This is a genomic window from Thiomonas bhubaneswarensis (assembly GCF_001418255.1).
Classification (GTDB): domain Bacteria; phylum Pseudomonadota; class Gammaproteobacteria; order Burkholderiales; family Burkholderiaceae_C; genus Thiomonas; species Thiomonas bhubaneswarensis.
Genome location: NZ_LIPV01000005.1, coordinates 1 through 53,896 on the forward strand (window position 1 = coordinate 1; position 53,896 = coordinate 53,896).

The 53,896-nt window shown below is 61.6% G+C and carries 64 protein-coding genes and 1 pseudogene (1 of these 65 cut by a window edge); 35 read left to right on the top strand and 30 right to left on the bottom strand.

Annotated features, from left to right (window positions below; translation table 11 throughout):
- On the bottom strand, positions 1-1,249 hold a 1,249-nt coding region (locus ASC45_RS07450), incomplete at its 3' end, for an IS256 family transposase (RefSeq protein WP_055450421.1).
- A gap of 121 nt (positions 1,250-1,370) precedes the next feature.
- Between ASC45_RS07450 and ASC45_RS07455 the strand changes: the two genes are divergently transcribed.
- The 4 genes from ASC45_RS07455 to ASC45_RS07470 all read left to right on the top strand — a co-directional run bounded on the left by ASC45_RS07455 (position 1,371) and on the right by ASC45_RS07470 (position 2,982).
- Entirely contained in the window at positions 1,371-1,523 is a 153-nt protein-coding gene (locus ASC45_RS07455) for a hypothetical protein (RefSeq protein ID WP_245609995.1), read from the top strand.
- 74 nt (positions 1,524-1,597) lie between these two features.
- A complete protein-coding gene (locus ASC45_RS07460; RefSeq protein WP_055450423.1) occupies positions 1,598-2,023 on the top strand; it encodes a heavy metal-responsive transcriptional regulator in 426 nt (141 codons plus the stop codon).
- Positions 2,023-2,283: a thioredoxin family protein gene (locus ASC45_RS07465; RefSeq protein WP_055450424.1), complete on the top strand. Its 261-nt coding sequence runs from the start codon at positions 2,023-2,025 to the stop codon at positions 2,281-2,283. The genes ASC45_RS07460 and ASC45_RS07465 overlap by 1 nt, the downstream gene beginning before the upstream one ends.
- 3 nt (positions 2,284-2,286) lie before the next feature.
- Complete coding sequence (locus ASC45_RS07470; RefSeq protein ID WP_055450425.1) at positions 2,287-2,982, top strand: cytochrome c biogenesis CcdA family protein; 696 nt, start codon at positions 2,287-2,289, stop codon at positions 2,980-2,982.
- A gap of 231 nt (positions 2,983-3,213) precedes the next feature.
- Here the strand turns inward: ASC45_RS07470 and ASC45_RS07475 are convergent, their stop codons facing one another.
- The 13 genes from ASC45_RS07475 to ASC45_RS07535 form a co-directional block, all read right to left on the bottom strand.
- Entirely contained in the window at positions 3,214-4,602 is a 1,389-nt protein-coding gene (locus ASC45_RS07475; RefSeq protein ID WP_055450426.1) for a TraB/TrbI/VirB10 family type IV secretion system protein, read from the bottom strand.
- Positions 4,603-4,613: 11 nt separating this feature from the next.
- Positions 4,614-5,603 carry a TrbG/VirB9 family P-type conjugative transfer protein gene (locus tag ASC45_RS07480; RefSeq protein ID WP_055450427.1) on the bottom strand — a complete coding sequence of 330 codons (990 nt, stop codon included), beginning with the start codon at positions 5,601-5,603 and terminating at the stop codon, positions 4,614-4,616.
- Positions 5,600-5,794, bottom strand: a complete 195-nt coding sequence (locus ASC45_RS07485) for a hypothetical protein (protein WP_055450428.1) — start codon at positions 5,792-5,794, stop codon at positions 5,600-5,602. Before ASC45_RS07485 ends, ASC45_RS07480 begins: the two co-directional genes overlap by 4 nt.
- An 86-nt stretch (positions 5,795-5,880) precedes the next feature.
- A complete protein-coding gene (locus ASC45_RS07490; RefSeq protein WP_055450429.1) occupies positions 5,881-6,531 on the bottom strand; it encodes a VirB8/TrbF family protein in 651 nt (216 codons plus the stop codon).
- Between the two features lie 193 nt (positions 6,532-6,724).
- Positions 6,725-6,964 (bottom strand): hypothetical protein, encoded by a 240-nt coding sequence (locus tag ASC45_RS07495; protein WP_055450430.1) that lies wholly within the window; start codon positions 6,962-6,964, stop codon positions 6,725-6,727.
- 1 nt (position 6,965) lies between these two features.
- Complete coding sequence (trbL, locus tag ASC45_RS07500; RefSeq protein WP_055450431.1) at positions 6,966-8,684, bottom strand: P-type conjugative transfer protein TrbL; 1,719 nt, start codon at positions 8,682-8,684, stop codon at positions 6,966-6,968.
- An 11-nt stretch (positions 8,685-8,695) separates the two neighbouring features.
- Complete coding sequence (gene trbJ / locus ASC45_RS07505) at positions 8,696-9,391, bottom strand: P-type conjugative transfer protein TrbJ (protein WP_055450432.1); 696 nt, start codon at positions 9,389-9,391, stop codon at positions 8,696-8,698.
- Positions 9,392-9,415: 24 nt separating this feature from the next.
- Positions 9,416-10,801 carry a hypothetical protein gene (locus ASC45_RS07510; RefSeq protein WP_055450433.1) on the bottom strand — a complete coding sequence of 462 codons (1,386 nt, stop codon included), beginning with the start codon at positions 10,799-10,801 and terminating at the stop codon, positions 9,416-9,418.
- Positions 10,798-13,248 (bottom strand): VirB4 family type IV secretion/conjugal transfer ATPase, encoded by a 2,451-nt coding sequence (locus ASC45_RS07515; protein WP_055450434.1) that lies wholly within the window; start codon positions 13,246-13,248, stop codon positions 10,798-10,800. The genes ASC45_RS07510 and ASC45_RS07515 overlap by 4 nt, the downstream gene beginning before the upstream one ends.
- Positions 13,245-13,544, bottom strand: coding sequence for a conjugal transfer protein TrbD (trbD, locus tag ASC45_RS07520; protein WP_055450435.1), 300 nt, complete (start codon positions 13,542-13,544; stop codon positions 13,245-13,247). The genes ASC45_RS07515 and trbD overlap by 4 nt, the downstream gene beginning before the upstream one ends.
- A complete protein-coding gene (locus ASC45_RS07525; RefSeq protein WP_055450436.1) occupies positions 13,541-13,735 on the bottom strand; it encodes a hypothetical protein in 195 nt (64 codons plus the stop codon). Before ASC45_RS07525 ends, trbD begins: the two co-directional genes overlap by 4 nt.
- A 5-nt stretch (positions 13,736-13,740) precedes the next feature.
- Positions 13,741-14,094, bottom strand: a complete 354-nt coding sequence (locus tag ASC45_RS07530; protein ID WP_055450437.1) for a TrbC/VirB2 family type IV secretion system protein — start codon at positions 14,092-14,094, stop codon at positions 13,741-13,743.
- A gap of 84 nt (positions 14,095-14,178) precedes the next feature.
- Positions 14,179-14,463, bottom strand: coding sequence for a S26 family signal peptidase (locus ASC45_RS07535; protein ID WP_245609996.1), 285 nt, complete (start codon positions 14,461-14,463; stop codon positions 14,179-14,181).
- 124 nt (positions 14,464-14,587) lie between these two features.
- Here ASC45_RS07535 and ASC45_RS07540 point away from each other — a divergent pair, with 124 nt between their 5' ends.
- The 11 genes and pseudogenes from ASC45_RS07540 (at position 14,588) to ASC45_RS15495 (ending at position 25,880) form a co-directional block, all read left to right on the top strand.
- The gene (locus ASC45_RS07540; protein WP_055450438.1) at positions 14,588-14,854 is read left to right on the top strand and encodes a DNA topoisomerase; all 267 of its coding nucleotides are present in this window, start codon (positions 14,588-14,590) and stop codon (positions 14,852-14,854) included.
- 40 nt (positions 14,855-14,894) lie between these two features.
- On the top strand, positions 14,895-15,299 hold the full coding sequence (locus ASC45_RS07545; RefSeq protein ID WP_055450439.1) for a hypothetical protein: 405 nt from the start codon (positions 14,895-14,897) through the stop codon (positions 15,297-15,299).
- A 101-nt stretch (positions 15,300-15,400) separates the two neighbouring features.
- Positions 15,401-15,682, top strand: coding sequence for a CZB domain-containing protein (locus ASC45_RS07550; RefSeq protein WP_342665695.1), 282 nt, complete (start codon positions 15,401-15,403; stop codon positions 15,680-15,682).
- Positions 15,683-16,075: 393 nt separating this feature from the next.
- A complete protein-coding gene (locus ASC45_RS15490) occupies positions 16,076-18,004 on the top strand; it encodes a putative bifunctional diguanylate cyclase/phosphodiesterase (protein WP_082454312.1) in 1,929 nt (642 codons plus the stop codon).
- A gap of 26 nt (positions 18,005-18,030) precedes the next feature.
- The gene (locus ASC45_RS07565) at positions 18,031-18,474 is read left to right on the top strand and encodes a YeeE/YedE family protein (RefSeq protein ID WP_055450442.1); all 444 of its coding nucleotides are present in this window, start codon (positions 18,031-18,033) and stop codon (positions 18,472-18,474) included.
- Between the two features lie 8 nt (positions 18,475-18,482).
- Positions 18,483-19,253 carry a YeeE/YedE family protein gene (locus ASC45_RS16185; RefSeq protein ID WP_072243009.1) on the top strand — a complete coding sequence of 257 codons (771 nt, stop codon included), beginning with the start codon at positions 18,483-18,485 and terminating at the stop codon, positions 19,251-19,253.
- A gap of 488 nt (positions 19,254-19,741) precedes the next feature.
- Positions 19,742-20,029, top strand: a pseudogene (locus ASC45_RS16230) (methyl-accepting chemotaxis protein); the annotation flags it as partial.
- Positions 20,030-20,092: 63 nt separating this feature from the next.
- Positions 20,093-20,473: a CZB domain-containing protein gene (locus tag ASC45_RS16235; protein ID WP_245610008.1), complete on the top strand. Its 381-nt coding sequence runs from the start codon at positions 20,093-20,095 to the stop codon at positions 20,471-20,473.
- Positions 20,474-20,541: 68 nt separating this feature from the next.
- Positions 20,542-23,700, top strand: coding sequence for an EAL domain-containing protein (locus ASC45_RS07580; protein WP_082454314.1), 3,159 nt, complete (start codon positions 20,542-20,544; stop codon positions 23,698-23,700).
- A gap of 371 nt (positions 23,701-24,071) precedes the next feature.
- On the top strand, positions 24,072-24,938 hold the full coding sequence (locus tag ASC45_RS07585) for a hypothetical protein (RefSeq protein ID WP_141655751.1): 867 nt from the start codon (positions 24,072-24,074) through the stop codon (positions 24,936-24,938).
- A gap of 79 nt (positions 24,939-25,017) precedes the next feature.
- Positions 25,018-25,880, top strand: a protein-coding gene (locus ASC45_RS15495; protein ID WP_141655752.1) for an IS5 family transposase whose coding sequence is annotated in 2 segments (ribosomal slippage) — positions 25,018-25,426 and positions 25,426-25,880 — 864 coding nt in all. Because the reading frame shifts where the segments join, the coding sequence is not laid out codon by codon here.
- 43 nt (positions 25,881-25,923) lie between these two features.
- On the opposite strand, the gene ASC45_RS07600 is transcribed toward ASC45_RS15495, so the two are convergent.
- From ASC45_RS07600 to ASC45_RS07615, 4 genes are all read right to left on the bottom strand, one after another.
- A complete protein-coding gene (locus tag ASC45_RS07600; RefSeq protein WP_055450447.1) occupies positions 25,924-26,517 on the bottom strand; it encodes a plasmid pRiA4b ORF-3 family protein in 594 nt (197 codons plus the stop codon).
- A 161-nt stretch (positions 26,518-26,678) separates the two neighbouring features.
- A complete protein-coding gene (locus tag ASC45_RS07605; RefSeq protein ID WP_055450448.1) occupies positions 26,679-27,836 on the bottom strand; it encodes a carbon-nitrogen hydrolase family protein in 1,158 nt (385 codons plus the stop codon).
- Positions 27,817-28,326, bottom strand: a complete 510-nt coding sequence (locus tag ASC45_RS07610; RefSeq protein ID WP_055450449.1) for a hypothetical protein — start codon at positions 28,324-28,326, stop codon at positions 27,817-27,819. The genes ASC45_RS07605 and ASC45_RS07610 overlap by 20 nt, the downstream gene beginning before the upstream one ends.
- A 76-nt stretch (positions 28,327-28,402) precedes the next feature.
- Positions 28,403-29,053 carry a hypothetical protein gene (locus ASC45_RS07615; protein WP_055450450.1) on the bottom strand — a complete coding sequence of 217 codons (651 nt, stop codon included), beginning with the start codon at positions 29,051-29,053 and terminating at the stop codon, positions 28,403-28,405.
- 396 nt (positions 29,054-29,449) lie between these two features.
- Here ASC45_RS07615 and panD point away from each other — a divergent pair, with 396 nt between their 5' ends.
- Positions 29,450-29,824: an aspartate 1-decarboxylase gene (gene panD / locus ASC45_RS07620; protein ID WP_245609998.1), complete on the top strand. Its 375-nt coding sequence runs from the start codon at positions 29,450-29,452 to the stop codon at positions 29,822-29,824.
- 119 nt (positions 29,825-29,943) lie between these two features.
- Here panD and ASC45_RS07625 read toward each other — a convergent pair whose 3' ends face one another.
- From ASC45_RS07625 to traI, 3 genes are all read right to left on the bottom strand, one after another.
- On the bottom strand, positions 29,944-30,441 hold the full coding sequence (locus ASC45_RS07625; RefSeq protein WP_055450452.1) for a GNAT family N-acetyltransferase: 498 nt from the start codon (positions 30,439-30,441) through the stop codon (positions 29,944-29,946).
- Positions 30,438-30,719 carry a type II toxin-antitoxin system TacA family antitoxin gene (locus tag ASC45_RS07630; RefSeq protein WP_055450453.1) on the bottom strand — a complete coding sequence of 94 codons (282 nt, stop codon included), beginning with the start codon at positions 30,717-30,719 and terminating at the stop codon, positions 30,438-30,440. The genes ASC45_RS07625 and ASC45_RS07630 overlap by 4 nt, the downstream gene beginning before the upstream one ends.
- 73 nt (positions 30,720-30,792) lie before the next feature.
- Entirely contained in the window at positions 30,793-33,057 is a 2,265-nt protein-coding gene (gene traI / locus ASC45_RS07635; protein WP_342665691.1) for a TraI/MobA(P) family conjugative relaxase, read from the bottom strand.
- A gap of 27 nt (positions 33,058-33,084) precedes the next feature.
- Between traI and ASC45_RS07640 the strand changes: the two genes are divergently transcribed.
- Genes ASC45_RS07640 through ASC45_RS07660 form a run of 6 tightly spaced genes read left to right on the top strand, consistent with a single transcriptional unit; the run spans position 33,085 to position 37,776 of the window.
- Positions 33,085-33,999 (top strand): LPD7 domain-containing protein, encoded by a 915-nt coding sequence (locus ASC45_RS07640; protein WP_342665696.1) that lies wholly within the window; start codon positions 33,085-33,087, stop codon positions 33,997-33,999.
- Positions 33,992-34,339, top strand: coding sequence for an ArdC-like ssDNA-binding domain-containing protein (locus ASC45_RS07645; protein WP_055450454.1), 348 nt, complete (start codon positions 33,992-33,994; stop codon positions 34,337-34,339). The genes ASC45_RS07640 and ASC45_RS07645 overlap by 8 nt, the downstream gene beginning before the upstream one ends.
- The gene (locus tag ASC45_RS15725; RefSeq protein ID WP_141655753.1) at positions 34,323-34,985 is read left to right on the top strand and encodes a hypothetical protein; all 663 of its coding nucleotides are present in this window, start codon (positions 34,323-34,325) and stop codon (positions 34,983-34,985) included. Before ASC45_RS07645 ends, ASC45_RS15725 begins: the two co-directional genes overlap by 17 nt.
- On the top strand, positions 34,982-36,829 hold the full coding sequence (locus tag ASC45_RS07650; protein WP_245610000.1) for a type IV secretory system conjugative DNA transfer family protein: 1,848 nt from the start codon (positions 34,982-34,984) through the stop codon (positions 36,827-36,829). The genes ASC45_RS15725 and ASC45_RS07650 overlap by 4 nt, the downstream gene beginning before the upstream one ends.
- Positions 36,830-36,857: 28 nt before the next feature.
- Entirely contained in the window at positions 36,858-37,151 is a 294-nt protein-coding gene (locus ASC45_RS07655) for a helix-turn-helix transcriptional regulator (protein ID WP_055450455.1), read from the top strand.
- Complete coding sequence (locus ASC45_RS07660) at positions 37,117-37,776, top strand: HipA N-terminal domain-containing protein (RefSeq protein ID WP_245610001.1); 660 nt, start codon at positions 37,117-37,119, stop codon at positions 37,774-37,776. The genes ASC45_RS07655 and ASC45_RS07660 overlap by 35 nt, the downstream gene beginning before the upstream one ends.
- A gap of 148 nt (positions 37,777-37,924) precedes the next feature.
- Here ASC45_RS07660 and ASC45_RS07665 read toward each other — a convergent pair whose 3' ends face one another.
- The 4 genes from ASC45_RS07665 to ASC45_RS15500 form a co-directional block, all read right to left on the bottom strand.
- Entirely contained in the window at positions 37,925-38,512 is a 588-nt protein-coding gene (locus ASC45_RS07665; RefSeq protein WP_141655754.1) for a hypothetical protein, read from the bottom strand.
- Positions 38,513-38,598: 86 nt separating this feature from the next.
- Positions 38,599-39,042, bottom strand: coding sequence for a hypothetical protein (locus tag ASC45_RS07670; protein WP_055450457.1), 444 nt, complete (start codon positions 39,040-39,042; stop codon positions 38,599-38,601).
- A gap of 8 nt (positions 39,043-39,050) precedes the next feature.
- Positions 39,051-40,865, bottom strand: coding sequence for a DNA cytosine methyltransferase (locus ASC45_RS07675; RefSeq protein ID WP_055450458.1), 1,815 nt, complete (start codon positions 40,863-40,865; stop codon positions 39,051-39,053).
- Positions 40,862-41,128 carry a transcriptional regulator gene (locus ASC45_RS15500; protein WP_072243011.1) on the bottom strand — a complete coding sequence of 89 codons (267 nt, stop codon included), beginning with the start codon at positions 41,126-41,128 and terminating at the stop codon, positions 40,862-40,864. The genes ASC45_RS07675 and ASC45_RS15500 overlap by 4 nt, the downstream gene beginning before the upstream one ends.
- A 49-nt stretch (positions 41,129-41,177) precedes the next feature.
- Between ASC45_RS15500 and ASC45_RS07680 the strand changes: the two genes are divergently transcribed.
- The 12 genes from ASC45_RS07680 (at position 41,178) to ASC45_RS15505 (ending at position 46,776) form a co-directional block, all read left to right on the top strand.
- Positions 41,178-41,705 carry a hypothetical protein gene (locus tag ASC45_RS07680; RefSeq protein WP_211263356.1) on the top strand — a complete coding sequence of 176 codons (528 nt, stop codon included), beginning with the start codon at positions 41,178-41,180 and terminating at the stop codon, positions 41,703-41,705.
- On the top strand, positions 41,702-42,505 hold the full coding sequence (locus ASC45_RS07685; protein WP_141655756.1) for a hypothetical protein: 804 nt from the start codon (positions 41,702-41,704) through the stop codon (positions 42,503-42,505). Before ASC45_RS07680 ends, ASC45_RS07685 begins: the two co-directional genes overlap by 4 nt.
- On the top strand, positions 42,502-43,335 hold the full coding sequence (locus ASC45_RS07690) for a DUF3037 domain-containing protein (protein WP_141655757.1): 834 nt from the start codon (positions 42,502-42,504) through the stop codon (positions 43,333-43,335). Before ASC45_RS07685 ends, ASC45_RS07690 begins: the two co-directional genes overlap by 4 nt.
- A 164-nt stretch (positions 43,336-43,499) precedes the next feature.
- On the top strand, positions 43,500-43,964 hold the full coding sequence (locus ASC45_RS07695; protein ID WP_055450462.1) for a single-stranded DNA-binding protein: 465 nt from the start codon (positions 43,500-43,502) through the stop codon (positions 43,962-43,964).
- A gap of 12 nt (positions 43,965-43,976) precedes the next feature.
- A complete protein-coding gene (locus ASC45_RS07700) occupies positions 43,977-44,183 on the top strand; it encodes a hypothetical protein (protein WP_055450463.1) in 207 nt (68 codons plus the stop codon).
- A complete protein-coding gene (locus ASC45_RS07705) occupies positions 44,183-44,965 on the top strand; it encodes an HD domain-containing protein (RefSeq protein WP_055450464.1) in 783 nt (260 codons plus the stop codon). Before ASC45_RS07700 ends, ASC45_RS07705 begins: the two co-directional genes overlap by 1 nt.
- An 11-nt stretch (positions 44,966-44,976) precedes the next feature.
- Positions 44,977-45,285: a hypothetical protein gene (locus ASC45_RS07710; RefSeq protein ID WP_055450465.1), complete on the top strand. Its 309-nt coding sequence runs from the start codon at positions 44,977-44,979 to the stop codon at positions 45,283-45,285.
- 14 nt (positions 45,286-45,299) lie between these two features.
- The gene (locus tag ASC45_RS07715; protein WP_055450466.1) at positions 45,300-45,527 is read left to right on the top strand and encodes a hypothetical protein; all 228 of its coding nucleotides are present in this window, start codon (positions 45,300-45,302) and stop codon (positions 45,525-45,527) included.
- A gap of 20 nt (positions 45,528-45,547) precedes the next feature.
- Positions 45,548-45,826, top strand: a complete 279-nt coding sequence (locus ASC45_RS07720; protein ID WP_055450467.1) for a hypothetical protein — start codon at positions 45,548-45,550, stop codon at positions 45,824-45,826.
- Positions 45,826-45,999, top strand: a complete 174-nt coding sequence (locus tag ASC45_RS15730) for a hypothetical protein (protein WP_156346981.1) — start codon at positions 45,826-45,828, stop codon at positions 45,997-45,999. The genes ASC45_RS07720 and ASC45_RS15730 overlap by 1 nt, the downstream gene beginning before the upstream one ends.
- Positions 45,996-46,526 carry a nucleoside 2-deoxyribosyltransferase gene (locus ASC45_RS07725; protein WP_055450468.1) on the top strand — a complete coding sequence of 177 codons (531 nt, stop codon included), beginning with the start codon at positions 45,996-45,998 and terminating at the stop codon, positions 46,524-46,526. The genes ASC45_RS15730 and ASC45_RS07725 overlap by 4 nt, the downstream gene beginning before the upstream one ends.
- A 1-nt stretch (position 46,527) precedes the next feature.
- A complete protein-coding gene (locus ASC45_RS15505; protein ID WP_072243012.1) occupies positions 46,528-46,776 on the top strand; it encodes a helix-turn-helix transcriptional regulator in 249 nt (82 codons plus the stop codon).
- Here ASC45_RS15505 and ASC45_RS07730 read toward each other — a convergent pair.
- From ASC45_RS07730 to guaB, 3 genes are all read right to left on the bottom strand, one after another.
- Positions 46,751-47,959 carry a tyrosine-type recombinase/integrase gene (locus tag ASC45_RS07730; RefSeq protein ID WP_055450657.1) on the bottom strand — a complete coding sequence of 403 codons (1,209 nt, stop codon included), beginning with the start codon at positions 47,957-47,959 and terminating at the stop codon, positions 46,751-46,753. The two genes, ASC45_RS15505 and ASC45_RS07730, sit on opposite strands and share 26 nt — an antisense overlap.
- A gap of 304 nt (positions 47,960-48,263) precedes the next feature.
- Positions 48,264-49,868 carry a glutamine-hydrolyzing GMP synthase gene (guaA, locus tag ASC45_RS07735; RefSeq protein WP_055450658.1) on the bottom strand — a complete coding sequence of 535 codons (1,605 nt, stop codon included), beginning with the start codon at positions 49,866-49,868 and terminating at the stop codon, positions 48,264-48,266.
- A gap of 42 nt (positions 49,869-49,910) precedes the next feature.
- The gene (gene guaB / locus ASC45_RS07740) at positions 49,911-51,386 is read right to left on the bottom strand and encodes an IMP dehydrogenase (protein WP_055450469.1); all 1,476 of its coding nucleotides are present in this window, start codon (positions 51,384-51,386) and stop codon (positions 49,911-49,913) included.
- 156 nt (positions 51,387-51,542) lie between these two features.
- On the opposite strand from guaB, the gene ASC45_RS07745 reads away from it, so the two are divergent.
- Positions 51,543-52,067 (top strand): DUF4124 domain-containing protein, encoded by a 525-nt coding sequence (locus ASC45_RS07745; protein ID WP_055450470.1) that lies wholly within the window; start codon positions 51,543-51,545, stop codon positions 52,065-52,067.
- Positions 52,068-52,091: 24 nt separating this feature from the next.
- Here ASC45_RS07745 and ASC45_RS07750 read toward each other — a convergent pair whose 3' ends face one another.
- Positions 52,092-52,616 (bottom strand): phosphoribosyltransferase, encoded by a 525-nt coding sequence (locus ASC45_RS07750; RefSeq protein ID WP_055450471.1) that lies wholly within the window; start codon positions 52,614-52,616, stop codon positions 52,092-52,094.
- A gap of 56 nt (positions 52,617-52,672) precedes the next feature.
- On the bottom strand, positions 52,673-53,896 hold the 3' portion of the coding sequence (locus ASC45_RS07755) for an adenylosuccinate synthase (RefSeq protein WP_055450472.1). 99 nt of this gene lie beyond the right edge of the window; only the last 1,224 of its 1,323 coding nucleotides appear in the window; its start codon lies off the right edge, out of view; the stop codon is at positions 52,673-52,675.

Consider the following 53,896-nt stretch of genomic DNA (forward strand, 5'->3'; position numbering starts at 1 on the left):
TTTGCGTGAATCGGTCGGCGTACAGGATCGCGAATTGGTTCATCGCCACCTTCCAGTCATGCGCGGCACGGCCCCAGTCGGCCGTGATGTTGCGCAGCGCCAGCCAGATCAGCTTCGTGGCCGCGTCGTCGCTGGGAAAGTGCCCGCGGGTCTTGATGATTTTGCGTAGCCGCGAGTTGATGCTCTCGATGGCGTTGGTCGTGTAGATCACTTTGCGCACCGCTGGGGGAAATGCGAAAAACGGAATCACCTTGTCCCAGGCCCGGCGCCAGGCCATGGCCACCGTGGGGAACTTGGCGCCCCAGGGGCCTTGCTCGAAGGCCTCGAGCTCGGCCAGGGCGGCTTCGGCGCTGGGCGCGCTGTAGATCGGCTTGATCGCCGCGGCCAGCGCCTTGCGATCCTTCCAGCTGGCATAGTCCAGGCTGTTGCGGATCAGGTGCACGATGCACGTCTGCAACGTGGTGGCTGGGAAGACCGCGCCCAGCGCTTCGCCCATACCCTTGAGGCCATCGGTGACGGCGATCAGGATGTCGCCCACGCCGCGCGTCTTCAGGTCGTTGAACACCTTCATCCAGAACTTCGCGCCCTCGGTGGTCTCGATCCACAGCCCCAGAATATCGCGGGTGCCGTCAGGCAAGACGCCCAGCGCCAGGTACACCGCCTTGTTGCGCACCACCGCGTCCTCGCGGATCTTGACCCGCAGCGCGTCGAAAAACACCACCGGATACATCGGCTCCAGAGGCCGCGCCTGCCAGGCGGTGACCTCGGCCATGACCGCGTCCGTGACCGAGCTGATGAACTCCGGCGAGACCTCCGTGCCGTACTGCTCGGTGAGAAAGCCTTGGATCTCGCGCACCGCCATCCCGCGCGCATACATGGCCACGATCTTGTCGTCGAAGCCCGTAAAACGTCGCTCGTGCTTCGGGATGAGCACAGGCTCAAAACTGCCCTCGCGGTCGCGCGGCACCTCGATGCGCAGCGGACCGTCTTCCGTCAAGACCGTCTTGCCGCTTCGTCCATTGCGCTGGTTGTTCGTTTGATCGGGCTTCGTGGCCCCCGGCGCGTAGCCAAGATGGTGGCTGAGCTCGGCGCCCAACGCGCGCTCAATCAGCGCCTTCTTGAACGCCATCGAGGCAGCGTTCACCGCCTCGGCGCTCATCGGGCCGCTGACAAACTGGTCAATCAATTCCTTCGGAATCGACGGCAACGCCGTCGCGGCCGCAGCCGCTGTCTTCGTCTTGCGTAGCATACATGCTCCTGGTCGTCATGCTATGCCCCAAACACAAAATTCCTGACAGGCTCTGTGTGAAGACGTGGTGGCCTTGGTCAAGCGCGTTGCCTGCACGTCTTGCGACATTGTCGTGCATGACATGCACGACATCAAGGCTGCGGCGCGTGCCAAGGCGCTGGGCGTGCGTTCGGTTCCCGCGGTCGCCATCGACGGCCAACTCGCCGGTTGCTGTGCCGGGCGCGGTGTCGACGAAGCCGTATTGCGCGTGGCCGGTCTCGGCCAGGTGCGCTAGCGTTTTGCATCGCCTGGCCCCGCGATGATGTTGGGGCCAGGCATGTCATGCTCCTGAACGGCAGAAAACAATCCATGCTGACCATCGGCAAACTCGCTGCACTGGCGCAAACCACGCCCGATGCCCTGCGCTTCTACGAACGCGAGGGCCTGATTGCCCCCACCTCCAAGTCCGAAGGGGGTTACAGACTCTATGACGCCGAGGCTGCGCGTCGCATCCGGTTCATCAAGCAGGCCCAGCATTGCGGTTTTACGCTGGCGGAAATCCACGCGTTGCTCGATCTGCGTGCCACGGACGCCGCCTGTTGCGGCGATATGCGCAAACGGGCGATCGAGAAAAAGCTACAGCTCGAAAGCCGTATCAAGGCGCTCAAGGCCATGTCCGACGCCCTGGGCCGCCTGATTGCCGATTGCAACCAGGAACGCTATCCCCTGGATGCTTGCCCCATACTGGCTGCACTCGAAAGCGCCGAACTGACTGCGTCCAACGGGGCACGCTGATGCAGATCGAACTGTTCTATTCCCCGGGCTGTACCCAGTGTGATGGCGCCCGCACCCAGCTCAAGGCCGCCGCCCTGCAGCGCTTCCCGCAAGTTCAGTGGTGCGAATGCAATGTGCTGGAGGCACTCGACCGTGCCGTCGAACTCGGCGTTCTGAGCCTGCCGGCGCTGGCCGTCAACGGGGATTTGCTCTTTCCCAAACTGCCGACGCCGCAACAGCTCTGTGCGGCCCTGGAACCGCTTGCGCGGGACGAGTGCTGACCCATGGATCCATCCCTATTTCGCACCACCCTGGAACATGCCGGCACGGCGGCTCTGGGTGTCAGCTTCCTGGCCGGGCTGGCTTTCAGCATCAATCCCGTGGCGCTAGCCGCCATTCCTGTCTCGATGGCCTACGTCACCAAGGCCAGGCAGGCCCGCCAGGCTTGGGCCTTCGGCACCATGTTCATCCTGGGCATGCTGTTCATCCACGGGCTCTTGGGATTGATCGCCGGCTTGGGCGGTGCCTGGGTCGAGCATCTGCTGGGGCGCCAATGGGGATTGTTCCTCGGACCGCTGCTGATTCTGATGGGCCTGCTATGGCCGGGCTGGATCCGCCTGCCCCTGCCAGCCTTGGCCTTGCGTGCGCGCCGTCCCAAGGGGCTATGGGGTGCGTTTGCCCTGGGCATCCCGTTCTCGGTTGCGGTGTGTCCGTTTTGCACCCCTGCGCTGGCTGTGCTGATCGGCGTCGCCGCGGCATCAGGTTCGCCATGGCTGGGGATGGGCCTGTTGCTGGCCTTCGCCTTCGGCCGGGCGATTCCCGTGGCCGTGGGCGCGTGGTCGTTGGGATGGCTGCAGAACCTCCGGCACTTCGATGCTTACCGACGTCTATTTGAGGCTGCTGGCGGCATCACGCTGATTCTGTTCGGGGTCTATCTGCTCAATGGCTATTACGCCTGGGTTCCGGCTTTGGCGGTCTGAACGCCGCAAAGCCGGAGAACGAGACGGTTGATCCAGCATCTGTCGTGGGCCGAAACCTCGAGCATCGCTGACGTTCCCAAGAACCCCATCTAATGCCCGCCGATCAGCTTGCGTTGGCTCTCCGACGGGTTCCAGAGTTGAGCAGTCACGCGAATGGCGGCTCCGGCGAACGCGTGATAGACCGGTAGTGGCCGATAGCGGTCCCGACCTCTCTCTGAAAGTTGTAGCCCCTCAGAAGCCGGGGCGGTTCAGTCCCCCATACGGCGGCAGGATCATTGTCCTGTTCACCAGCACGTTGAAAGCATAGCCCGGCCGGATCACCAGCGTCGGCTGGATGTTCAGGTTGCGATTGAGCAGGTTGGTACCGACGTTGTTGAGCTGCTGCGCCGTGGCAGCTGCCGCCTGCTGGCTTGCCGACGGGGTGTTGAGCGCGCCGGAGTTCTGCGGCTGGCTCAGTTGGGCGCCGACGCCAAGCAGGCTCATCAGGATGGCACTGCCGAAGACGCGGAGGTAGTGGTTGTCCACCTGGTCGTGGAACCCGGCCTGGCCCTTGCCGTCGGTGCCTTCCATCCCGCGCAGGTCGATGGTGGCGCCATTGGGGAAGATCAACCGGCTCCAGGCCACCAGAACGCGGCTCTGGCCATAGGCGACCTCGCTGCTGTATTCGCCGATCAGGCGCGTCCCCTGAGGGATGACAACCACCGACGGATTCAGACTGTCATAGACGGTCTGGCGCACCTGAGCGCTGATGGTGCCGGGCAGATCGCTGTCGATGCCGCTGAGCATGACAGCCGGAATGACACTGCCTGCGAACAGTTCGTGCCGGGCAAGCGGCGGCTGCACAGCGGCGGGCAAGTAACCGTTTTCGCCCTTGGTCTGTGCGGCATCCAGGAAGCCCTTGTTCTGTTGCTGAGGCGATTGCTGGCCTGCGCCTGCACCGCCCTGCAGGGCGGCCAGGGTTTTCTGCAGGGCCTGATCCTGTTCGCCAGATTTGGGGGCGGCAGCCAGGGCAAGGCGGCGCAGATCATCGGCAGTATTGCCGCCGGAAGACTGCTGTCCCCCGCTCGGTGATTCCAGTCCGACCTTGGACAGATGCGCACTCTGGGCGGCCAGCACGGCACCTTCCAGGTCTTTGTAGTGCTGCTCTTCCAGCCACTGGTGATACTTCTGGGCTGGAGTGAGCTGCTGCTGGTTGTTGGTCGTCGAGAGCGTCGCGCCTGGCGTTTGCAGCGCAGATCCGGGGGAGCTTGCTGTCGCAGCGGCGGTTTTGACCGGGCTCGACGCTCCAGAGGTCGGTGCAGCGGCGCGGGCTGCGGCGCGCTGCATCGCGGCGATGTCCGGGCTCGTCTGCCCGACCTGCTGGGCGCCGGCGTCGCTGCCGTCGGCGGGGGCTGATGGCTTGTTCCCGGCCGTCATGATGCCGATGACCATGCCGCCAGCGATGACGCCACCGGCAACAAAGGCCACATTCTTGAAGTTCTTGCTCAGGCAGGCACCACCCTCCTTTGGTGTGCCCTTGATGCTCAGGCTCTTTTTCTTGTCGGCGGCGGCGCCGTCCACGTCCTGCGCAAGCAGGATGGGGTCGGCCTCGGGGGTGCCTGATTGCGTTGTGTCGGTCATCATGGGCTCCTTTAGCGCGTCCACCAGCTTGGTCCAGTGCTGGCCTGCGCGTGTTCGCAGGTGACGCTGCGCGCGCCCTTGCCGACGCCAACGGCCAGCTTGAACTTCTGCGGCAGGCTGTCGATCACGAAGTAGCCGTGCACCAGACGGCTGTTGAGCAGCTCGGTGGTGTCGTCGGTGACGTTGAACACCGCAGGCGCGTCGGTGTAGCGCATCTTGCCGGACATCTGCAGGTAGGTGTGACCACCACCGGAGAACACACGCACAGGAAGAAGGTCGTCGTTTTCGAGGTCAGATTGGCCGCCATCGAGCTTGCAGGTGTAGTTGAAGTCCAGGGTTGAGGGGTCGATGTTGCCCATGGGGGCGACGACTTCCTGCTTCTTCGCTTCGGTCTGTGCTGCTTCGGCGGCGCGCTGCCGCGCTGCCTGCTGCTCCATGTTGATGACCAGTTGCTGCGGATCGTAGAAGCCGATCTGCGGCACATAGCTGTGTTTGTCGCTGACCAAGGTCATGTAGTAAACCCGGCCTGCGTCGGTGGTGACAGCCAAGTTCGTTGTCAGGCCTGCCGCCGTGGGTTTGACCACAACGACCGGCGTCTTTCCGGCGTCAGTGGGCTGCACCAGCCAGCGAACACTGTCGCCGATGGACAGGTTGGTGATGTGCTCGCCCGGCAGCAGATTGATGACGCAGATGTGCAGCGGTGCGCAGGTGATGGTGGGCTGGCTCTGGCCGTATGCGTACATCACCATGCCATTGGTGCCAACCATGCTCGGCGCGTTACCGGTGTCGAGCCAGGTCTGAGCCGCAGCCGTGGTCGCCCGCCAGGACAGCGGGATCGGTGCTTTGAGATCGTAGATCTGGTGGCTGGTCTGCAACGGCATCGAGGCGGCGGTCTTGATGTCCAACTTCGGTTGCGATGCAGCCGCCGAGGGCATACCAGCTTGGGCGCTAGCCGCTGCGGCAATCAGGGTCAGGGTGAGAAGGGTTTTGCTGGGAATCATGTTTGATCCTCCTGATAGAGCATGATGGAATTGACGAAATCGGGACGCAGGATGCGCGGGCGCGTGAGCAGGCCGAGCAGAAGCAGCAGGTGGCCGAGGACACCGAGCCCGATGGCATAGGGCGCGGGGTCGAATGGGAGAATCAAGGGCATGAAGCCCCAGACGATGGGCACGCAGACGAGCAATGCCATCCCTGCTGTCTCCAGGACGAACGCCGTGAGGTTGCGCCCTGTCAAGCGCGCTCGCGTCAGTTGGTATCGCGGTGCCATTGATCCACTCATGGCGCGCCTCCGACGATCTGCGTCCAGGTCACGTTCTTGACGAACAGGCCCAGCGGGTTGTTGAGCATCACCTGGGGGTTGTCGGCCATCTTCGGATCGAGCCCGGTGGTGATGTTGGCCCGCCAGTGTTCGACCGGCTTGGGTTGTCCACCCTCGTAGCGCAGCTCGTCCCAGCCGACCTGCCAGGTGTCCTTGCTGACAGGCAGGACGCTGGTGATGGTGACGTTGACTGTGAAATCCCCAAAAGGCGGATGCGCTGCGTAGTAGGAATTGAGGTAAGCGGCGGCATTGGTGCCGGCCATGGCGTAGACCTTGGCGATCAGGGCTTTCTGGGCATTGGCGTCAGGAACGACAGTGCGCGCGTTCCATACCCAGTTTGCGACCTGCGCCTCGATGATGCGCTGGCTGACCGCGCTGCCACCAATCGGCTGGGCCATCGCGACCGGATTGCCCATTTTGTCGATCGCAACAACAAAGGGCTGGATCTTGCTTTGTCCGCCGACATAGGCGATGCCGGCAACGGCAATCGAGGCTACTGCCAGGCTGGCAAAGGCGGCGAGCCGCCAGTTCTTTGCCCGAGCGAGCGCGTCGCCGTAGCGCTCGTCCCACTCGCGGCGGGCGTTGAGGTAGGGGTTGGCTTCGGCCATTCCGTTCTCCAGGGTTACGGCGCCGGAATGTGGCGCCCTACACTGACTCTGCGGAGTGGCCCGCAGCGGGAATTGCTGTGGGGAGCGGGGGGATTGGCTGAAAGCTCAGCCGATTCGCACTGTGCGACACGACAAGGCCCGCAATCGGCGGGCCTTGGGTTGAAACCTGTGTCTGTGCAGGGTGGTGCGCACGCTACCTCGTGCGTTCGATAGCAATCATGGCGGCCAGTGAGACCACGAAGAAAAGCCCCCAAGCCATGACGGGCAGAACAGGCTGAAAGCCGCGCGCCCAGAGCGCGGCGAACCAGACGGCGTTGACAACTTGCAGCAACAGAATCGCAAACCCCTTGCGGTCGCTGCGCATTGCTCGGGCAAAGCCTGCACTGACCTCATCCACGACCTGTCTGCGCAAGCGGTTTTTGTCATCGGCCATCTCAATGCTCCGTGTGGCCGAGACGGATCTGGATACCGCTGCCGCCACCACCTTCGTGGCGAGCAATGTCATCTTTCTTATCGATCACTTTGCCCAGGTTCTCTCTCAAGGCATCGAACGGTTCCCGATCAGAGCTGGATCTCGCGCCGCTTTCCTGCGCAAGTCTTTGATCGAGATCAGCACTCGCCGGCGCGCCCAGGCTGTCCATCGTCCCCTTGGCCGCGACACTCTGTCCGGGCTGGCCAGCTGCAGGCACCGGGCCAGTACCAGGACGCCCAGACGGGCTGGGTGAAGCGCCAGACGCCGGGCCGGACGATCCCGCGCTCGATTGCGCCAGACGTGGCCCGATGGGCGTGCTCGCAGCATCCGCAATGCCCTTGCCCTCCATCATGGCCTGCGCGGCCTGACCGACGCCTGCGACGCCCGGCGAGACGTTGGCTCCCTTTACAGAACCTGCGCTGCCTGATCCGCCGCCAGACGGCAGACCACCAATGCTGCCGCCCTTCGCTCCCATGATCCCGCCGACGGAAGACCCGCCAGCGCCCGATGCCGCACCTGTGGCCTGCCCAAGAGCCGCGAGCTTCTCCGCCCCAGCTATCGCGCCGCCCGCGCCGGATGCGCTGCTGCCGCTGCCTGCGCCCACGAGGCCCGCCAACTTGTCGAGCCCCTTCGTTGCAGCAGCGTACCCGGCTACGCCCGCAGCGCCGGCGGCTGCAAGTCCGCCAGCAATGGCTGCCGCGCCGCCAGCCACATTGCCCAGGGACATATTGGGTGAGCCGTTCATCAGACTACCGGCCAGGCCGGGGGCCTGCATGCCGATCACGCCATAGATCAGCATGCTGACACCGACCGTCAGCAGATCGGTTGGGGGGAGTGAATTGCCTGACGTGTATCGCGCGATGTAGGAGAGTTCGCTGTTGACCAGATTCTGGCCCAGTCCGATGATGGCGTAGATCATCAGCAATTTGATGCCGACGCTGACCAGGTAGCCGATGTATTTCTCACCAAAGCTGCTGGTCAGGCCGGAACCGGTGAAGCCCAACATCACCAGACCGGCACCGCCGACCAGGTAGGTTTCGATCAGCGTCATCAGCAACTGCAGTGCCACCAGGCCGAAGCCGATTAAGGCGAGCAGAGACGTTGCCGCAATGACAATGGCGAGAAACAAATTGGTGCCGATGTTCGTAATACCGCCAGGAGCGTTGTTGTAGACCTGATACAGCTGATGCACCACGGAGAACGCCATCGACATCACGCCGGAAGGAGAGGCAGTCGCCGCCCCCGCGCCGCCGATCGCCTGACCCATGTTCATGAAGCTCGACGTGATCAGCGGCATCCAGGTTGGCGCATACTTGACAATGGTGTAGAAGAAGGCGATCGAGGCGATCTTGAGGGTTGCCCCCGCGATGAAATCGGCAAGGTCGTTCTTTTTGAGGACCTGCTTGATGCCCCACCAGGACAAGTCCATGGCGGCAAGAGCCGTAAAAATCTTGAAGGCATAGCCTTGCGCCGTGGTCATCCAACCCGTGGTGGCGGCCTGGAACTGTGAACTGATGGTGTCCAGATAGCCTTGCCCACCCGGCCCCCCTGTAGGGGTAGGGGCGGGTGCGGCATATGTGACGGACACCGCCGCGACCAGCAGCAACAGTCCGGCGAGTGCCACCCATTGCATCGCAGTGGGGCGGATGTTCCGCCAGGAGACGACGGTGTCTGCTCGCATTATGACTCTCCTCAGAATGCGCCCGGCTGGGTCGGTGCAGTCAGGATCGGCGTCACACTGTTGGATTGATCCGTCTGGGTGTGCGCCTGCATGGCCATGTAATTCAGCATGGCCTGGTTGCCCGCCTGGATGTCAGACTGCAGTCCCTGCAGTTGGTTGACCATGAGACCGGCGATCTGGTTGCCCGCCTGCATGACCGCCTTGCGGCCCGCTGCTGAATTGCTTTGTGCCTGGATGGCGGCGAGTGCCGATTGGGTGGTCTGAAAGTTCGAGGCGTTCAACCCATACTGCTGCAGCACGCCGGCAATTTGACTGTCCAGATTCCCTGTCCAGGTCTGCAGGCTCTTGTTGTAATTGGTCAGCACGGCGTTGGGCGCGCCGAACTGCGACTGCACTGCGGAAACGGTGTTTGCTGCGGCATAGGACAGACCTTTAGCGTTGCCGACCAGATTCACCAGGTTGCTGAGCTGGCTGGTGATGTTGGGCCAGAGTTGCGAAGGGATGTTCGCCATGTTCACCGCCTGGTTGTAGACCTGCTGGAACTGGGCCTGCAACTGCTGCGCCTGGGTGGCGTACTGCTCCACCAAGGTGAGTTCCTGCACGATCTGTTCAGGGAAGGTGGCACCGGCGATTGCGCCGGTGGCGTGTGCAGGGGTAATGGCAAGGGTGGCCAGGGCGGCGGCCAGGGCGATGCGTGGTTTGTTCATGATGGGCTCCTTTCGGGATCTGGGTTACTGTGCGGTGCCGGACTGGGCGGCGATGGCCTGCAGGGTGGTGTTGGCCTGCGTCGTGGCGGCACTCTGCGCGGCGGTGTTCAGGGTGTTTCCGATGCCGGGCGCCATGGCGCTTGCCTGCGCGGCCGTGGTGTTGCCGGTGGCAATGGCCTGGCTCTGGATCGCCGCCTGGGCGTCGTAGATGTTGCCCTGGCTCGTCACCTCCTGCTGCGCAATCTGCGCAGCCGAGGTCCAGTCGGGATCGCCGGTGACTTGCGCCTGGTTGGTGTCGTAGCTGGCGATCTGATTTGCGGCGTCGCGGGAATACTGCGCGTTCAAGGCTGCAATCCCAGCCTGCGCTGCCGTAACGGTGGCATTCTGGTTCTGCTGCGCGGCGCTGCCCAGCGCAGCCTGCTGAGCATCGGCAGCGCCGGTGTAGCTGGTATCGGTGCCCGTCTGCGGCTGCCCTTGCATAACACCGGTCTGGCTGCTGGTCTGGTTGAATGCGGCCGATGCAGTCGTGGCGCCGGCGGTCTGCCCCTGCTGCACGCCCGTCATGCTGCTGATCTGGTTCAGCGTGCCCTGCGCGCTCTTGAGAGCGGATGCGGCGGCGGCCACGTCGAGCGCGGTGCCGAGCACCGGAGCTGCCGCGACATTGCTGGCGTAGGCCGTATTCGCGATGGCTTGCTCAGAGGCGTTGACAGCCCACCAGAATGCTGCGCAGCCTGCATTCCAGCCCGAACAGGCTGCAGCGTTCTGGGCCGCCTGATAGGCAGCGATGTTGGCGCTGTACCCACTCGTTGCCAACCCATTCATCAGCGCCTGGGTTGCCGCACCGGCGATGATGTATTCGCCGGTGTTGTTCGTCACCGAGGGCTGACCCTGCTGGACGCTGGTCTGGGCGCCGATGTCGGCAAAAGACTGACTGCTGCCCTGCCCTGCCGCGCTCTGCGCCGCCGTGCTGTTGGACTGTGCCGTCGGCTGCGCGGCGTTCGTTGCGCTGCTCAGGCTGCTGCCCTGCTGCGCTTCGTTCTGGTTCTGGATCGGGATCTGATTGTCGGCCTGCGCCTGGTTCTGGTTGGCCACGGTTTGCGCCTGGTCAGCGGCCTGCTGCCATGCGTCGGTGGCGCCAAACCCGCCGCCATAACCGCTGCCGACGTTCTGGGCGTCCTGGTTGGAGATGTCCTGGGCTGTGTTCGCAGCAGCCTGATATGCCTGCTGGTTGTAATAGGACATGCCCGCGTTGTAGGTCGCGGTGCCGTTGGCATTCGCGGCCGTGCTCAGACTCTGCTGCGCGGTCGGGACAGGCGCCGGTGCGGGCGCGCTCGCCTGGAAGGTCTGCGCATGGCAGGTGGCCGCCGCGGCGAGTGCAGCAGCAAGAAGGGTGTGTTTGAAGGATTTCACTGATAACTCTCCCACAGTTGTGCGGCATCAGACTGGCCGCGTTCGCGCAGCCACTGGGCGGGCCACGCATTGCCTAGGGTCTCGCGCAGCTCCCGGATGCGCGCGATGTCGTTCTTGCCGCTGGCCCCGACAAACGCCAGCTCAGGGCCGGTCAGGCCGAGATCGAACAGGCGACGGCCGTCCGGGTGCATGACGTAGTACTGGCGTTTCGGGGTGGCAAAGGCCAGAATCTGGATTTGCCGCGCATTGAGGCCCACACCTTCATAGAGCGGACGGATGTTCTCGGTCTCGGCTTCAGGGTTGGGCAGAAAAACCTTGGTCGGGCACGACTCGAAAATGACGTCGGCGATGCCCGAGCGCACCAGGTCGGTGAGCGACTGGGTGGCGAACACCACGGCGACATTGGCCTTGCGCAGCACCTTGAGCCATTCCCGAATCTTGGCTTTGAAGGCAGGATGGCTGAGCATGATCCAGGCCTCGTCCAGGATCAGCAGCGTCGGCTGTCCCTTGAAGCGCTGCTCGATGCGATGAAACAGGTAGGCCAGCACAGGAAGCACGAGCTTGTCGCCCTTGTTCATGAGGTGCTCCATCTCGAACACCTGGAACACGTCCTCGCCCAGGCTGTCGGTTTCGGCATCGAGAAGATGCCCAGCCATGCCGCGCAGGGTATAAGCCTGCAGGGCTTCGCGCAGGGTCTGATCCTGCAGCAGCACCAGGAAGTTGGTCATGGTGCGCTGCGCCATCTTCTCCGTCGAGGCACCGAGTTGGTTGACGGCGCGGAACAGCTCTTGCCGGTGGTGCGGCATCACCTTGACACCCTGCAGTTCGCAGAGCTGTTCCAGCCACTCCGCAGCCCAGACGCGCTCATTGGATTCGTTCACGCGGCCGAGGGGACAGAAGGCCAGATCGCCATGCTCGCCGGCGATGTCGTAGTGTTCGCCGCCAGCCGCCCAGCACAGCGGCAGCATGGAATAGCCTTTATCGAAGGCGAAGACCTGCGCTCCGGGGTAGCGGAACTGCTGGGCCGCAACGAGGGCCAGCAGGGTGCTCTTGCCGGCGCCCGTCGGCCCAAGAATGGCGCTGTGACCCAGGTCACCCGCATGCAGGCTGAGGGTGAACGGCGTACCACCATCGGTCTTGGCCTGTAGCAGCGGCGGGCTGTTGGGAGGGTAGAACGGACAGGGGTTCGTATCGGGTCCAGCCCAGACGGCGGTCAGCGGCAGCAAATGGGCCAGGTTGAGGGTATGGATGATGGGGCGGCGCACGTTCGCGACGGTATTGCCGGGAAGCGTGCCAAGGTAGGCCTCGACGGCATTCACGTCCTCCACCCGTGCACCGAAACCACGGTTCTCGATGAGCTTGACCATCTCGCGGGTGGATTCATCCAGCACTTCCGGATCTTCGTGCGAGAGCAACAGCACACTGGTGTAATAGCCGAACAGCACCATGCCGCTGGAGGCTTCGGCCAGGGCCTGCACGGCGTCATTGGCCATGCGGTCTGCATCGGCGTTGATGTGGGTGGCCTGGCCGCCAGCGTTCTCGCGCAGCAGGTTCATCATGCTCTTGCGCTTCTGCGCCCACTTGCTGCGATATTTATTGAGCGTCTTCTCGGCCTGCCCAGGATCGAGATAGATGAAGCGGCTGCTCCAGCGGTAGGACACAGGAAGCCGCGAGAGCACATCAAGAATGCCGGGGAAGCTCTCGGGCGGCAGGCCGGTCAGGGCGATGCAGGAGAGATTGCGGCGCCCGATGCGGGGGACGAAGCCAGTCGTGAAGTCGTGCTGACCCAGCACGGCATCGAGATACATCGGCGTATGCGCCATGCGGAAGGGGCGGCGGTCCGGCAGCAGGCTGACACACTGCTCCAGATGGGCCAGGATCGGGCTGGTGATGACGCCCGTGCGCGCATCGATGGTGTCCGTCAGTCGTCGAATGTCCAGCAGCGTCGACAGCCTTGCCTCCAACTCGCGGATCTGCTCCTTGAATCGCTCCAGATTGCGGCTGGCCGTGGCCTTGACCCTGCCCTCGACGAACAGGTCGGCCGTCTTGCTGGCGGCATCCGGCATGGGGAACCAGGTCGCGGTGAGGATGAAGCGGCTTCGGTAGCCGATGAAACTGCGTTCGTGACTGTTGCGCCGGGCGTCGTCAATCAGTCGTGTGGTGCGGTCGGGGAATGCGCCGGGGGGCGGGTAGCCGGGCGCAGGGGAGCGCACGGCGTCGCAATGCAGTATCCAACCGTCGCCGAGCTTGAGGGCGGCGTTGACCCGGGCGGCCATTGCGCCCAGCTCCTCCTGCGTGGAGGAGTCCAGGTCGGGGCCACGGTATTCCCAGGCGGCCATCAGGCCACCGCTCTTGGTCAGCACGATGCCGTTGTCCACCAACGCCGCCCAGGGCAGCAGATCGGGTAGGCCATAGGCCGCCGTGCGGAACTCCTTGAGCGCCATCATGACCGCACCTCGCGCGCTTTAGCGAAGGGCGAGGCCTGCGCCGGATAGTGGCGACGGTACTTCAACAGGCGGCTACCGGTTTTCGACAGCACCGGGTCGTAGCTGGCTGCGCGCGACAACGCCCATTGGCCAACCATCCACAGGGTGACGCCAATGATCGCGGCCCAGAGTTTCGCCAGTGAGAAGATGAAGATGCCCGCGACGATGGCCAGCAGCAGCACGAGCTGGCGCTCGCCTCCCATCATCAGGATGGGACGATTGAGAGAATCATGAATGGGGGTTTTGGTGTCGTTCATTGTGGAACTCCGGTCACGCGGTCGGTGAATTCGGTCAAGTCGGCCGTGTAGCGCATGGCAGCAACGATCTGCGGCAAGCCCCAACCTTGCTCGACCAGGGCCTGCACAACGGCGAGCAGCATCTCGGACAGTTGGGGGCGGGGAGTCGTCTCCCCGCCGCGCCCGGCTTCGGTGTGGGCGGGGTGCATCATGGGGTTCAGAACACCATGGCGCCGCTCAGACCGAGCACCTGAAGAAACTTGTTGCCCAGGACGATGAAGGCCACCCCCAGGACGACGTACAGAGCCTTCTTGGCGATGCCACCAAGTTCTTCTCCGAACACCAGGGCAGCGCCTGCAGCGAGGAAGGCGATGACGCTGATCGCCGTGGCGACCGGACCAGTCAGATCGTTCTGCAGGGTACTAACGGCGCTGTCCCAGGGCAGACCACCCGCGCCGGTAGCGAAGGCGTCGGCTATCGTGGCGGCGAAGACCGCGGATGCCAGGAGACTGCGCCGCACGACTGCGGCACGCAGACGATGGTGAATAGAAAGAAGTTTGAAGCGTTTCATGGAAATGCCTTTCGAGGTCACGAGGAAGGAAATAGGGAGCAGGAAATCGGCGCCCTACCCTGACTCTGCGGGGTGGCCCGTCAGTCAAGGAGCCGCCCGCCGGATGTCCTGTCGGGTGATCGGCCCCCAGTAGCGGCTGTCGAAACTTTGGCCCGCCAGGTCTGGGCGCGCGCCGCTGCCATAGACCCAGAATTGGTCGGGGCCGAGCACAAAGGTGCCGTGCTGGTAGGGCAGATGCACCCTGGGGTAGGTCGGGGAGCCAGGAAGTTGGCCGCTGTGTGGCAAGGCTTGGCCGTTGATGCTGACGGATTGCGGGGTGACGGTGATGCGGTCGCCAGGGATGCCCACGATCTGTTTGAACATCGGCATGCCACCACCAGGGCAGTCGCCCTTCATGTAGAACGGGAACCTGCGCACCATACTTTGCCCCAACGGGGCTGGCCAACTGCCCCGTGTTGTACGCCGACAGCGTGGCACGCAGGTCCCCGAGGACTTGCTCATTGATGGGCTGCTTCTGGACAAGGCCGCAGCCGAGGCGGTCGCCAAGGCTGTGGAGGGCCAGAAAGCCACGGTGGAAAAATTCACCCGCAAGACCGGCGAGCGTGCAGCCCCGCTGCCGTACACCCTGGGTGCCCTGCAGAAGGTGGCCAGCAGCCGTCTTGGCCTGTCCGCGAATGACACCCTGGTCAAGAGCGCAGACGCCGCCATGTACTGGGCCAAGCAAGGCGGCAAGAATCGCTGCCGATTGTTCGGCCAGTGAATTTCAAGATGGAATCGCATCAACACACAGAATCGCCATCATGGACAACACCAAAAAATCCATTGAACACAGTCAGGTCGATGTGGACTGGAATCACCCCGAACTGCAGGCCCTGCTGGCCAAGATCGAGGGCCTTCGCCTGGACAATCGCGGCATGTTCAAACCCCGCCCCGTGGTCATCCGCACCTTCTGGCCCCAGGCCGATGTGCTGGGCCCGGGCACCCTCACCGGCAATGATGGCAAGGGCAATTGGGTGGTGATGACGGAGTTCCCCATGGACATCGGCACGGGGCTGACCATCGGGCAGGAGATCGAGGAACTGGGCACCACGGTGCATTACCTGTGTGAGGTGCGGCAGTGCCGGCGGGGGCAGCGCCCCGAAGATGTCGATCGCCCCGTGTTCATTTCCACCTTGTTCTGTCAGCGCAGCAAGACGCAACCATGACCCTGAACTTCTTTTCCGCGACCAAGGCGCACCAGGACTGGAAAAAGCGCCTGCTGCAATGAGTCTGTGACAACTGCAACGACAACCTCGATCCCGAACGGATTGCCAAGGACAATCTCTGCGCATTGGGGATGTGGCTTTATGAGCGCAAGGCCCAGAATCCCATCCTGTCCAAGGACGCGAACGCGCTGTTCACCCGCCTGCTGGAAGAGCACGCCCAGTTTCACCTGGCAGCCGCGCAGGTCGCCAGAATGGCCTTGGAGGGACAACGTCAGGAGGCACTCACCCAGTTGCAGGGTGGGGAATACGCACGCATCTCCAACCGGGTCATTGCCACACTCGGCGAGCTGTATCTCAAGCGGCGTGAATTTGGGATGGATTAGCTGCAGTGTTTGAGGACTACGGCGGTTGCCATGCACTGACCCCAACGACCAAAAATCCCGCGATGGCGTGAACAATTTCACGCCATCCCCTAAAGATTGCTGCCACATCGGGGTTCTACCCCTGGATCGACTTTACGTTCACCATAAAAATTGCGTCAGGTTGATGTCAGAAACCTCAGCTTCGAGCAAATCAATTCTGACATTGATTTTTCGCAAAAGAATGGAGACATGCAGTGCACACTACGGGGATGGGTCTAATGGGAGACCGTGTCTGGAGGAGACGATATTCGGCGCCTCAATTCTGGCGGCAAAGCGCGAATTGCGGCCACGACGAAACGACTGACGGATTGGAGCGGGACGACCATTCATCAGTGCGCGTAAGGACATGACGGCATGATGGATCAACTACTGCCGCCGTGTGAACAGCCCATTCGATTGGTGCCCATTCGGGGTGAACCAGAGGAAGCCTCGTCCTGGCGCGTTCTCAGCCTTCCTTGCGAGCATTCCACCGGATCCGTCAGCGGTGCACATGAGCGCGAACGGCTACTCGTCGCACTTGCTGGAGCGCTGGGAGGATTGATCGATCCCGCCGACTGCGCATCGGTCATGCAAAGCCTCATCGAGGAAATCGTGACCGCGTCTGACCAAATTACGCTGGCTTGGGCGTGGATTGGCAAACCGGAGGATGAGGCCATTGCGCCTCTATGCGTGGCAGGACAAGAGGAGGTTTTCGGCCGCGCGATGCGTATCAACCGCGACCCTACGACTGCACACTGCCCGATCTTTCAGGCGCTAACGCAACATCGCATCATCTATATGCCCATGTCTCCACGCAGCCCTTACAAACCATGGAGGCGTGCAGCTCAACAATATGGCTTCGAAGAAGTGCTTGCCGTTCCGATTGATCTTGATGTAACGGGTCAACACGGTGTGGTTGTGTTTTACGCGGTTGAGCGGGGCTACTTTGCCCGTATCGGGATGCAACCCTTTCGTGCGCTCGCCAAGCTTGGCCAGGTTGCTGTGCATCAAGCACAGCTCATCACCCGCCTCCAAATCCAAAGTTCGATCGATCCGTTGTGTGGCACGCTCAATCGCCACGCGACTGAGCAAATTCTGGAACAAGAATTTTCTCGTGCGCGACTCAGCCACGACGGCTTTGGGCTGATCCTGCTTGATCTTGACCGCTTCAAGCTCATCAACGACTCCTACGGACACATGGCCGGAGATGAAGCCCTGCGCGAAACCGTCTCCGTGCTGCGTCGACATGTCAGGTCCTCGGATCACATCGGACGGTGGGGAGGTGAGGAGTTTCTTGTCATCCTCCCTCACCAAACGATTGAACAGGTTTATGCCACGGCCGAGCGATTGCGCAGAGCAATCGAGTCGATCTGCGTCAAGCATGAAGGTCGCTGCATCCAATTCACCGCAAGTTTTGGCATCACGACATGGTCAGGTCAGTCCTGCACACCGGAACGCCTGATCTCGCGACTCGATTCATTTCTCTATGACGCAAAACGCTTGGGGCGCAACCAGGTGCGAGGTGCTGACGGGCGCGGCAGCGAGACGCTGTCTCTCGGAGCGCAAATCCAGGTGGCGTTGGAGACCCAGCGCATGCGTGTGGCGTATCAGCCGTTGGTTGACCTGCGCACTGGCGCTGTGGTCGCACAGGAGGCACTGGCCCGACTGATTACAGCTGAGGGCACCGTCATGCCAGCCAGCGCTTTTATCGGTGCGGCACACCGTCTGCGCATGGAATGGCGGATCGACGAAGCTGTATCGCGCCAAGCGCTGGCGCACTGTCTGGCGAGCACGCAGCAGGGTGTACACCCTCAAAGACATCTCATCAATTGTTCGGCGGATTTTCTGGCACGTCCGGACTGCATTGAAAGATTGCTCAGTGCCGCAGAACGCAATTGCGCGGATTGCGCTGACGTGTTGCATGGCCCGCACAAGCCAGTCATCATTGAAGTCACCGAGCGCCAGTTGCTCGGCGATCCCGCAAAAACGCGGCAACTGCTACAGCCCTTGCTCGATTTCGGATTCGAACTCGCTGTGGATGACTTCGGGAGCGGCTACTCGTCGTTTCTGTATCTGCTCGACCTTCCGGTGCGCTACCTCAAAATCGAAGGCGAACTCGTGCGCCGCTCTGTGGGGGAGTCACGCGCACGCACCATGATCGAGGCCATTCAGGCCATGGCTCGGCGCTTGGGCATTTGCACCATTGCCGAGGGCATCGAAGACCAAGCAACCTGTGACTTGATGCGCGACCTCGGTATCGACTGGGGACAAGGTTACTTGATTGGACGGCCGGAAATTTCCTGAAAAAGAACCCAGAGGGAGGAGAAACCATGTTTCATATTGACTATGCCCTGTTTGCACCCTGGCACGCGCTGGCTGGTGGCGTGATGATCGGAGCGGCCGCCGGCATCATGGCGCTGTTGGGAGGAAAAGTCATGGGTTGCAGCGGAATCGCAGGTGGCAATTTGCATGATCTGATCGAAGGCATACCCACTCAGGCCTGGCGATGGTCGTTTTTGCTGGGGGTCCTGCTGGGCACCGTCGGGTGGCTTGTACTTGAGGGGCCGATTCCCGGCGCATCTCAACCTCTGCCATGGCTTGGTTACACCGTCGGAGGATTGGCTGTTGGCTTTGGCACACGGCTGGGTTCAGGCTGCACCAGCGGACATGGCGTGTGCGGAATTCCCCGGTTGTCCCAGCGTTCGCTCGTTGCGGTGGCCTGCTTTTTTTGCACGGCCATGTTGACCGTGTTCATTTCCCACCATCTTGTGTGAGGCAAACCATGATGAATCTGATTGCCATGGTCTGCGGCCTCTTGTTCAGTCTCGGTCTCTTGGTCTCTGGCATGGTTGATCCGGATAAAGTGATCGGCTTTCTGAATATCGCCGGGCATTGGGACCCCAGTTTGGCGTTCGTGATGATTGGAGCAATCCTCACCAATCTACTTCCGATGCGGCTGGCCATGCGGCGCAAGGAATCCATGTTGTTGCACTGCCCAATGGATCTACCGAAAGCGTCGCAAATCACCAAGCGTCTTGTCTTTGGCAGCGTGATTTTCGGCCTGGGTTGGGGTTTGAGCGGCATCTGTCCTGGTCCTGCTCTGGTCAATATTGGTACTGCACAGCCCGATCGCTTGCTGTTTTTTGTGTTTATGGTTCTCGGCATGGGGGGCTATGAAATCTGGAATCGGCAAATCTCGAACCAACGTACCCCCGTCGCACATTTTTCTGACGCATTGGAACTTCTGCCATTGGGACGAGAGATCCAGCCGCCGCTGCGTGCCAAACTTGCCGCGCAGGGAGATGGCCATCAGATGACGATCCTGATTGATACGCCGCTTTCTGTGGGTGAACGGTACTGGGTGATGCAATCAGGACAAACGCGGCGACAGGCGCGCTGTTATGTGGTGCAACACTTTCGCCCAGGCGTTCGAGAGGGCGACATAGCCAGCGCCGTCCTGGTTGCTTATCTCTTACTCGACATTCCTGAGCCAGCCCTTGTCGATGACTCAGCCAGTTCACCATTGAACTCTGCGCAAAAGGAAATGGCATGACAACGACGTTAAGCGAGAGCACAACGCGCGATGCCGCACGCTCTCATCTGTTGCTCTGGGCGATTCCAGCCCTGTTGATGACATTTGGTGAGGAGGGATGGCGTTTGCAGGAAAGTAACGCTGCAGCCGACGAATTTGCGATGGCAGGCGGAATCGACTTGTCGCGCGATGCCCCCACTTGGCTGCCGAGCACGGCCAAGGATTTAGCCTTGTCGCAAGACGGCACCGCAAACCGCCAGTCACCGAAATTCCTTGGGGTGGAAAGGCAGATCGGAGCGAGACCATGCCGGCTGCACATCACGGCCTGGCCCAGTGCGCAAGACTTGCTCCTCGTCCAGATGATTGATCTTTCAGCACGTCAGTTTGCCGAGACAACCACACGCGATGTCATCAATATTGTCAACAGTTCGGGCAGGGTTCTGGGGCAGACTGCTGACCAGATCTATGCCACCATCGAGGGCGTTGAGCAGGGTCTACGCACCACGGAAATGAGCGAAGTCGATAACAGGACGCATGTCGACTCGCTCGTGGGCAATGTCAAATCAATCTCGACGATTGCATCGGATATTCGCGCCATCGCATCCCAAACCAATCTTCTGGCCTTGAACGCGGCAATCGAAGCAGCGCGGGCCGGCGAAGCGGGGCGCGGATTCGCCGTCGTCGCCGACGAAGTCAAGAATCTATCGCGGCGGGTTCAAGCCGCGACCCAAAGCATTACCGAACTTGCCGACGGAATCCGTGGCGTGTCCGGGGGAATCAAATCGGCATGCCATGCGTCGATGCAATCCGTCGAGGCTTCGCACGCTCTGCTCGAACGTTCAACAGCCGATGTAATGCAGATGCGGCGGGTTTCGCATGTTTCCAGTCTTCGTGCAGCGAAAGGCGGTCATCGACTTTTTGTTTTCCGCGTGCAAGGAGATCTGGAACGTGAGGCGCCGTTGCTCAAGCCTGATAGTCTGGCCACGCACCATAGCTGCGGCCTCGGGGATTGGTATGAGGCCAATCGCAGCACGCAGCTGGGACGGCTGGCCAGTTTTCAGGCCCTGGAGAAACCGCACGCCCGCCTTCATGAGTTGGTGCGTGATTTCGCCAAGCTCCTGCAGGAAAGGCAGCGGCACAAGGCGCTTGGGCTCATGCAAGATATCGACCGAGAACTGGAGATACTGCTAGCTGCCATCGACACATTGATACGCGAAATTGAAACCGTGCTTGAGGGATGAGATACCCCCAGCTCACCAGGCATGTCGTGCCCCGATGCCAGTAAACAAATCGAGGATTTGAGTGGACGATGACACGATCTGAAATTTCCAGTGCACTGGTGATGCGAGCTTTCGACGCCATCCCGGAGTCCTGCGTGCTGACCGATGCCGATCAGACCATCATCACGGTCAACCGTGCCTTCACTGCGCTGACCGGCTACACGGAACAAGAAGTGATTGGACAGACCTGTCGCATCCTTCAAGGACCACGCACCGACCCCGTCGCACTCGAAAAGATGCGCCTGGCCATCCAGGCCGGGGAGGTATTCCGCGGATGTCTGTGCAACTATCGCAAGGATGGCACGACCTTCTGGAACTCGATCACGATCACCCCATTGCGCGATGCCAAAGGCCAAATCACCCACTTCGTCAGTGTGCAGCGGGATGACACAGAAAAGCATCAAATCTGGGAAACCCTGCGCGAGCAGTCGATTCATGACCCCCTGACCCACCTGCCCAATCGGGCCGGGTTGGTGCAGCACCTCACTCTGGCAATTGCCAGAGCGCAGCGCGATCACAAGATGTTGGCCCTGGGCATCATCGACCTCGACGATTTCAAGCCCGTCAACGACACCTGGGGACATGCCGCCGGTGACATCCTCCTCGCCGAATTCGCACAGCGTCTAGGCCATCAGCTTCGCGCGGTCGACTTTCTTGCTCGACTCGGTGGCGATGAATTCGTGGTGGTGTTGGAGGGGCTGGCATCCGAACAACTCCAGAGCCAGATCGTCAATCTGGCGCGTCGTTTGCACACGGCAGTCGAAACCCCTTTCGAAGTCATGCCCAGGCAGTTTGCCGAAGTCGGCATGAGCATGGGCGTGGCCATCTACCCTGGCGACGGGCAGGAACCCGACGCCCTCATGCGCTTGGCCGATGCTGCGCTGTATGAGGCGAAGTCACAAAAAGCGAACCGTCCGCATTGGTGGCGTTGTCACAGCAGCCTCTGCGAGGGCGGATTCGAGCAACCATCCCTCTATCTGCCCAGCGAACTCGACGCCTATGGGCCCAAAGCCAGTGAACTGCTCATTCAGATCCAGGATCACCTGCAGCATGTCGGTGCGCAGTTTGTCCGGGAGTTTTATGCCGAAGTACATCAACGGCGTGAGCCATCAGCCATCCTCGGGCATCTCAGTGCCGAGGAATATGCGCATTTGCAGGACAAGCAGATGGAGCATCTGCGCCAGTTGCTGTCCCCTGCGACATCGGAATCCCAGCACCAAGCGCAAGCTGCGCAACTGGGGCAAGTCCACGCCTTGATCGGACTGGATGCCAGCGAGATGATCCTGGCCATGCAGGATTACACCAGTCTGGTCCATCGTGCGATTCAATCCCTGCCCTGGCGTAGCGATCGCCGCACGGAACTCATGGGTGTCATCGGCGAGCGGCTCAAACGAGAAATGCATTGGGAGCTCCAAGGCATGCGACAGATCGAGCAAGCGCGGCAGAGCGTGCTCGCCAATCTCGATTCGATGGCCGAGGACTGGAGCCGCAAGCAGGAAGGCAGCCTGATTGCCATGGCACTGCAGGCCTTGCTCCGCCACTTACATGGGCTTCGGGGTGCCGCTTATGGTGAAGCGGATGCACATGGACAGATTTCCCCGGTTGCCGAGGCAGGGGTTGTCGAGATCTATCTGTCGGACCTGTCGCAGTCCGGGGTGGCGCTCACCTTTGATCCTCAAAATCCGCAGGTTGGCCAGAGCAGTACTGTGCGCGCCTGGGTGACTGGCCAGATTGCAACCGTGCCAAACTACGCAACGGTCGACACGCTCGCCGATGTGGCTCCCATTGCGCGCAAGCATGGCATTCGCAGTGCAGCAACCGTGCCGGTTTTCGATATTCAAGGCAATCCGGTCGGTGTCATTACCCTCTTTGGTGGCTATCCATGCCAGTTTGAGTCCTGGGCGGCACAACTCTGGCTACGTTCATTGCAACAATTTTTCCAGCGCCATGCCAAATCAATCTCGGCAGGTCGCGCTGCGATCGGCATGCCGTCGTCACAAGAACGCCAACGCTATCGGCGCTTACTGCACAGTGATCGCCTCAAGATGTTCATGCAGCCCTTGGTGGATCTGTACACCGGGCGTTTGGTCAAGGTCGAAGCTTTGGCGCGCCTGCAAGACGGATCGGACTGGATCACGCCTGGGACCTTTCTTCCGGCTCTGGGTGCGCATGATCTCATTCATCTGTTTCGGAACGGGCTGTCGCAAGCACTGCAGTGGCTGCATCGCTGGGATACCGATGGGCTCGTGCTGGACGTCAGTGTCAATTTGCCTCCAACCGTCCTGGTTTCGCCCGAGTGTGTCGACTGGGTGCGTCATGCCTTGGAGGCAACCGGAATCGACCCGCATCGATTGATCCTGGAGCTTCTCGAAACGGAGGACATCGAGAACCACGCGGCCCGCGACAAGGCCATTCAATCCCTGGCTGAACTCGGCGTGCAATTGGGAATGGATGATCTTGGGTCGGGTTACAGCGGCCTGCAACGCTTGCAGACTCTGCCGTTTCATGTCGTGAAAATCGATCAGGCCGCCGTGCGGCAGGCAATGGAAACGCCGGACCGATCGATTCCGTTTTTGGGCGCCTTGGTCCGAATGACGCAGGCCATGGGCATGCGCGTGGCGATGGAGGGCTTGGAATCCGAAGAACTGATCGAGATGGCGGCCTGTCTAGGGGTGGACTGGGGACAGGGCTTTGCCATAGCCAAACCGCTTGCGCCCGAAGCGATTCTGGCATGGGCGGTCGACTGGAACTGGACGCTCGATCCGGATCGACCGCGACATGCGCTGGGGAAGCAGGCCCAGATTTTTCGACAGGAATCGTTACCCTTCGACTGGAAACATGCGATTGAGACTCACAAAAAATGGAATGTGGCCTTCTTTGAACGTCTAAGGGGTCAGGGCAAACCATTGAATTGGAAAGTGGTCTGCCGTGATGATGTCTGTCAGCTGGGCCGCTGGCTCTATCGCCACCGTCAAACCGATGTACCAGCGTTGCGATCCTTGTATGAGCAAGCCCTGAAGACGCATGCCCAGTTTCATCACATGGCGGGGGACTTGGTGCGTCGTGCCGAACAAAATGGAGATGTCGTCAATGTTCTGGCGGAACTGCAAAATGGTGCTCTCGTCGACCAATCGAATCAATTGATCCATCTCCTGAATGCGCTCAGTGAGGCATCGATGAAGTTTTGAAGTGTTTGTGCCAAGTGGTCGTGTCGAAAGAAAATTGACTCGTAGGCACTTTGCATCGTTTTGGAATGGCTACTCATCGGCCTGAACGGCATCTAGGCCGTCTCGCGCAATGGCCGATGTCGACCCGCCCCATAAGAGTCATTCGCTTTATGAGAAGCGGACTCACATACGCCTCCGCTTCTCGAAATTCACCTGCAATTGCACCGGTCAGCCCCCCTCAATCGAGACCGGATCGCGAGAGGGCCGGCCGTTGACTCATGGACTTGGCCGTCTCGATGGCGTTGTCTCAAAAACTGTGGTTTGTGAGGCGATGCCATTCCGCAAAAAGCGAGCCGATGAGGACTGCGCAATGTTTCGTTACGTTGCGACACATGTCCTGCATTGACGAATCGCCTTTACAGAATAACAATGATTCGCATTACGTTGATGGAGCGGCAATGCGAATCATCCAGTGGACCCGAGGCTTAGCTTGTGTGGGCGGCTTGTTTCTCGGCGCGCAAGCGCAGGCGCAGTCATGGTCGGTGCAGCCATGCGATGTGGACGACTACATCACCAAAGCCATCGGGATCGAGGAACCATGGTTAGAAAATGCGGCCTATGTCTTTGCCCAGACCAACACCAATGGCACGCCACGGTCGCTGACGCTTTCCCCTGAGATCGAGGGCCAGTTCAGTGAGCGTCTGGGCATGGAGCTCGATCTTCCAGCCTACACCGCGAACGCGCCTTTCGGGCGTGGAAATGGAGCGTTTGGCCCCGTCGCAGCGGGATTGAAGTTTGCGGCTTTGCATACCTGTGATTTGAGCGAGGGGCGTGCCAGCCTATTGACGGCCGAAGTGGAAGGCCAGTACTGGGCCGACCCGCGCCCAAGTGTGCTGCCGGGGCAAGGCAATGCGGTGACGGCTCAGGTGATGTGGGCGCAGCTCTGGTATCCCTGGTTCACCCAGGGAGAGGCTGGCTATACCCAACGCATCGGGACGGGTATCGCCAGTGGCTGGTTCCTCAACACCAGTTTGGGGCATGCCATAGGGACTGCTTATGCTGCGCAAGTGGAAGTGGAAGTCGACAACCAGTTGGTCATGGACGACGGACGGCGGGGTATGGAGGGAAGTGTGATGCCACAAATTGCTTACCACCTCACACAACAATGGCTGCTGGCCCTTGGTGAACAGGCGTCATTTCAACAAGGTACGTCGCATCCGCAATGGTCCACTTGGGTGATGCTGGAGCGGGAATTCTGAGGTGATGGGCTAAGAACTTATCCGTAAATAGATAAAATGACGCTTCGAGTCGTGGCGTGTGCGGCGTGGGAGCGATACGGTGGCCAAGCGGGTTGCGTCGTGGGTTGTGACAGATGCATTCTGGGAGCGAGTGGAGCCGCTGATTCCGCAGCGGGCCGTGCCGGCGGACAAGATCTATCGACGCAAGCCTGGCGCGGGCCGACCGCCGAAGCCGGCACGGCAGGTGTTCGAGGCCATCGTGTACGTGCTGCGCACAGGCTGTCAGTGGAAGGCACTACCCAAGGAGCGGTTCGGCAGCGCCAGCGCCGTGCACAAACGCTTCCTGGAATGGGAGAGGGCCGGCTTCTTCGAAGCGCTGTGGAAAGCGGGCCTGGCCGAATACGACGACATGCAGGGCATCGCCTGGCGATGGCAGAGCGTGGACGGTGCGATGATGAAGGCGCCATTGGCGCAAGAAGCGGTCGGGCCGAACCCGACCGACCGGGGGAAAAAAATGGGAGCAAGCGCCACCTGCTGGTGGACGGCCGTGGCGTCCCGTTGTCGCTCATCGTGACCGGGGCGAACGTCAATGATGGCAAACGCCTGGACGAAGTCCTGGGTGCCATCAGGGTCAAGCGTGAGAGTCCGCCGACGAGGCGCCACAAGCATCTGTGCGCCGATGCCGGCTACCGCAGTGCCGACAATGCGCGCACCAATGACAAGCACGGCTATATCCCCCACGTCGTCGACCGTCGCAGGGAAGCGGACATCAAGCGGCGCGACCCGAAGAAGAAGGCCCGGCGCTGGGTCGTCGAGGTTTGCCATAGTTGGTTCAACCGATTCCGCAAGCTACTCGTGCGCTACGAAAAGCTCGAGCGCAGCTTCCTCGCACTCAACCACCTCGCCGCAGCCATCATCGCGTTTCGGAAAGTGCCGCTCAAGGTCAACATTATTTACGGATAGGTTCTAAGGCTACGCTGAACAGCCCGCCGCGTTCAGCGTAGCCTTAGCCCAGCACATCCCGCAGCGCGATGTTCACAGAGTTGACGTCAAATCCAGCCGGATCAAATGGGCCACCAAACCACCGACGCATCGCCTTGTGTTCCTCATGGGTCGGGTCGAGAACAGCCTCCAGAAAGCTGAGGTAGCCAGGAGGCCCACCCACGTCCTCTGGTGGACAGGCATTCTGCCCTTCCAGGCACTGCGGCCAAGTGTTGTACTCGGGGTCGGGCTTGAGAAGCTGCTCCACGGTCACGACATGGCACCAATCGTCGCCGAAGTCATAGGTGTAGATGAAGTTATGCATGCTCGTGCCCAGCAGATCAGCCAGGCGGAAGTCCTTGTCGAGCTTGGCGGGCTTGTCAACCGGGTACTCATCCAGAGCCATGCCGTAGCGCTGCCCTTCGATCTCGAATTCGTGAAGGTGGCTGTTCGTCCACCCCATGATTGTTTGAATCACCCGATCCAAGCCCGCCAGAGTGATGGCACCAGGCACCCAAAACCGGCGCCAGACCCTCGGCTCGATATAGAGCAGCTGAATGTGCAGCTGATAGATGCTCTTGGCGGGTGCGCGGCGACTGGTGGTCTTTGCGGGCAGCATAGCTAGGCTCATGTGGTCAGTGCTTGATATTGTGCCTTTGCGCGGTGTGCGGGAGTTGGATTGTGCTTTGGAGATGCACAGAAAAATTCCTCGCGCAATGCAAGCCGTGGAAGCTCTACAAATTGTGTGTCTGATGGCAGTGCTGGCCTGATTCGACAGAACTACCGATTCACCGCCGTCACCACCGGCACTCCCATCAACCGCGCCCACGCCCGCGTGCTCGCTTCCTGAATCGCAGGGGCTGCATTCCCTGGCGTGGCCCACCAAGTATTGGACTGCGCCAGGATCACAGTAGGCCGTTGCCACAACGCCTCCAGCCATGTCCATGGTTGCACCTGCTCCACGCAGAGCGCCGCCCAAACCCGCTGCCCATCCAGATCAAACACCTGCTGCCACCATGCCGGGTGCAGGGTGCGCGGATTCCAGGGCTGCCAGTCACCACCCAACAGCAGCCCGGCAGCCACAGCAACGGGTGCGGAATCAGCCCGGCCGTGCTCAACCCGCACCACCGCATCGTGCGCACCGGCCTGCACACCCAGCAGCCAGACTTGCGCACGCGGTACCGCAGCCGCAAACTGCGCCTGCGTACCGGCATACCAGTCCGGCAAGATCGCTTCGGGGAAAACCACGACCCGCGCTCCTGCACCTTGCTGCAGTCCTGCACCGATGCCAGTCTGGTTATTCTGAATATCCGCCAGGACGTTTCCATTGCCAGGCCGGATAAACGTCCGAACACCTATCCAGCCCTCAGGCGCTGTAGGGTGGATCACAGACCAAGCCAGCGCGTTCATGAAGGCACCCGTCGCCAGAAGCCCGGCAACAGCGCTCAGTCCGAAACGCCTGCCCCGCGCCGCCGCCGGTAACGTCCCGACGAGCGCCACCAGTGCCACAACGCCGAGCCATCCGCTGCCTGGATACAAGACCCCCATCGCGTTCATCGGCGACAACCATCCGATAACCCCCAGAGGGGGTAGAGCCGTCAGCAACAATGCCGCCAGCAGTCCGCCACGGCGTGATGGCAATGCCCATGGCAGCGCAAGCAGAATGGACGCAGTCAGCCAGCCTGCGATGGCAAACCCCGCATGTTGTGCGCCCCAGTAGCCGAGCACGGCGCTGACGATGGGCCAGCATCCTGTCAAGTAATAAGCCAGGGCGACGGTCAATCGCCTCCACCACTTGCTCTGACAGGCGACGAGAACCGGCAGGACAAGTGAACACGCTGGCCCCAGCAAACTGCCACCGCCGAGCAGCCAGGCACCGCCGGCCGCAACAGCGCCCGGTGTGGCGAGCGCCCAGCGGCTACTTCCGGGCGTGCTCATCGGCGTGCGGGCTGGTCGCGGTCAGCTTCTGAATCATCTGCTGCTGCATCTGAACGGTAGGCTCCAGCTGCCGTTTGCCCCACCAGGAGCCGATGAACAGCGATCCGGCAATGACCACACCAAGAACCGCCATTGAGGCCAGCGAGATCGGCTCGCGCAAGGCTTCCGACACGGCGGACTTGACCACGGAGTCATCAACCTTCACCGCCACCGGGCGCGCTGAAGCATCTTGCAGGGCACGCAACCCCTGCAATATCGGGTTCAAGTCCACCTGCACTGCATCGCCCCGTCCCGATTCCAGCACCGCTGCCTTCACCGCAGCCAATACGTCCGCCCTAGGCGTACTGCGCGCCCAACCCCAGGCGAACAGCGTGACATGCGGCGCATTGGTCGGGTCGTCCACCTCAAATCCGGCCCTCTGCAAGATACCCAGAAGTGAGCGGATTTCCTTCCATTCGTTTTCGGTAGGCAAACTGCCGAGAGCCTCCATGAACACTTGCTCTGAGTTGCTGCCTTTCAGAGGTAAGCCGGGGAACGCCCCCGGAAGCGACCGGTGGCACCGGCGATCAGCGGTTGTGCTCGCCGATGAATTTGCGCTGGGTCTCAGGCGGCATCTCCAGCGACTTGCGAAAGATGTAGTCGTCGTCCGATTCGCCGGGCATCAAATCCGACCAGTCGGCCCAATCGGGCAGCCGGGCGCTGGGAATCGTCGAGTGCTGGGTCGGTTTGCCCTCGGCGCTGGGCGCCTTTGGTGCGGGAGCTGCTGCAGGCGCCGTGCCCTCCGCTGTCTTTGGTGGGGCGTCCTTGGATTGCGCTTTCCGCTCCGCCTGCTTTGGCGGCATGGCGGCTGGTTTCGGCTTTGCTCTCGCAACGTCCCCAGCTGGGCGGGTCACTGCGGCGTTCGGTAGATCATGCAGACGGTGCCGCTCGCGGATATAAGCGAGCGCATAGCGCAGATCGGCAGAAGGCACGGCAGGAAGGTGGGACTGAATCAACGCCAGAACCTCGTTCACAGACGCACCATCCTCGAACATGCCAACGATGACGGGCTCAAGGCTGCGGACGGTGTTCAGCGCGAACTGCCGTGCCGTAGCCGCAGCTTTGGCGCTCTGGCGGGCGCGGCGGGCGGCCAGCAGCGCCGCCGACACGGCGCCGAGTTGCGCGTAGGCGGCCTGGGCGTCGAAGACGTGATCTGGCTTATCGTCTTTCTCGCTCATGTTTTTCTCCAGTGTTGCGGCCCGCAGGGAGTGGGGCCGATGCCTGGACTCTGCGGGGCGGCCCGCGCCGTGTGCGACAAGGGAACCGCGGAGAACCGGTAGGAGGCCGTTCGGTGGCGCGTCGGAAACGATCGGGAGCAGATCGGAGCGCGCCGGTGACCGGTCGGTTGCAGTCGGGTGTCGGGCGGAGCCTGACCAAGTGGCGTTCGTGTGCGTTTGGAGACGGGCCGCAGGCCGGTCGGAAAACGTCAGACGAACCCTTACCTTGCAAGGATTTTGTCCACAGTTCGAGATCCGAACGCCAACCGGACGGCTTCGGACTGTGCCCGGACGACTTCGGAAGTAAACGGAACGATGCCCAAATCAACCGAGATAACGACGCACTATGCTGTGCTGATGAAACCACTTCCACCCATGCGCGTGATGCTGCGCGCCAAACTGCACAGCGCCACGCTGACCGGAGCTGATCTTCACTACGAGGGATCGTGCGGCATCGACCAGGCACTGCTGGATGCCTGCGACATCCTTCCAGGTGAGCAGATCGAGATTTACAACGTCACCACCGGCGCACGTCTGAGCACCTATGCCATCGCCGAAACCGAACACAGTGGCCGTATCACCCTCAATGGCTCTGCGGCCCGCCATGCCGCTGTCGGCGATGTACTGATCATCTGCGCCTACGCGCCGATGGATGACGCCACGGCGCGGGCATTCCACCCACGCATCGCTTTGCTCGGCGAGAACAACTGCATCAAGATGATGAAGGATTGAGGCTGGTGAGCGCGGCCAGTGCACCGGGTGCGTCGCCCAAGGCTGTGGCCAATAGCGCAGGGTCGTTTTCCTCAAGAACAGCCGTCAGATATTTGGCGCATGCGCCGGAACGACGAGTTTCAAGAACGCGGGACAGTTGTCAGCGGCAAGAACAGAGTAAGCGGCGAGGCTGGCAAGGCAATGAAGCCATGATGCCGGTAGAACGCTGCTGCCGCCTCGTCTTTGGCGTCGACGATCAGCGCAAAGGCGGCAATCTCCGAACGGGTGGCACGGTCGAGCGCATCGGCCAGCAGAGCTCCGCCAAGACCTTGTCCTTTGAATGCTCGATCGACGGCCAAGCGGCCCATGCGAACGGCGGGCACGGTCGGATAGCGCGGCAGTTTCTTGCCGGTGCTGGCCGGAAGATCGGCGAGCAGCAGGCTTGCCGATGCCAAGGTGTAGTAACCCACGATACGCTGCCCGTCCGCCAGGGCCACGAAACAGGCGGCTACGCGACGGCGAATGTCCTGGGTGACTTGCTCGCGCAGGTAGCGATTCAGCGGATCCGAATCGCTATGGAAACCGGCGCGGTCATGTCCTGCATCGAGCGGCGAGAGTAGGTACGGTGCTCGGCTCATTCCGTGCGCAGGAGCTTGCTACGGCGAGCGAAGGCACGCTCCAACGCAGGGGCCGGTTTCGGCGGCGACAGCAGCGCTTGTGCGAAACATTCCTGATCGGCCAGAGACAGGCGAATGACTTCAGCTTGCTCGATCGCGCGCTGCGCGGCATCCTGCACGGCAGACACAACGAAATCAGTCATGGTGCGCCCCTGAATCTCGGCGGCACGCTTGAGCATCGAATGCAGATCGGTGCTGATTCGGGCTTCCAGACGGGCGGTAGAGATGGTGACGGGCATGGCTTTGTCCTCCTGATGCAATCATACGGCAGAATGCCGTACAAGCCAAGGCGGGAATCTCGGCGTTTCCGGCTCACCTCCCGATCTCCCTCTCGCGCTGCCTGCCAACGGCATCGTTGAACTGCGCGATGGCTGGCCCTGCATCGTCACCGCGCCTTGAGAGCGCCCGGCCAACAGCCAGCGCAACCAACTCCCGGCCCTCTCGCCCTTGCTGCACGGCACGATCATGCGCGGCGATGAATGCTTTCACTGGCCCGGCGCTATGGTCGCCGCCTATCCACTCATCAAGCGCACGCTCCATCGCTTGCACGGCGGGATCGGCTGCCTCTTTCTGAGGCAGACCAGTTCCCGCCTGTGGTTGCAAGGGCTTGGCGACTTCGGGCCGTGACTTCTCCACAGCCGATGGGGATAACCCCCTCGCCTCGTTCTGCATCCGCACCTGCTCATCCTTGACCACGCCTTGCAAGTCGGCATCCGTCACCTCGATCCCCAGCCGCACCGCCTGCCGGGCGGCCCGCTCCCGGAACTCGGCGCTTCCGGTGATGTCCACCTTACCGCCGAACTTCTGCGCCGCCATGCGCAAGGCCGCTTCCAGGCTCTCGTCGCTCTTGTCGTGCATCACGATGCGCGGGCCAGTGTCGGTGAACTTGTCCCGGCCATCTGAACCCCGGTACAGCACCAGTTGCCGTTTCTGGTCGATCTGCGCTTGCAGCCCGGCCAGCGTGAGCTTGCGCAGCGGGTCGAGTTCTTCGCCCTCGATGCCGTCCACCGCTTTGTTCTTGTTGCGCTGCTCGCGGTAGCGAATCCCGCGCAGCGCGGCCTGCGCCGCTTCATCGCCCCGTGCGGCCTCACGTTCCAGCCATGTGCGCCAGACTTCCTGTTTAGGCAGCTTGGCTGAGAGCGCCTTGCGTTCTGTCGCCTGGCGCTTCTGCAAGGCTTCGCGCTCCTGCGCCGCCCGCAGTGCCCACAGCGACTGCACCACGGCCAGCGGCTGGCCCTGCTGCCTCGCCTGCTCGGGCAGGGCCTTGCGCTCCTGCCGCATTTGCGCGGTGAGTTCCTTGCGTTCTTGTTGGTGTTGGATGCGTAAGGCAGCGCGTTGCTGAGGCCGCTGCGCACGCCCTGCCGCTTGCTCGGCCTCGAAGCGAGCAGCGAGCGCTGCGCGCGCATCGGCACGGGCCTGTCTGCGAAGGGCGCGTTCGTCAGGATCGCGTTTGGGTTGTTTGCCCGTTGTTTTGTGGCCCTGGTGCATACTGTTTTTGACGTATAGCGCGTAAGGGGCCGGCTTTTGCGGCGGCAGTTCCGGGCCTGGGATGAAGGGGCCGAGGCGCTTTTCCAGTTCGGATTTGCTGGCCCAGCGACCTAACTGGGAAGCCTTGGCGGCCAGGATGCGGCCGTCGTCAAGCTGGGTGGTGACGACCAGACCGGAGCCTTTGGTTTGGATGGTGACGCCGTGCTGCGCCAGGGCCTGGTGAGCATCCGCCCAGGTGGCGCCGGGAGCCTGCACGACGGCACGCAGGTCTTGGGAAGGGCGGGCGGCAACCCAGGACTGAAAGGAATCAGTGCCCAGCCTGTATTCGGCTGCTGTGGCGCTTCGTGTTAGCCGTGGATTGCCCTCCTCTTTCAACAGCCCCCGCATTCTCCGTTCGGCCCGGCTCATGCGCACGATGGTCGGCCCTTGGTCGGTGTCCAGGGTGATATAAGGGCCATTCGCGCGGGCGTAGCCGAATTCCAGTTCGAGCTCGCGCATGCAGCGGTCGAGGATGAAATAGTCTTTTTTGAACGGCGGCTGAACGGCAATGAATTTTTCTGGATGCACCCGGTTGATGACCAGGTGCACATGATCATTGTCGGTGTCGCGGTGGGTGGCCCATGCGGCCTGATGCTCACCGTATCCCAGAGCATTCATGACTTGCTTGCAGGCGTGTTCGGCCTGCTTTGCAGTCGGGTGTTCTCCCTCTTGCCAGGTGATGGCGACGTGATAGACGGGGTTGCCTTGGAAGCGGCCCTTGCTGAAGCATCGTTCAGCGGTGGAGTCGCAGGCCGCGGCCAAGTCTCCCTGCTTGACGCCTGGCGCGAAGCGGCGCGGCCCGCTCGGGAGACACGCGCCAAGGCGTGGCAAGACCTGAACGTGAAGCATCTGGCGGCAAGAGAGGATTTGTTCGCCAGCCTCGCGCAGCAGCGCGCCGAGATCGTCAAACAGCGCGGCGACCTCGATTTGCATGCTTTCGAGGCTGCAAAACAGATCGAGCACCTGCAAAAGTCGCAGATGGCAGAGCGTAAGACGCTGGCCAGCGGGCTGCCCATGGTGCCGACGCTGCGCGAGTTCCTGGAGCCGCATGCCGAGCGCGATCCCGTGGCCGCCCGCATGCTGGAACAGGAGAATGCCCGCGACCCTGCGCAGGAGAGTATTCGCGGCAAGCGCACGGCCGCGCTGGAGCCCGAAGCTCTTGAAGGCCTGACCCACGACATCGACGATGGACCGCCCAAGTCGGTGCACTATGCCCGCGACGGCGAGCGGGTCATGAGCGATCACGGCGAGCGCGTCGATCTCTATCAGGTCGATGACCGTGAAATCGAGGCCGCCTTGCGCCTGGCCGAACAGAAATTCGACATGGACAAGGGGCTGCAGCTCACCGGTAGTCGCGAGTTCCAGGAACGCGCAGCCGAACTCGCTGGACGCCTGGGTCTGAAAGTGCAGAACCCCGATCTGCAGCACACCTGGCAGGCTGGGCGTCTCCAGGCCATGCAACGCGACGAGCTGGCCGAAGACGTTCGTCTGACGGCTCCGGCGGTCGGGAAAGGAAGCGTTGAGCCTGCTCGCGTCAGCCGCGGCGACGATAGCCGTACCTACGCGGTCGATGCCCAATTCATGCAGGCCGAAGCGCTGCTAACCAAGCTCGACCACCATGGCTGGGACGGTCTGGACCGCGCCTCGCGCTACCAGCCTCTGACACCTGGGCAGCGCGCCCAGCTCCAGGGCCATGACGAACAGACCCAGCTCATCGATGACAAGGATCACCTCACCCCACTGGGCGAACGTGTCACCGAGCGCATGTGGGCCAAGATCGAGGCCGAGCGTGCGCAGCTGCAGCAGCAACTGCGCACCCGCAACATCGACGAAGAGCTGGAAAAGCGCCAGGAGCAAGAGAAGGAAACCCTGCCAACCGAACCGACAGACGACTCGACTGAATTCGTGATCCTCCAAGCGCCCGATCGCGCAGCCGCTGAAGCGCTGGGCGCGGACATCGACGACACCGAAACGGAGGCCGAGCATGTCTGAGAACACCAAGCCCGAGGCGGCCGCTGCCAAGCCCCCGCGCGACCTGCGCCAAGAACTGACCACCAAACTGGTGCAGTCGCTGGAGCAGGGGCAGATCCCCTGGAATAAACCCTGGGTCGGCCAGGGTCTGCCCCGGAATATGGAAACCGGCCGCGAATACCGCGGTGGTAACCGCCTCATGTTGCTGCTGGAACAGGCCGACCGTGGCTACGTCGATCCGCGCTATGGCACGGTCAAGCAGATCAACGCGTTGGGTGGCCGCGTGAAAAAAGGCGAGCGAGGCATGCCCGTCGAACTCTGGAAGGAGCACGGTTTCCATCGACTTGCCCGCTGTGCGTGACCAAGTACCCCAGCACGAACTCGCACCCAGACCGCCGACGCTGCGCGAAGCCCTTGAGGAGGATGGCTGGAAATTCAAGGCATCGACGGGCTCCTATGAAAAAACATTCGTCCTGACCAAGGACAAGAGCAGGGGCGGCGAGTTCACATACGGGAAGTCTGAAGTCGAAAAAATCCTGATCGCCAAGACCGCTGCACAGGGGCTCGTCATCGAGAGTGGCTGGGATGATGTCCCTGTGCCGGGGACGGCTGGCGTCGCGCCCAGGGAGGCGGCCCGGTTGCTTGACGCCGCAGCGAAAGAGCGCCTTGCCACAGAGCATGCGCACCTTCGTGTTGTGGCGGTTCGTGGCGCGAATGAACCAGCCAGACCGCAATCCGGGGAGCAGGAACAGGCACGCCACAAGGCGCCCCACGAGATGACCTTTGCCGAGTTCCGCGCGGAAGCCAGCGCAGTCAAGCTCGGGCCGGGTCACGGGCGGCAATGGGAAGTGTTCGACGGAAAGCAGTCTCTGGGGTTTGCCGACGGGCCGACGGAGGAGGGCGCACTGCGTCAAGTGCACAAGCGCGAAGTCAACAACGCGCTGTATGGCAACCAGCTCGACGCGCCACCCGCTTCGTCTGGACAGGTCTGGGTCTGTTCCTCATGATCGTGGTGCTGTCCACTTGGGCTGCGACCGAGTATGCCGCGTGGGGCTTCGGTTTCAGCGCGGCCTTGGGCGAGCCGATGGTCCCGCCGTGGTTGTATGCCCCATTCGACATTCTGATCTGGACCTTCAAATACAACCGCATCGAGTACGGCCAGGCCGTGCTGGATATTCTGGAACGCGCCCACCTCATCATGGGTGTTGGCGGCTTCCTCTCCCTGGTGTTGCCCGTCGGCATTGCTTACCGCCGATCGCGCAAGGCCGATGCCGAGCGCAACGACCTGCACGGCTCGGCGCATTGGGCAACAGACACCGAAGTCGCAGCCGCTGGCATCCTGCCCGACGACAAGAACAAGGGCGGGGTGCTGTTCGGCGCCTGGAACGATGGACAGCATGTGCGCTACCTGCGGCACAAAGGGCCGGAGCACATGATGGTGTTCGCACCCACCCGCTCCGGCAAGGGGGTGGGCATTGTCATACCGACCCTGCTGGCCTGGGACCAATCCGTCTTGGTGCATGACATCAAGGGTGAGAACTGGGCCTTGACCAGCGGATTCCGCGAGAAGGTGCTGGGGCACCGGGCCATCAAGTTCGATCCGACCTCGCCGGATTCCGCGCGGTTCAATCCCCTGCAGGAAATCCGCATGGATGGCAACCTGGTGAAGGATGTGCAGAACATCGCCACCATGATCGTCGATCCCGACGGCAAGGGCCTGAACGACCACTGGGCCAAGACCGGCTTCGATCTGATGACGGGGGTGGTGTTGTTCGTTCTCCTTTACTGGGACGGCAAAGGGCCTGAAGCCCGCCTGCGCTGCCTTCACACGGTTCAGGCCATTCTTTCCGACGGCGGCCCGATTCGCGAGATCGCCAAGGAGGCAGCCGCCCGCAATCAGTCTGAAGATGCTGAGCCGATGGAAGGTTCGCAGGCCGTGATGACCTACATTCGCGACGTGGCGCTGGAGAAGGGGGCACAGAGCACCGACCCCCATGCTCGCACCGGCTGGGCCGCAGTCGCGCAGGCCAGCCAGTCGTTTCTCAACAAGGCGCCCAACGAAGCCTCTGGCGTGCTCTCCACCGCCCTGTCTTTTCTCTCCCTCTACCGCGACCCCATCGTCGCCGAGAACACCCGCGTCTCCGATTTCACGCTGGAGAGCATCATGGGTGGCGCCGACGTGAACGGCAAGAAGGAGGCCCGCAAGACGGCGCTGTACCTGGTGGTGCCGCCAAGCGACAAAGACCGGCTCAAACCCCTGCTGCGCCTGGTGATCAACCAGGTGGTGCGGCGCCTGACCGAAGGCATGGACTTCGATGCGGGCGGGGCGAGCAAGAGTCGCTATCCCCATCGCCTCCTGCTTCTGCTCGATGAGTTTCCCAGCCTGGGCAAGCTCGACATCTTCCAGGAGGCCCTGGCCTTCATCGCCGGTTACGGCCTCAAGGCGCTGCTCATCGTGCAGGACTTGAGCCAGCTCTTTGCCGCCTATGGCAAGGACGAATCCATCATCAGCAACTGCCACATTCGCGTGGCCTACGCCCCGAACAAGATCGAGACGGCCGAGCTGCTGTCCAAGATGGCCGGGCAGGCCACCGTCAGCCATACCCAGCGGCAATACAGCGGCAACCGGCTTGCCGTGCTGTTGCAGAACGTCAACACCAACGAGCAGATCGTGCAACGCCCGCTGCTCACGCCCGACGAATGCATGCGCCTGCCCCCAGACGACGAACTTGTGTTCGTTGCTGGTCATGCCCCGGTGTACTGCCAGAAGATCAAGTATTACCAGGACGCGGCGCTGGCTGAGCGCATCAAACTCGGGGCGGCGACATCGACGGGAAGAATGTCAAAATAAATGGACAAATTACTTGGAAAGCACAAAAATGTCCTATATGAAGGACATTCAAGTGCGTCAACTTCCATCGCTGAATGCGCAGGACCTCGGTCGCGCATTCCGTGCCGAGCGCAAGGCCCAGGGCAAAAGCCAGGCCGGAATCGCTGCGCAGATCGGCACCAAGCGCCAGACCATCGTAGCCTTGGAAGCGGGCCGCAACGTGGGTCTTTATACCGTGTTTGCGGCTCTCGCCGCGTTGGGAAAGGGGTTACTGATCGCCGACCCGCGTGCCGAACTGGATCGACTCGATGAGTATTTCGGTGATGAAGACGAAAGAGCTTGAAGTCTCCACTCCACAGGGAGATGCAGGCCATCTGCGCCGCGAATCGCAATACGTCTTCAATTACAACCGCGGCGTCGACCTGTCGTGTGAGATTTCGCTGACCATGCCGCTGCGGGCGCAGAGCTATAGCGGCAACGTGTTGCCCCCTATTTTCACGATGAACAGGCCGGAAGGCTGGCTGGCACAGGAGCTTGTGCGCCGCATGGCAAAGCAGGGCCCCGTTGACGACATGCGCCTGCTTGCCATCACGGGCGATCACCAGATCGGGAGGTTGCGCTTCAGTGAGCCGAACACGCCTGGGCGCGGCAGGTCGGCTCAGATCGGGCTGCGCGAGATTCTGACGGCCGGATCATCCGCCGAGGTCTTCGCCTTCCTGGTTGATCAGTACGTCGATTCAGGAATCTCCGGCGTTCAGCCAAAAGTCATGGTTCCTGACGCCGACAGGCCGCTGCCCCCAGCAAGCAGATCCACTGCCACTGCGGCTGATCTGATCGTCAAATCGGGCGGCGATCAATACCCTGGATTGGCCGCCAATGAATTCCATTTCCTCGTCTTCGAGAGATCGCATCGCACGCCAGCGCTCCACCAGGCCCCACATGCGGCCCATGATGTACGCTCGTTCTGAACCGACCAGTGGGTTGTAGCCGTCGATACCGGCTGCGCGTTCCAGGCACATCAGATACAGCGTCTGGCGCACGTCTTCGACGCTGAGCGTGCTCACGGATGCGAATTTGTGGGCTTCGCCGACCATGCTGTCATACAGGCTTTGTGCGTCAGACATGGCTGGCTGCGATCGGGTGGGTGGCAAACCAAGCGTCCAGCGCCTCGCGCAAGACATCTTCCTCGGAGCGGTGCTCTTGCTCGCTGATCTGCTTCAGGGCTCGGTACAGTGCAGCGCTCACACGCACCTTCAGCACGGGCTCGCTCGATTCCTCAGACACGTCCTTGGCTCCCTGTTCGTCAGGTGCCTCAGCGGGTGTGGGGTGCGTGGCCTGCGGCGGTGCATCGAGCAGCTTTTGCTGTCGCTTCTGCGACTGCTGTTGGCAGGCCTTGCGCGCCGCCTCGCAACGCGCAACGGTGATCACATCGCTGGATTCGACGATGCCGCGCTGTTGAGCAGCGTCGAGCGAGGAGAACTCTTCCCAGGCCGAGACTGACTGCAGGCGTCCAAGTGACGCCAGGTCGCGTGCAAGCGGGTTGCGGGCCAGGGAAAGCATGCCAGTCACCCAGGATTCCCGGCGGGCCAGCGCCTTGGCGATGCTGGGCGGAGACATCCCGGCCTCCACCAGACGCAGCACGGTCGCCGCTGCGTCTTCCAGACTGAATTCCTGCCGGTGCATGTTCTCTGTGGCGCGCAGCACCACGGCGGCGGCACCGACCGGTGGATATCCAAGGCTTCAGATATTTACCCGTTGCTGTTGGCAACGACCTGCCATTGAGACTAGGTTTAGCCATGGTCGTTGGCATCCTTGATGTCTGATCGCCAAACAAAGGGGACACTGAGTACGTTCTCGAGCGCGGGAAGCAACTGCGCCTTCTGGGAGTCAGCCGACAGCGTTCCCGCAGTCAGCTCCTGCCTGATTTCGACCGCAAGTCGCATTCGCTCGTCAGGGGTCAAAAACGGGCCTTCGCCTACTCCCAGAGGGGCAAAGCGAATCAAGGGAGACTTCAGGTCTTCGAGGCGTGCAAGGAAGTACGCCGCCAGATCGGGCTCAATTTCGCCACGGTCAAGCTGACCACGCAGCCAATCTGCGGCGGCGCGGCGTTCAGTCTCATTGAGGTAGGTGCCACCTGAAGCTGTCATGACGCCGGTCCTTTGGTCAGTGCAGTGGGTCTGAATCTGTGCGCGCCGCATGCGCAGAGCCATGACAAGACCCAGGGAGTTGGACATGCCTGGATTCATGACAAATCTCCGAGGATGAACTGCGGCACGTCCAGGGACATTGCGATATCGATGTTGCGCACCCAGAGCGGTGTCGCGGACAACTGGAAGGTCTCGCCCGCCCAGGCCAGCAGCAGCGTGCGGCCGATTTCTTCGCCGATGGCCTGCGCCGCATCCGGCGGCACGGCATTGCCGATGCGCTCCCGCCATGCGCTGTCGCTCAGTCCCTCCAGCTCAAGCCATTCCTCCGGATCCACCAGGCTCTGCAACGCGGCCAGTTCCAGCGTCGTGAATGGGCGATGCCACGTTCTGTCCTCCGCGACGATCCTGGCCGCCAGCTTGTCATTCGCTCCTGGCATTTCACAGGGCGCTCCTGCCTCTTCCGCGACATCAAAGCAGCACGCAGGCTCTCGCGGGTCGGCAACACTCCAGCGCCCGTTGTCGTGCCCTGCAGCCGCCGAGACGGCTCCACTTGGGGCGTCCCAGGCGGTGACGCCGTAGTGCCCGGCTGTCAGGTAATGATCGCCCTTGTCGCGGGCAAGCCCAGGACGCGGGTCAGCGACCGCAAAGGCGCCCTGCCCCGTGTTGCTGCCGCTGATGACCGTGCGCGCTGAACCATCCCATGTTGCCACCTCGTATTTGCTGTGCAGCTTTGCCGGGTCAGTCCCGCCCCGTGGATCGGCGACGCACTGGCTTGGGCCATGGCCGCCTGTGACAGCGCGGGAAACATCTCGCCGCCGGACCACACGGAATTCGTTGCCGTGCTTCGATGGCCCGAAGTGCCTGGGGTCGGCCACGGCAAATTTGCCTTGGCCAGGGGACTTCACGTTGATCATGGCCCCAGTGGGCTGTCCCCACGGGATCACCCCATATTGCATGTAGTCGTTGCGCTGTCCGTCGAATCGGGGATCAGCGATAGCGAAGGCCGCTGATATAGAAGTGGTCACCATGCCATCGTGCATCTTCGGCACGACCAGATAGTCGCGCAGCAGGCCGTTTTCGACGGTCAGCCGGTTCAACGAGCGCCAGTCCGAGCCCGCTTCGACGAAGGCCAGGCGCACCCAGGTCTTCCACGCCAGTTGTGGCATGCGGTGCATCGGCCCACCGATTCCATCGCCGGGCACCGGCAACCGGCCGATGATCTCGCCCACGCTGCGCAACGCCAGTTTCGGCGGCTCGTAGAGGAATGGGGGAACCTTCTCCCGGTGGCGAGCGACCAGCAGGTAGCGTTTGCGAGATTGCCCGAGCCCGCCCAGTTCGCCGCAATCATGCGGCGCGCCGGCAACGGCATAGCCATACTGCTCCAGCAGTGATGTGATCTGGCTGAGCAGGTGCGCGCCGCGGTTCTGGATGCGCGGCACGTTCTCGAACAGGACGAATTCCGGCGGGTCGTCGCCAAAGGCTTCGAGCATCAGCCAGACACCGCGCACGGTCAAGCGGTTCAGTGCCTGGTACTTGGTGGTTTTGCTGCGCGTCTCCGAGAGCAGCCCGGAGAACCCTTTGCACGGCGCTGACAGGAACACGATGTGTGGTCGCTCATTCCCTGCGGCCTGCTGGATATCAGCAGGCGACGCCTCTTGCCACGCTGCAGGAGGTTCGGCGCCATGGAAATCGCGGTATTGCGATCGGTCGAACAGATCGAGCACCGTGCCCTGGACACCGGCCAGCCGCGAGAAATCCGCAATGCCAGCTGGATCGACATCGATACCGCCGATGCAGCGCATGCGGCCCTGGATGCCGGGGATTCGCGGCTGCGCCTTGTTGAACCCTTTGGCGCCACCGCCCAGGCCGCAGAAGAGATGGAAATGACGGATTTCACGATGCTCGGTCATGGAGTTCGTCTTTGTTGTGTTGGGATCGCGGGCGCACCGGCGGTATCGATGAGTTCGGGCCAGATCAAGTGCCAGTCGTCTGGGCGCAGGTCCCAGCGCATGACGGCGCCCCTTGTAGCCCTTTCTATTGATCGGGACAGAGCGGCATTCGCCTTACGCTTGCCGTGGGCGATCTGGTAAAGAAACGCGGGGGCGATCCCGAGGCTTCGCCCAAGCCCGGCAGCACTTGAACCCGGTCCACGAATGTATTCGAGAAGTTCCATGGCTCCGCATATTAGTAGCGTTCGCTATGCTTCACAAGGGCCGAACGCTATGCTATTGCGTGATAGCTTTCGCTGCATGCTTAAAGAAGATGTTCAGGAAAGCCGAAGACGCATACTGCAGCGCGTCATCGATGAGGAATTTGGCGGAAATGAAGCAGCCTTCGGGCGTCGGCTTGGCTACAAGGATGGAGCGTTTGTCCGTCAGATGCTTTCCGGGGGCAAGGCCATTACAGAAAAAACGGTCATAAAGATCGTGACCGCCATTCCCAAGCTGAATGGATGGTTCTCCAGCGCGCCCCCGATCATTCAAGCCCAGCCCCATGAACTGACTCTCTCGCAGATCCTCGATCAACTGGCGCTCGCAGTCCATCGGGTCGCCCCAGACAAGCGCGAGGCCGTGGCCGATCTATTGCACGCCCTCGCCCTCCACCCTGGCGAATTAGCTATACGCGAAGCGTTAGAAAAACTCATGCAGTCCTCGACCACCCACAACACACGGGCCGCCGTGTCGACCAACGACTTCGTAGGCACCCCCCCCACAGCAAACCAAGATATTCCCGGCTTCTTGAAAAAATGACGATTCGCGTACCACCGCTGCTGGGGGTGGATGCCTATTTGGGCCCAGTGCCGGGCGCACCCTCACGACCACCTCACGGCGGTCTACGCGAGACCCACCTGGCGTTGATCCGCTTCCAGGGCCAAGTTCGGCGGGCTTACGTCAAGCATTTTTCGGTGACCGAGCCATTTGGACTCTTCAATGAGGCGCTTGCGTGCACCCTCCTGAGTGGATTGGGTGTACCTTGCTCAGAAGGCGCTGTGCTTCCTGCCCCAGTGCTTGGGTCGGACGAGGCCACTCTGGCCTTTGCGAGCCTGGAGGCCGCCCGTGGATTCGAGGGAACTGCCAAGCAAATTTATCAGCCGCTCGGCCCAGAGCAACTGGATGAAGTCACTCGGCGCCTACATGCCTGCGCTGCATTCGCGTCGATCATCGCTGCCGATCAACTCTTGGGCAACAGCGACCGTAACATCGGCAATTTGGCATTCACCGGACCACGATCCATCGAAATCTTCGACCATGAAGCCATTCTGGGTGGCGCGGCATTCCCCACAGAGCGCCTGTACGAACCACAAGTATGGGCACGCAGCAAGCTTATCGAAGACCTTGCCCCAATTCAGGCATTGTCGCCTAGGTTAAAAACGGGCATCATCGCTGCAGCTGAAGTTCTAGTGGATCTCTTTTATGAGATTCAACCCGAGTTCAGCAAGGCAATTCAAGTGGGAGCAACTGGACGCGCTACTGCGAGTGCGGAAGCGATTCGGCGACGCTCACACGAAGTCGTTGGCTGGTTTCGCAGTCGTCTTGGCCTACTGATATGAACACGTTTGATTCATTGCTGAAGACACAGCCTTCGCTCAATCTGCAGCAGACTGGACAGTGGTTTGTTATTCGGTGCACCCCTGATCCCTATACAAGCGAGCGATTCAATATCGGTGTCGCCGGCATGGACGCAAATGGCGTGCGCCATGCGAAAGTAATGGAAGATCCTGGGCGATTGAAATGTCTGTACGGCGAGTCAGCGGCCAACATCATCGCACTTGCGCATGTCGCGAAGCGATGTGCGCTTGCGGGCGAGGGTTCGCCCTCGACACAGATCGAGTTTGCCGATCCCAGCCCGTTCTACAACTCCAATCTTCCAGAGTTTCTAAACGCCGCATTTGAGCAGCAGGTGACAGCAGCCATTCCAATCAAGGAAGCAGACGCACGCACACGCATCGACGACGATGGGGCGCTACGACTGGTGAGCGACTGCATTCGCAAGACACTTCAACTCGCCGCGGAAGAGATTTTGACTGACACCCCATTTCTTTCCTTCGATACCCCCCGCGGCAAGCGTTCCGTCTACGCGCCTTTTGTTACGCGCGATGCGGTTGGCACGCTGAAGAGTACAGACTATGGAGCCGAAACCGTCCGCACTCACCTGATGGATGCTGTCCTCGACATGGAATTCGCGGCTCGCTTCGGAAAGAAGCAGCGCCAAGGCCTGTTCATTCTTCGCCCTCCGATGCCGAAGGAAAAAGAAGCCCAACAAATCGACCGCGCGCTAGATACCGTGCTGTTTCGCGCGCATCCCATCTTGCATGTCGAGATGGAATCCACCGTCGACGCGCTGGCCGAGCGCGTGATCGAGTGGGCGAACGCTGCATAGATTGAACCGACACTGAAAGAAGCCGCCTCCGGGCGGCCTTTTTCCGCCCACGAAAGCTGTTTCTATATGTGTCTCCCCTAATCATGACAAATAGCTAGCGAACGCTATTGCTTTAATGTTTAGCGTTCGCTACTATTCATTCCATCCCCTCGATGGAGTGAAGCATGTCCTCTCTCAACAAGGTTCAACTGATCGGCCACCTCGGTCGCGACCCGGAGGTGCGCTACACACCGGACGGCCTGGCCGTCGCCCATCTGCAAATTGCCACAACTCGCGTCTGGAAGGACAAGAACGGCGAGCGGCAGGAAGAGACCGAATGGACGCGCGTCGTCTTCTATGACCGCCGTGCCGAAATCGCCTCCGATTACCTCAAAAAGGGTAGCCAGTGCTTCGTTGAAGGCTACCTGCGCACCCGGAAATGGGAAGACAAGGGCGGCGTTGAACGCTTCACGCCCGAGGTGGTTGGCACTGACCTGATCCTGCTGGGTGGTAAATCCGGGGCGCAGCCGCAAGAACAGACGCAGGCGCAGCCTGAGCAGGCTGTTGCCGCGCCAGTCGCTGCGGCCCGCAGGCCGGTGGACATGTCCAAGGCGACATTCACCATAAAACCCGACACAGAGGACATCTGAGGAGCGCCGACCATGTTCTACAGGCCATTCAAAGTGGACTATTCCCTCGTAGGGGAGCGCGATGGCAGCGCCGGGCGCGCCCCCGATCCTGCGCTGTGGCGGCGCGATGCTTACCGGCGCGGCTATGCACAGGGTCTTCTTGCCCGCGCAGAGCGCATCGCGCAGGGCGCTGCTCCGATGCCCATGCTTGGTCGCAGCAGCGTGGAGGCGCGGCTGTGATGGACTACGGCTACCGAATAGAACCCCGCTCCGATGAGCTTGGCGGCGGCTGGCGATTGCGCCTCCTGGAGAACGGCGAGGAAATCGGCGGTGGCATTTTTCCTGCTGGCGAATCAGACCTCGAAGCCTACGACGATGCACAGGCCGAGGCATCAGCATGGCTCGGGAGCCGACCGCAGACTAGCCTGCCGATGCACATGATGTCCCATTCGGGCATCGATTATTTGCCCGGCAGGTTAAGGGTGCGTGACGTGCAAATCGCAGACATCGCTCACGCGCTGTCGCTGATCTGCCGTTTCGGCGGGCACTGTACCGAGCACTACTCGGTGGCACAGCACAGCCTGTTGGTGGTACGCATCCTGGAATCGATGGACGCACCGGCGGAGGCCATGCTGTGCGGGCTGATGCATGACGCGCATGAGGCCTATGTCGGCGATGTGCCAACACCGATCAAGGCCGCGCTTGGAGCAACATGGGCTGATCTCGAACACCAAGCTGAGGATTCTGTCTTGGATGCGTTCGGCTTGCGTGATGCGATGAATGACTGGCGTGACATCGTGAAGCATGCAGATCGTGTGGCGCTGGCGACAGAACGGCGGGATGTATTACGGTTTGACATGAACGTCAACCAACCGTGGGCCATACTTGAAGGTGTTGCGCCGCACGATGGGCATGCTGCTCTGGTGGGCGCGACACCACAGCGTTGGGCTGCGCTATTTCTGGAGCAATTTTTCATGCTCAGGGAGGCTTGCGGTGCCCGTTCTTCCATTTTCACGACTTGAGGGAGTTTTCAATGAAACATTCGATTGCATTAGTCGCGCTGCTGTCCGCTGGGCTGTTGGCGGGATGCGGTAAGTCAACGCCAAGTGTCTCTTCGACGACAAGCAGCGGCCCCAGCCCATACAGTGGCCACGATCAGGCTTGGTTCGTCGCACACCCCAAGGAGAACGACCAAGAAAACATCTGGTGCAAAGCGAACAACGGCTACTTGAACCCCCTCGTCAAGGAGCAGGCAAAGACCTATGACCCGGCATGCGACCTCGCAGCCAATGCGTATTACCAGCGCATGCAGAACGCAAAGACGCAGCCGGGCGCCTTCTGACGAAAGGAACAAACATGCAGAACGCCGGAGTGACCATCGTCATCATGATGATCGTGCTTTACGCCCTCGGCCACCTGTTCTTGATGGCGCCGCTCTGGGTCAAGCTGATTGTCCTGTCGCCCATTCTCTTCTCGCTGGGCCGACTGCTTTGGGCAATCGGAAAGCGGCTGTGGGGCGTTTACAGGCAAGCTGCCTGGGAATTCAAGATTCGCCGGATGATGTCCCGCGTCAGGCGGATGTAACACCAAACTAAGGAACAGCCATGCACAACGACCTGCTCGAACTTCCGCAACGGGTGATCGCCTTCGCGCGCATCGGCCTGCGGCCCTCCCCGGCCGACATCGAAGCGGCCATTCGCCGCCTCGACCAGGCGGAGTCCTCTATGCAAGCCCTGGGCCATAGCGCGATCGGGCTTCAGCCCGCACGGGCTGCTTTGGCATCTTTGCGGTGGGGGCACCTGCCACATCGGGATGCATGCGTATCTGCCGTCGCCAGCTTGGCTGCGGTGATGGCCCAGGGAATCGCTTTGGAGGATGCGTGATGCATCTGGACATCGGGCACATGATCGTCAGCTCGGTGGTGCATGGGCTGGTCTATGACGTGATTTTCAAGACAACGCGGCATCTGTCGATCGTGCAGACGGCCGGACTAGCGATTGTCGCGATTGCTGCAGTGTGGGTTACGGCAAAAATATTCGGAGGAAAGCGTCGATGAGCAAGCCACGCGTCTATCTGGCCGGACCAGACCTGTTTTTCGAGGATCGGGAGGAGCGATATGCCCGGCTGCGGGCGGCATGCGCACAAGCCGGTCTGGATGCTGTGGCGCCGATTGATGGCCTTGAGCTGCACACAGAGGGGCCACTTCCCGCAGCAGAACAAATCTATCAGCACAATCTGCGGCTTCTGCGCATCTGTGATGCGGTACTGGTGAACCTGAGCCCATTCCGCGGCTCGGAACCGGATAGCGGATCAGTATTCGAGGCAGCTTTCGCCTACGCCATCGGCAAGCCAGTGGCTGGCTGGATCGGCGACTACTGGCACACAGCAGAGCGGTCAGCCATGCTGCGCAAGGTCTGGCACGACTGTGATGGCCGCGCACGCGACAAGCTCGACGGCGGATTGGTGGAGGACTTCGGGCTGCCAGCCAACCTGATGCTGGCGTGCAGCTTCCCGATCATGCCAACGGCGGGAGAGGCGGTGGAACGGCTGGTAGATGCGGTGCAACCGTGCGTGGGGATGTGAAATGAGTCCTGTACATACAAAACCCAATAAAGTGTTAATCAACCGCAAAAGACTTCTGGCAATGATCCCGCTATCTGAGCGAACCATCTTCAACATGGAACAGCGGGGAGAGTTTCCCCGCCGCATCGCTCTAACCAGCAGAAACGTCGCGTGGGACTTGGCCGAGGTTGAAGAATGGATCGAGGCGCGTAAATCATCTGGGACGCATGCCACGCGCCCTGGCATTACTCACATGGCCGCGACCGCTTGACCGTCCACTCGTCGATCATGTCAGCCCAGTCTTGCAGCATGGCTGTGCGCTGCTCTCGGTACTCGGCCTTGTTGTAGACGGCCCTCACACCACGTTGCTCGTGGGCAAGGCATTTTTCGATCCAATCGGTGTTATATCCGGCTTCGTGCAGCAGCGTACTTGCCGTTCGCCGCAGGTCGTGAGGCCCAAACTTCGCAAGGGGTTTCCCCTCCTTCTGAGCAAGCCTGTACGTCAGCGTCAACACCTGGTTGAGCGTCGCGCTGCTCATTGGCATATCAGAGTCATAGCGCGACGGCAGCACATAGTCTGAACCACCGGCAAAGGTCTTCAAAGCAATGAAGATGTCCAGCGCCTGCCTGGACAGGAACACCAGATGCGGGTTGCGCCGCTTCATGCGCTCTTTTGGGATCGTCCACAGCGCCTCGCTGAAATTGATTTCGCTCCACGTCGCGTTCGTCAGCTCGCTTTTGCGCACCATCGTCAGTAACAGCAGCTTGGCCGCCGCCCGAATGGATGGCGCGGTACCGATGCGCTCCATGTACTGGTACATCAGGGCGATCTCATCGGGCGTCAGTGCACGATCTCTCGGCTCAAACTTGGCGATGGAGGTGGGGCGCACCAACTCTGCTGGGTTCTCGACCTTCTGGCCACGCTCGATCGCCCACCTGTAGACCTGGAGAACGACTTCACGCGAATGCACCGCGGTAGCTGGTGCACCGCGCTCCACGATGGCATCGGTCAGCGCCCGCAGGTCTTCGTGCGTGATTTCGACCAGCTTCTGGCTGCCAAACTTAGGTTTTAGCTCGCGCTCATAGACCGCCCGGCGCATGTCGCGGGTGGAGTCGGCCATCTGGTAGCCACGCAGCCACTTTTCCGCCCACGCACCGAAGGTTTCGGCGTCTTTGACGCGTGCCTTCTCTCGCGCCTTCTCCCTTGCAGGTGACTTCCCGGCCGCAATCATCTTCTTGGCCTCGCCCAGGCGTTCACGGGCTTCCGACAGAGTGATGCCGCCGACGCCATAGCGTCCGAACGTGATGGTCTCCTGCCGACCGTTGATCGAGTAGTTGTAGCGGAAGGATATGGATCCCGCAGGGGTGACGGCCACATAGAGGCCATCCCGGTCGTTCACCTTGTAGAGTTTGTCCTGCGGCTTGAGGCTTCGCAGTTTGGTATCAGTCAGCATGGTCTTGGCCCCGCGCGAGTTCCAATACCATGATTTAAACATCCCGAAAAACAGAAAAAACACCTTTAATATCAGATGTTTATGCTGTTTTCATACCATGTCGCTCGTTCAATGCGACATGGCATCAGGTACAACTCATGGCATCAGAAAGAAATAGTACCACCCACAATGCCATTAAAAAATGGTGCTTGGCGTTGCCTCTCGATGCCTGTCAATGCAACTATACCGAGAAAACAATTCAATGTTGACGATAACTTACGCACGATTTGATGCTTTGTGATGCCAGCCACTGCCCGACGTGGAATCATTCCCACTCGATGGTCGCTGGCGGTTTGGAGCTCACGTCGTAGGTCACTCGGTTGATGCCGCGCACCTCGTTGATGATGCGGCTGGACACCTTCTTGAGCAGCGCATAGGGCAGTTCGGCCCAGTCGGCGGTCATGAAGTCGCTGGTCTGCACCGCGCGCAGCGCCACCACATAGTCGTAGGTACGGCCGTCGCCCATCACGCCCACGCTCTTGACCGGCAGGAACACGGCGAAGGCCTGACTGGTGAGGTCGTACCAGCTCTTGCCGCTGTCGGCATCGAGGGTCGAGCGTAGTTCTTCAATGAAGATGGCATCAGCCCGGCGCAGCAGATCGGCGTATTCCTTCTTCACCTCGCCCAGGATGCGCACGCCCAAACCCGGCCCCGGGAAAGGGTGGCGGTAGACCATGTCGTGCGGCAGCCCCAGGGCCACGCCCAGTTCCCTCACTTCGTCCTTGAACAGCTCGCGCAGCGGCTCCAGCAGTTTGAGGCCGAGTTGTTCGGGAAGGCCGCCCACGTTGTGGTGGCTCTTGATGGTCACGGCCTTCTTGCTCTTGGCCCCGCCCGATTCGATGACGTCCGGGTAGATCGTGCCTTGGGCCAGAAAGGTCGCGCCCTTGTGGCCCTGTCCGCTGGCCTTGAGCTTCTCGGCCTCCGCCTTGAACACATCGACGAACAGGCCGCCGATGATCTTGCGCTTTTTCTCGGGATCGGTCACCCCGGCGAGCTTGCCGAGGAACAGCTCGCTCGCATCCACGCGAATGACCTTGGCGTGCAGCTTGCCCGCGAACATGTCCATCACCATGTCGCCCTCGTGCAGGCGCAGCAGGCCGTGGTCGACGAACACGCAGGTCAACTGGTCGCCGATGGCGCGATGGATCAGCGCGGCAGCCACGGACGAATCGACCCCGCCGGACAGGCCCAGGATGACTTCCTCGTCGCCCACCTGCTCGCGGATTTTCTGCACGGCTTCGGTGATGTAGTCGCCCATGACCCAGTCGCCCCGGCAGCCACAGATCTCGCGCACGAAACGCGTGAGCATGGCCTTGCCTTGCACCGTATGGGTGACTTCGGGATGAAACTGCACCGCGTAGTAACCGCGCGCCTCGTCGGCCATGCCCGCGATGGTGCAACTCGGCGTGGACGCCATGAGCTTGAAGCCGGGCGGCAGCTCGGTCACCTTGTCGCCGTGGCTCATCCACACCTTGAGCATGCCGTGACCTTCGCCGGTGCGGAAGTCTTCGATGCCATCGAACAGACGTGTGTGGCCTCGGACGCGCACTTCGGCATAGCCGAATTCGCGGTGATCGCTCCACTCGACCTTGCCGCCGAGTTGCGCGGCCATGGTCTGCATGCCGTAGCAGATGCCCAGCACGGGCACCCCCAGATCCCACACCGCCTGCGGCGCCCGCAGTTCGTGGTCTTCGTAAGTGCTGCCGTGACTGCCGGAAAGAATGATGCCCTTGGGCGCGAAGTCACGCACGAAAGCGTCGCTCACGTCGCAGGGGTGAATCTCGCAATACACCTGGGCTTCACGCACGCGACGCGCGATGAGCTGCGTCACCTGGGATCCGAAGTCGAGAATGAGGATTTTGTCGTGCATGAAAACAAGCGCCGACTTGACGTCGGCGGTGGGCAAAGGAGATCAGTCGACGTGATAGTTGGGCGCTTCCTGCGTGATCTGCACATCATGGACGTGACTTTCACGCATGCCGGCTGCGGTGATCTGCACGAACTCGGCCTGCCCCCGCATCGCCTCGATCGTGGCGCATCCGCAATAGCCCATGGACGAGCGCACACCGCCGACGAGCTGGTAGATGATGGCCACGAGCGGCCCTTTGTGCGGCACGCGCCCTTCGATGCCCTCGGGCACGAATTTCTCGTTCCCGGAGGCCGAAGTCGTCTCGGCACCATCCTGGAAATACCGATCGGCAGATCCAGCCTTCATCGCCCCGATGGAGCCCATGCCCCGATAGGCTTTGTAGGCGCGGCCCTGATACAGAATGGCCTCTCCCGGCGCCTCTTCGGTCCCCGCGAACATGCTGCCCATCATGACGGTGGAAGCGCCTGCGGCGATCGCCTTGGCGATATCACCCGAGTAGCGGATGCCACCGTCTGCAATCAGGGGCACACCGCTGCCTTCGAGCGCCTTGGAGACATTGGCAATGGCGGTGATCTGCGGCACGCCCACCCCAGCAATGATGCGGGTCGTGCAGATCGAGCCCGGACCGATGCCGACCTTCACCCCGTCGGCGCCAGCATCGACCAGGGCCAGCGCAGCAGCCCCGGTGGCAATATTGCCGCCCACGACTTCGATCTGCGGGAAATTTCGCTTCACCCAGCGCACACGGTCGAGCACCCCCTGGCTGTGGCCGTGCGCGGTATCGACCACGATCACGTCGACACCGGCATTGGCCAGCGCTTCCACGCGCTCTTCGGTGCCCTCGCCCACGCCCACCGCGGCGCCGACCCGGAGCTTGCCCTGCGGATCGCGTGCGGCGTTGGGCCGTTCGGTGGCCTTCTGAATGTCCTTGACCGTCATCAGGCCGCGCAATTCGAAGTCGGCGTTGACCACCAGAACCCGCTCCAGCCTGTGCTGATGCATCAGGGCCTTGGCCTGCTCCAGCGGCGCGCCCTCGGGCACGGTGACCAGGCGCTCGCGCGGCGTCATGATGTCGCGCACTGGCATATCGAGACGGGTCTCGAACCGCAGATCGCGGTTGGTCACGATGCCCACGACCTTGCCGTTCTCGATCACCGGGAACCCCGAAATTCCGTGCTGCCGCGACAGCTGCAACACATCTCTGACCTTGACGATGGGAGAGATGGTGATGGGATCGCGCAGCACGCCCGACTCGAAGCGCTTGACGCGGGCCACCTCCGTGGCCTGTGCCTTGGCGGAGAGGTTTTTGTGAATGATGCCGATGCCCCCCTCCTGCGCCATGGCGATCGCCAGTCGCGATTCGGTCACCGTGTCCATCGCAGCGGACACCAGAGGAATGTTGAGGGAAATATTGCGAGTCAGGCGAGTCGCAAGGCTGGTGTCTTTGGGTAACACCTGGGAATACGCGGGGACCAACAACACATCGTCGAAAGTCAGCGCTTTTCCTACAAGACGCATAGATGCCTCCGTGCAAAAGGAAATTATAGGGGCGAAGATCGCCTCAACACCTGTCATGCGCAGAGCCCACCCGATCGAGCCCTGACTGTCCATGAGGCGGCGCTTGGCGCCAGTACTAAAAGCGCTAAGCTATGACCCATTCCGGGGGGAATCATCATGCACACATTTCTGCAATCCGCACTGTCCCGCGCGCCGCTCGCGGCTCTGGCCGTCGCCCTGCCCTGCCTGCTGCTCGGCCAGGCCGCCCAGGCCGCGCAGTGGAAATGGCGTGATGCCCAGGGAGTGATGCATTACAGCGATGTCCCGCCGCCCGACAACGTCCCGGCTCGCGACATCCTGCAGCGTCCGGCGCAGCCCTCACCCGCGCTGGTGCAAGCCCAGCCTCCAGGAACTGCAGCCAGCAAGCCTCATCCGGCCGCAAGCGAGCTGGAGCAAAAAATCGCCGAGAAGAAAAAGGCCGAGCAGGAGGCTCAGGCGCAGGCCAAGCTGCAGCAGCAACAGGCCGTCGCGTTGCAGAACCAGCAAAACTGCCTGCAGGCTCAACAGCAACTTCAGGTCCTCGACAGCGGCCAGCGCATGGTGCAGATCGACGCGCAGGGGCAGCGCGTCATCATGGACGATGCGCAGCGCAATGCGGAACGCGCCCGCATCGCCAATCTCATCTCGCAGTATTGCCGCTGAATCGGCGGCAGTCGATCTCGGCGGTCAGATTTTCCAGCGCTCGGCCAGACGGGCCGGACGCAGCACATCGTACTCTTCAAAGGGCTGGTGGATCCACGGGCTCGTGGGCAGCATGTCGACGTAGTACTCGGGCAGATAAGTCGAAATGCCCTTGACCCAGATGACCGCACTGCGCAGATCGGTGATCTTGCCGCTGCCCTGGCGCAGGTGAGTTTCAACCGCCTTGAGGGTTTCACCCGAATCGGCCAGATCGTCCACCAGCAGCACGCGCCCTTCGAGTTCGCCGCGCGGCAGGGTGATGTAGCGGGCGATGTCCAGCCGACCCTGCACCGTGCCGGCACCTTCGCGGTAGGAACTGGTGGACATGATCGCCAACGGTTTGTCGAAAATCCGCGACAGAATGTCTCCAGGCCGGACGCCTCCACGCGCCAGGCAAAGAATCTGATCGAACTCCCAGCCCGAAGCATGCACCTTGAGTGCGAGTTTTTCGATCAGGGCGTGGTATTCGTCCCAGGAAACATAGAGATGCTTGCCGTCCTCGCTGAGCATGGCCGAACCTTTGTGAACGTATGGGAAATGAAGTATGCCCGAGGCGCGTTGAAAACTCAGGCCTGAAACGGATGGCGCAGCACGATGGTGTGCTCGCGATCCGGCCCGGTGGACACCATGTCGATCGGCGCACCGATGAGCTCGCCGACCCGTTGCAGATAGTTGCGCGCCTGGGCGGGCAGTTGATCCCAGGTCGTCAGACCCTTGGTGCTCTGCGTCCATCCCGGGAAATCTTCGTAGATCGGCTCGCAGCGCTCGATCTCGTCGGCATCCAGCGGCAGGACATCACGTCGCTCGCCGTCGAGGGTGTAGCCCACGCAGGCGCGGATGGTCGGCAGACCGTCGAGCACATCGAGCTTGGTGATGCACAGCCCGGAAACCCCGTTGATGATCACGGCGCGTTTGAGCGCGGCAACATCGAGCCAGCCGCAGCGCCGGGCCCGCCCGGTCACCGTGCCGAACTCCTGACCCACGCTGGAGAGATGATGTCCCACGCTGCCCGCCTCGGTCGTGGGCAGTTCCGTTGGGAAGGGGCCGCTGCCCACCCGGGTGGTGTAGGCCTTGGTGATGCCCAGCACGTAATGCAGCATGCCCGGCCCTATGCCCGAGCCCGCCGCTGCGGTGCCAGCGACGCAATTGCTCGAGGTCACGAAAGGATAGGTGCCATGATCGATGTCGAGCAGCGAGCCTTGCGCGCCCTCGAACAACAGCCGGTCGCCGCGCTGATGGGCCTGGTGGATGCTGTAACCCACGTCGGCAAGCAGGGGGCGAACCTGCTCGGCGGATTTGAGCAACTGATCCATCACCATGGCCGCATCGACCGTGTCGGTGTGCAGGTAGTGCTTGAGGACGAAGTTGTGCAGATCGAGCACCTCGGCGAGCTTGGTCTGAAGGCGCTGCGGATGCTTGAGGTCCTGCAGGCGGATGGCGCGTCGCGCGACCTTGTCTTCATACGCTGGCCCGATGCCCTTGCCGGTCGTGCCGATCTTGCCACTGCCGTCGCTTTCACGGCGGATTTCGCGCGCCTTGTCGAGCGCCACATGGGTGGGCAGCACGACGGGGCAGGACTCGCTGATGTGCAGACGTGAGCGCACCTCCACACCGGCCGCTTCGAGCCTTGAGATTTCACCCAGCAGATGCTCGGGATCGACCACCACGCCATTGCCTACATAACAGGCGACACCCTCGCGCATCACACCGGAGGGAATGAGCTGCAGCGCGGTCTTCTGCCCGTTGATCACCAGGGTATGACCCGCATTGTGACCGCCCTGAAAACGCAC

What these genes read in the sequence shown, in the direction of transcription:
- ASC45_RS07455 (WP_245609995.1), top strand. Translation starts at nt 1,371, where the DNA reads ATGCACGACATCAAGGCTGCGGCGCGTGCCAAGGCGCTGGGCGTGCGT.
- ASC45_RS07460 (WP_055450423.1), top strand. Translation starts at nt 1,598, where the DNA reads ATGCTGACCATCGGCAAACTCGCTGCACTGGCGCAAACCACGCCCGAT.
- ASC45_RS07465 (WP_055450424.1), top strand. Translation starts at nt 2,023, where the DNA reads ATGCAGATCGAACTGTTCTATTCCCCGGGCTGTACCCAGTGTGATGGC.
- ASC45_RS07470 (WP_055450425.1), top strand. Translation starts at nt 2,287, where the DNA reads ATGGATCCATCCCTATTTCGCACCACCCTGGAACATGCCGGCACGGCG.
- ASC45_RS07475 (WP_055450426.1), bottom strand. Translation starts at nt 4,602, where the DNA reads ATGACCGACACAACGCAATCAGGCACCCCCGAGGCCGACCCCATCCTG.
- ASC45_RS07480 (WP_055450427.1), bottom strand. Translation starts at nt 5,603, where the DNA reads ATGATTCCCAGCAAAACCCTTCTCACCCTGACCCTGATTGCCGCAGCG.
- ASC45_RS07485 (WP_055450428.1), bottom strand. Translation starts at nt 5,794, where the DNA reads ATGGCATTGCTCGTCTGCGTGCCCATCGTCTGGGGCTTCATGCCCTTG.
- ASC45_RS07490 (WP_055450429.1), bottom strand. Translation starts at nt 6,531, where the DNA reads ATGGCCGAAGCCAACCCCTACCTCAACGCCCGCCGCGAGTGGGACGAG.
- ASC45_RS07495 (WP_055450430.1), bottom strand. Translation starts at nt 6,964, where the DNA reads ATGGCCGATGACAAAAACCGCTTGCGCAGACAGGTCGTGGATGAGGTC.
- trbL (WP_055450431.1), bottom strand. Translation starts at nt 8,684, where the DNA reads ATGCGAGCAGACACCGTCGTCTCCTGGCGGAACATCCGCCCCACTGCG.
- trbJ (WP_055450432.1), bottom strand. Translation starts at nt 9,391, where the DNA reads ATGAACAAACCACGCATCGCCCTGGCCGCCGCCCTGGCCACCCTTGCC.
- ASC45_RS07515 (WP_055450434.1), bottom strand. Translation starts at nt 13,248, where the DNA reads ATGATGGCGCTCAAGGAGTTCCGCACGGCGGCCTATGGCCTACCCGAT.
- trbD (WP_055450435.1), bottom strand. Translation starts at nt 13,544, where the DNA reads ATGAACGACACCAAAACCCCCATTCATGATTCTCTCAATCGTCCCATC.
- ASC45_RS07525 (WP_055450436.1), bottom strand. Translation starts at nt 13,735, where the DNA reads ATGATGCACCCCGCCCACACCGAAGCCGGGCGCGGCGGGGAGACGACT.
- ASC45_RS07530 (WP_055450437.1), bottom strand. Translation starts at nt 14,094, where the DNA reads ATGAAACGCTTCAAACTTCTTTCTATTCACCATCGTCTGCGTGCCGCA.
- ASC45_RS07535 (WP_245609996.1), bottom strand. Translation starts at nt 14,463, where the DNA reads ATGCCGATGTTCAAACAGATCGTGGGCATCCCTGGCGACCGCATCACC.
- ASC45_RS07545 (WP_055450439.1), top strand. Translation starts at nt 14,895, where the DNA reads ATGGACAACACCAAAAAATCCATTGAACACAGTCAGGTCGATGTGGAC.
- ASC45_RS15490 (WP_082454312.1), top strand. Translation starts at nt 16,076, where the DNA reads ATGATGGATCAACTACTGCCGCCGTGTGAACAGCCCATTCGATTGGTG.
- ASC45_RS07565 (WP_055450442.1), top strand. Translation starts at nt 18,031, where the DNA reads ATGTTTCATATTGACTATGCCCTGTTTGCACCCTGGCACGCGCTGGCT.
- ASC45_RS16185 (WP_072243009.1), top strand. Translation starts at nt 18,483, where the DNA reads ATGATGAATCTGATTGCCATGGTCTGCGGCCTCTTGTTCAGTCTCGGT.
- ASC45_RS16235 (WP_245610008.1), top strand. Translation starts at nt 20,093, where the DNA reads ATGCGGCGGGTTTCGCATGTTTCCAGTCTTCGTGCAGCGAAAGGCGGT.
- ASC45_RS07580 (WP_082454314.1), top strand. Translation starts at nt 20,542, where the DNA reads ATGACACGATCTGAAATTTCCAGTGCACTGGTGATGCGAGCTTTCGAC.
- ASC45_RS07585 (WP_141655751.1), top strand. Translation starts at nt 24,072, where the DNA reads ATGTCCTGCATTGACGAATCGCCTTTACAGAATAACAATGATTCGCAT.
- ASC45_RS07600 (WP_055450447.1), bottom strand. Translation starts at nt 26,517, where the DNA reads ATGCTGCCCGCAAAGACCACCAGTCGCCGCGCACCCGCCAAGAGCATC.
- ASC45_RS07605 (WP_055450448.1), bottom strand. Translation starts at nt 27,836, where the DNA reads ATGAGCACGCCCGGAAGTAGCCGCTGGGCGCTCGCCACACCGGGCGCT.
- ASC45_RS07610 (WP_055450449.1), bottom strand. Translation starts at nt 28,326, where the DNA reads ATGGAGGCTCTCGGCAGTTTGCCTACCGAAAACGAATGGAAGGAAATC.
- ASC45_RS07615 (WP_055450450.1), bottom strand. Translation starts at nt 29,053, where the DNA reads ATGAGCGAGAAAGACGATAAGCCAGATCACGTCTTCGACGCCCAGGCC.
- panD (WP_245609998.1), top strand. Translation starts at nt 29,450, where the DNA reads ATGAAACCACTTCCACCCATGCGCGTGATGCTGCGCGCCAAACTGCAC.
- ASC45_RS07625 (WP_055450452.1), bottom strand. Translation starts at nt 30,441, where the DNA reads ATGAGCCGAGCACCGTACCTACTCTCGCCGCTCGATGCAGGACATGAC.
- ASC45_RS07630 (WP_055450453.1), bottom strand. Translation starts at nt 30,719, where the DNA reads ATGCCCGTCACCATCTCTACCGCCCGTCTGGAAGCCCGAATCAGCACC.
- traI (WP_342665691.1), bottom strand. Translation starts at nt 33,057, where the DNA reads ATGCGGCTCCAGGAACTCGCGCAGCGTCGGCACCATGGGCAGCCCGCT.
- ASC45_RS07640 (WP_342665696.1), top strand. Translation starts at nt 33,085, where the DNA reads ATGCTGGAACAGGAGAATGCCCGCGACCCTGCGCAGGAGAGTATTCGC.
- ASC45_RS07645 (WP_055450454.1), top strand. Translation starts at nt 33,992, where the DNA reads ATGTCTGAGAACACCAAGCCCGAGGCGGCCGCTGCCAAGCCCCCGCGC.
- ASC45_RS07650 (WP_245610000.1), top strand. Translation starts at nt 34,982, where the DNA reads ATGATCGTGGTGCTGTCCACTTGGGCTGCGACCGAGTATGCCGCGTGG.
- ASC45_RS07655 (WP_055450455.1), top strand. Translation starts at nt 36,858, where the DNA reads ATGTCCTATATGAAGGACATTCAAGTGCGTCAACTTCCATCGCTGAAT.
- ASC45_RS07660 (WP_245610001.1), top strand. Translation starts at nt 37,117, where the DNA reads ATGAGTATTTCGGTGATGAAGACGAAAGAGCTTGAAGTCTCCACTCCA.
- ASC45_RS07670 (WP_055450457.1), bottom strand. Translation starts at nt 39,042, where the DNA reads ATGTCCAACTCCCTGGGTCTTGTCATGGCTCTGCGCATGCGGCGCGCA.
- ASC45_RS07675 (WP_055450458.1), bottom strand. Translation starts at nt 40,865, where the DNA reads ATGACCGAGCATCGTGAAATCCGTCATTTCCATCTCTTCTGCGGCCTG.
- ASC45_RS15500 (WP_072243011.1), bottom strand. Translation starts at nt 41,128, where the DNA reads ATGGAACTTCTCGAATACATTCGTGGACCGGGTTCAAGTGCTGCCGGG.
- ASC45_RS07680 (WP_211263356.1), top strand. Translation starts at nt 41,178, where the DNA reads ATGCTATTGCGTGATAGCTTTCGCTGCATGCTTAAAGAAGATGTTCAG.
- ASC45_RS07685 (WP_141655756.1), top strand. Translation starts at nt 41,702, where the DNA reads ATGACGATTCGCGTACCACCGCTGCTGGGGGTGGATGCCTATTTGGGC.
- ASC45_RS07690 (WP_141655757.1), top strand. Translation starts at nt 42,502, where the DNA reads ATGAACACGTTTGATTCATTGCTGAAGACACAGCCTTCGCTCAATCTG.
- ASC45_RS07695 (WP_055450462.1), top strand. Translation starts at nt 43,500, where the DNA reads ATGTCCTCTCTCAACAAGGTTCAACTGATCGGCCACCTCGGTCGCGAC.
- ASC45_RS07700 (WP_055450463.1), top strand. Translation starts at nt 43,977, where the DNA reads ATGTTCTACAGGCCATTCAAAGTGGACTATTCCCTCGTAGGGGAGCGC.
- ASC45_RS07705 (WP_055450464.1), top strand. Translation starts at nt 44,183, where the DNA reads ATGGACTACGGCTACCGAATAGAACCCCGCTCCGATGAGCTTGGCGGC.
- ASC45_RS07710 (WP_055450465.1), top strand. Translation starts at nt 44,977, where the DNA reads ATGAAACATTCGATTGCATTAGTCGCGCTGCTGTCCGCTGGGCTGTTG.
- ASC45_RS07715 (WP_055450466.1), top strand. Translation starts at nt 45,300, where the DNA reads ATGCAGAACGCCGGAGTGACCATCGTCATCATGATGATCGTGCTTTAC.
- ASC45_RS07720 (WP_055450467.1), top strand. Translation starts at nt 45,548, where the DNA reads ATGCACAACGACCTGCTCGAACTTCCGCAACGGGTGATCGCCTTCGCG.
- ASC45_RS15730 (WP_156346981.1), top strand. Translation starts at nt 45,826, where the DNA reads ATGCATCTGGACATCGGGCACATGATCGTCAGCTCGGTGGTGCATGGG.
- ASC45_RS07725 (WP_055450468.1), top strand. Translation starts at nt 45,996, where the DNA reads ATGAGCAAGCCACGCGTCTATCTGGCCGGACCAGACCTGTTTTTCGAG.
- ASC45_RS15505 (WP_072243012.1), top strand. Translation starts at nt 46,528, where the DNA reads ATGAGTCCTGTACATACAAAACCCAATAAAGTGTTAATCAACCGCAAA.
- ASC45_RS07730 (WP_055450657.1), bottom strand. Translation starts at nt 47,959, where the DNA reads ATGCTGACTGATACCAAACTGCGAAGCCTCAAGCCGCAGGACAAACTC.
- guaA (WP_055450658.1), bottom strand. Translation starts at nt 49,868, where the DNA reads ATGCACGACAAAATCCTCATTCTCGACTTCGGATCCCAGGTGACGCAG.
- guaB (WP_055450469.1), bottom strand. Translation starts at nt 51,386, where the DNA reads ATGCGTCTTGTAGGAAAAGCGCTGACTTTCGACGATGTGTTGTTGGTC.
- ASC45_RS07745 (WP_055450470.1), top strand. Translation starts at nt 51,543, where the DNA reads ATGCACACATTTCTGCAATCCGCACTGTCCCGCGCGCCGCTCGCGGCT.
- ASC45_RS07750 (WP_055450471.1), bottom strand. Translation starts at nt 52,616, where the DNA reads ATGCTCAGCGAGGACGGCAAGCATCTCTATGTTTCCTGGGACGAATAC.